Below are 57,671 nucleotides of genomic sequence, written 5' to 3' on the forward strand. Positions count from 1 at the left end.
CGAAATCGAGATCCGCGTAGTAGCTGTCCCAATCGTCTTCAATCTGCTGATTTGCGCGCGTCCACGCTTCTGGCGCGCCGCCATAGCGCTCGGCGAGATAGCGACCAAGCTGTGTGCGGAAGCAGTGCCGCGTGCGCTGCGGGTCGATGAGCACGCCGTGCAGATCGAAGAACAGGTGCGTGACCGTCACGGCAGACCTTGCACATTCACGATGTAGTTGACGGGCGTACCGCCAACATCCGGCAGCGGAATCTCGAATGGAGCCACCGCGCCGGGGTCGAGCTCGGCGGGGGTGAGATCGGCGAAGGCCGCGCCGATCACGTTCTGCGCGCCGTCGAAGACGGTGACGGTGACGCGCGCCGCCCGCACGACGTGATCGCTCGTGTTGGTCACTTCGCCGCGCACGACGAGGCGATTGAAGGCGTCAAGGCTCGACTCATCCGTCCACGAGAGCGCATCCGCGCCATAGACGGTGCCGATGTCGGCGGGCAGCCAATCTTTGCCGAGCAGGACCGTGTAACTGGTCGAGTCGGTGGGTTGGCCGCCGCCAAAACGCAAGCTGAACGGGGCAAACCCGCCCGGTGGAATACCATAGCCCATCACTTGATCGACCGCGCCCGTGAGCTGTAAACCGTCTGCCGAGAACAGCGCCGCTTCGACCGGGATGCCTGCGACTGTGTTCAGGCTGTAGTTGGCGACTTCCCCGGTGATGAAGAACACGCCTTCAGCCGTCGTCCACGCGCTGACGTGCAGCACGCCGAGACCACTGTTCTTGGCAAAAGCCAGCGTGGTCAGGTCGGCAGGCTGGAGCGGCGTTGAGTCCGGATGCAGTGTGAACGTGTTGACGATGGTCTGAAGCAGGCGTGGATCGGCCTGATCGAGCACGACTTCAGTCAAGCCGATGAGGGTGCCGCTCGTTTGGATGAAGGTGTTGACGGCCTGCGTCGTCCCCGGCGCGACTTCGCGCAGCCCGGTGAGCCGCCAACTGCCGTCGCCCATCGCTTCGCGGCTTTGCTCACGGTAGCGCCCGACATCCGAACGCACCTGGGTCTGATACAGGTTGAGCAGATCGGCCAGCTCGGTCGAATTCACGGTGCGCCCGAGGTTGATCACGGCGAACAGCACCGCAGGCTCAGTCGTACCGGGGGCGGCGAAGGCGGCGGTCGCCAGCGTGGTCGTGTTTTGCTCGTAGAGCGACCACAGGCGCGGGACACTCACCGAAAAAGCGCCGCTCGGGTGGTCATAGCGCAGCGGCGTTTGGTCTTCCGGCGCAGGCGTGGGCGCAAAGACGACGGCATCGCCACCGCAGCCCGCCAGCACCAGCAGGATCAGACTTAAGGCTAACCAGAAGTAGGACTTTGGTCTCATCTGAATCTAGAGAAAATCCCTTATGCTAACGATAGAGGTCGTGACAAGTTATGTCACAACGCGAGTTAGAAAGTTTATGCTTAATGTACGCCAACAACGAACTGTTGTTTCCCCACCATGTTATCCCGGCTTTGAAAAACTTGCGCGGCGAAAAGTGGAGCGAGCTGGTGGAGCGCATTATACCGCTTGAGGAAAATCACGAAGAAACTTTAGCCCTCATGCTGATGATGATCCGCTTGAATGGCTGCCTCGCCTGTGAGACGGACAGCTACCGGGCGATGCGCGGTTGCGCGCCGTGCGCCATCCAGACGCTGCGTCGCTACAAGGGCAGCGACGAAGAACTGATCGAATCGTATGAGCAGTCGCTGTATGAAGTTCGGCTGTACGCGCGCAATCATCCCCGCGTGAATATCGCCTGTTGATGAGTCTTGCGTGTTAAAGAATCGCTATGATATACTAGCTGAGCGCGGGCTTGTGCCGCGCTCGCTGCATTTGTTTAGAGAGGAACCGTAAGATAAGCTCCCCAGACTCGCTTCGAATTAATCGAGAAATCCGTGCGCGTGAAGTTCGCTTAATCACCGACACGAACGAAAATATTGGCGTTGTGACTTTGATGCGCGCATTGGAATTGGCGGAGTCCAAGAACATGGACTTGGTCGAGGTGTCTCCAAACGCCGATCCGCCCGTGTGCCGAATCATGGATTTCGGTAAATTCCAATATGAACGGGCGCGTAAAGAGCGCAAAGCCAAGAAACAACAGAAGGTGATCGAGGTGAAGGAAATTCGCCTCAACCCGAAGACGGACGATCATCACCTGTCGTTTAAGGTTCGTGATGCGCGGGGCTGGTTGCAAGAAGGCATGAAGGTGCGCGTGCGGATTCGGTTCCGCGGACGCGAGATCACGCATGCCGATATTGGACGCGAGCGGTTGGCGGCAATTGCAGCAGAACTGAACGATGTCGCGGTGGTCGAACAACACCCGAGCATGGAAGGTACGACGATGCTCATGGTGCTCGCCCCGGCAGCGGACAAGCAGAAGAAATAAGCTCTATTTCTAGGACATAACGCTCGGCGGCCTCGCAGAGCGAACAAACGAAGCGAAAGTGGAGTATCAAGTGGCTAAGGCAAAAGTCAAGAAATATAAGCTCAAAACCCATAAAGCGACAGCGAAGCGCTTTCGCCAGACTGGCAGCGGTCTGCTCGTTCGGACGAAGGGTGGCAAGACCCACTTCCGCCGTCGTCGTTCGCAGCGCGCCAAGAACATGCTGAACAAGACGATCACCGTGACGAGCCTCACGATGCACAAGCGCATCAAGATGCTCGCCCCGTACCTCGGCTTGTACAAGCAGAATCCTCGCGGCTGAGCAGTTCGAGCTGTACATTCGGGGCCTGTCCGCGTACACTAGCGGCATTCTTTGCATATCCGACCCGGGGCGCAAGCAAACTCCGGGTCTTTTCTAGTCAGGAGTAGAGTTGACATGGCTCGTGTTAAGACCGGTATCGTCCGGCGCCGTCGTCACAAGAAAGTCCTGGGCCTCACCAAGGGTCACTGGGGTACACGCAATCGCCTGTTCCGTCGCGCTAATGAAGCGATGCTGAAAAGCCTGTTCTATTCGTATCGCGACCGTCGCGCTCGTCGTGGCGACCTGCGCCGCCTGTGGATCATCCGCATCAACGCGGCGTCGCGCCTGAATGGCCTGAGCTACAGCCGCCTGATTCACGGCCTGAAGAAGGCTGGCATCGAACTGGATCGCAAGATTCTCGCGGACATCGCCGTGCGTGATGCCTCGACGTTCCAGAAGATCGCCGCTTTGGCTCTTCAGAACCAATAGCCAACTAAAGCAGATTTCAGGACGAGGCACGCCTCGTCCCTACGAAAACTGTACCTGTGTAGGGACAAGGCATGCCTTGTCCTGTTTTGTTTTTGATACCGGGTGTGAAAGCGAGCGGCCATGATAACCAGCGTACAGAACGAGCGCGTCAAACTGGCGAACGCGCTGATCACCGGGGCGAAGAATCGGCGTAAAGAAGACAAGATTGCGCTGGAAGGCGTGCGCCTGATCCACGACGCGATTGAGCGCGGCGGCTACACCCCCGACTATATCCTCTACGATCCACAACAAGTGAATGTGCAGGCGCTTCAGCCGCTGACCAATCAACTCTTTGAGGCGTCGGCGGAGGTGATCAAGCATGTGAGCGCGACCGAGCAGCCGCAGGGCATCATCGGCATATTCCCTATGCCGACCGCCAAGCTGCCGGCGAACCCCCGGCAAACCCTCATCCTTGATCATCTGCGCGACCCCGGCAACCTCGGCACGATTCTGCGCACGGCAGCGGGCGCGGGCGTCGATGCTGTGCTGCTGTCGCCCGGCTGCGTTGACCTGTACAACGACAAGGTGCTGCGCGGCGGGATGGGGGCGCACTTCCGCCTGTCGATTGCCGAACGCTCGTGGCAGGACATCCGCGACTATGTCGGCGATGCGCCGGTGTACCTTGCCGAGATGGTGGGTGATGTGGCGTATGACGTGGTCGATTGGACGGTGCAGCACGCGCTGATCATCGGCAGCGAAGCCGACGGCGCGAGTCCCGAAGCCGAAGCGATGGCGACAGCGCGCGTCTACATCCCGATGGCCTCCGAGACCGAATCGCTCAATGCGGCGGTCGCAGCGGGCGTGCTGATGTTTGAGGCAGCCCGTCAGCGCGGACGGCTCTAACACTAACTAACCTCACCCCCGTCCCCTCTCCTCTAGGAGAGGGGACGCGATTTATCGCGTCCGCAACATCCTAAAACCGATCTGAAACCCGTTTTCACGGTGTTTAACGTCAGTTAGGGATAAAACAGCCATTTGTATTCACGGCTACTTGGCTATCGTTCGCAACCGACCCACCCCCGCCCCTCCCCGAATTCGGGGAGGGGAGACAGATTCCCCTCTCCCCGCTTGCGTGGGAGAGGGGTAGGGGGTGAGGGGGAGACGCGAATGAGGCTTATCCCTAACTCACGCTATTTATGCACCTCTGGTTGACACCGTTTCCCAATCTGGCGACAATCGAACACAGCCAATGAGTTATGGATGTTTTCATGCGTGGACTGCTGCTGCTGGCCGTGCTCTTGTCTGCCGCGCTGACGGTGATCGGCGTCGGTGTGGTGCAACTTGGGTCGGGACAGGCGCTGCCGCCCATCGTGACCGAGCTCGATGCGTGCGGCCTGCCGTGCTGGTGGAACATCACCCCGCGCTCAACGGAACTCAACGAGGCGCTTGACATCCTCATCGCGCAGGGCTACCACGAATTCATGCACGACACCCGCTATCGCTTCATCGTGTATGACCCCGCGGATTTGACCAACTGCCGGGTCAACATGAACTATTCCGGGCGCACGGTCACGCTGCTGGCGCTGACGCTGTGCCCCGGCGTGACGCTCGGCGATGTCATCGCGTTTCTCGGCGAACCGGAAGGGATTCTCACGTCAGGGACGGCGCTGGCGTTTCGCGGCGGGCATGTGATCGTCAATGCGCGTATGACGATCTGCGATCCGTGGTTTGCGCCGGAACTGCCCGTGCAGTCGCTGTATTTCCTCAACGCGGGGGCGGCGCAGCGGCGCGTCATGGCGACATTCACGCTCAGCGATGCGGCGCAGGCGTTCGCGTGGCGGGGTTTTGCCAGCGAGGCGTATTACCAGCGGGTCGAGGCAGGGTTTCCGGTGTGCAAATGATCGACCTCACCCCCGACCCCTCTCCGAGCGGAGCGAGGAGAAAATACATTCGAATCGCCGTCAGAGCTAGTGGCTGAGAAAGAACTCCTCTAAAACGGGCGCGACCACAGCCGGGACAAGATCATGCGTTTGCCCTTCTAGCAGGCGATAGCGACCCTTGGGCAGCGCCTCGGCTAAGGATTGGGCCGCCTGATGCATCACATCCGGATTGTTTTCGGCATCCATGACGAGGCAGGGGATCTGGACAGAAGCTGCCAACCCATCGGGCAGCGCCCTGAGAATCGTTGATTCGTAGATGAGGGTGTGGGCCATGGTTTCGAGCGCTGGCCGGAACGGCGCATGGCGGAGCCGAGCAACGATTTCGGCGGGGATGCCGACCGCCTCGGTCTGGAACAGCTCAACGGCATCACCCCGGCGACCCGCTGACACGAGTTCTGTGAGCTGAGGAACGAGCGTTCCGGCTCTGGCTCCGGTTGGCGGTGGGTCGTATAACGCCAGCTGCGCAATGGCGAGCCCGTGAGCCGCCGCTCTTAAGGCCAAAATCGCACCGGACGAATATCCGAAAACGCAAGCAGAGCCCCCGGCTTGGGCGATCAGGGCGTCAAGGTCTTCGATCTCACGCTCAAGGGCATAGGGTTCGGTATCGCTGCTATCGCCCCGCCCCCGCCGATCATAGTTGAACACGGTGAAATGCGCTGCAAGGGCTTGACCGAGCGGGACTCCGGTCGGTCGCGCGTTGAACGCGCCCAGCACCAGGATGACTGGCGCTCCCTCTCCGAACTGATCAAAAGCGATCCGCGTCCCGTCTTTCGATGTGACTGTGTTCAAGTGCTGCTCCTCATTGCCTAAAACCAGGAAGTGGACCACAGCCTACAGCTGCATGAGCCGTGCGCTGCGGATATGCCGTTATTCGTTGGGGTAGTTGGCTTTCTTGCCGAGCGCGGCTTGGGCGACCGCCTCGTCGATGCGTTTCTGGCGCGTCTCCGGGCGCTTGGCGCTGGCAATCCACTGCAAGATGCCCTTCTTATAGGTGTTCGCCAGCCCGTAGAAGAATTGACTCGCGGCGGGGTTTTGTTCCAGCGCGGCGCCCAGATCGGGCGGGACGGTGAGGGCTTCGACGTCGTCAATGGCCGACCACGAGCCGTTGGCCTTGGCGATCTCGATGACTTTCAACCCCGGCGCTTCGATCACGCCCGCTGCCAGCAGCCGTTCGATGCGCTCCTTATTGATCTTCGACCATACGCTTTTCGGCTTGCGCGGCGTTAGCAGTTGTAAATGGCGCTCTGCGTCGAGGCCGCGCGCGAGGCCATCAATCCAGCCGAAGCACAGCGCCTCTTCGACCAGTTCATCATAGGTGATGGTCGGCTGCTTGGTGCTGACTTTGTAGCGCACGAGCCAGATGCCCGGCGACTTGTCGTGATTGGCCGACAGCCATGCACGCCAGTCGGCACGGGTTTGCGGGTAGACCAGCTCGTAATCGTCAATCGCGCGTTTCTTGGGTTCGGGCATGGAGGTCTCCAGGGCGGGATTTCAGAAACAAATGAGGACGAAGCGGTGGCCTCGTCCTTCTGAATCGAGATTCACAGCCATCCTGTGAGATTAGAAGTTGATCATGTGGCCTTCGAGGCCGTGTGCCGCTTCCTTGATCGCTTCGCTGAGCGTGGGGTGCGCATGGACGTTGCGCGCGATCTCTTCCGCGGTCAGTTCGGCGTAGCGCGCCAGCGTGAGTTCGGGCAGCAGTTCGGTCACGTCCGGGCCGATCAGGTGCGCGCCGAGCAGTTCGCCATACTTCTTGTCGCTGATCAGCTTGACGAAGCCCGCGGTTTCGCCGAGGCCATGCGCCTTGCCGTTCGCCTGGAAGGGGAACTTGGCGACGTTGACATCGAAGCCCTTCTCGCGCGCCTGCTTCTCGGTGTAGCCGAAGCTGGCCACCTGCGGCTGGCAGTAGGTCGCGCGCGGCATCATGTCGAAGTCGAGTTCAATCGACGGATGCCCGGCGATGTTCTCCGCCGCGATCACGCCCATCGCTTCCGCGACATGCGCCAGCATCAGCTTAGCGGTGACATCGCCGATGGCGTAGATGTGCGGGACGTTCGTCTGCATCTTGCCGTTGATCGCGACTGCGCCGCGGTCGGTCAGCTTGACGCCCGTCTTTTCCAGCCCGTAGCCTTCGGTGCGCGGCTTGAAGCCAATCGCCTGCATGACGCGATCCGCTTCCAACACCTGCTGCTTACCGTCGGCGGTGGTCACGGTGACCTTTGCGCCCGTGCCCGTGTCTTCAATCTTGTCGACGCGCGTCTTGGTCATCACCTTGACGCCGAGGCGGCGGTACTGCTTTTCCAGTTCTGCCGAGACTTCTTCATCTTCCAGCGGCAGCAGACGATCGAGGAATTCGACGATAGTCACATGCACGCCGTAGTTGTGATGCACATAGGCGAATGCCACGCCGATCGCGCCGCCGCCCGCGATGATGATCGACTTGGGCAGGTTCTCGTCCATGATCTGTTCTTCGTAGGTCACGACGTTCTGGCTGATCTGCGTGTTGGGGATGAGGCGGGTGACTGCGCCCGTCGCGAGGATCAGGTTCTTGAAGGTGAGCGTCTCTTTACCGCCCGCGTTCAGTTCGACGTCGAGGTTGTTGGCGTCGGTGAAGGTCGCCCAACCGTCGTACTCGTCGATCTTGTTCTTCTTCATCAGGAAGTGGACACCCTTGACGCGCCCGTTGGCGACGTCGCGGCTGCGGCGGAAGGCCTGCCCGAAGTCGAAGGTGATTTCGCCGTTGACCTTGATGCCATACTTGTCGGCGTCATTTTTCAGCAGATGCGCGAGTTCGGCGTTGCGGAGCAGCGCCTTCGACGGGATGCAGCCCACGTTGAGGCAGACGCCGCCCCAGTAGCGTTTCTCGACAATCGCCGTTTTCAGGCCGAGCTGAGCGGCGCGAATCGCCGCGACATAGCCGCCGGGGCCTGCGCCGAGCACGACGACATCATATTGCTTCGCCATGTAATGTCTCCTAATGGACGTAATGTGATCTGGGATAATTATAGCCGTTTTAGGGTGTATCCCATAGGCTGATGGATAAGGGTGAGTATATAAAAAGGACGAGGTAGATGGCCTCGTCCTTACGAAAGCAGAGGGAGGATGCGGGTTATGCGGGGCGCAGCGTGAACTGATTAAAGTTCTCGACTATGGTTTCGATCTGCCCGCCAGCCGCGCGGTACACGCTCACGGGAACGGTCGCCAACTGCTGGCGGTTGTCGACATCGTTCAGCGGGTCGATCGTGCCGTCGCCAATCCCTTGCAGCCACGCCTGCATATTCGGGATCAGGCTGAACCACAGACTGCCATCCGGCGCTTCGACCAGCCGCCCAACATAGTGCGCGCTGGCCGTGTGGATGACGGTTTCCGTGTGCGTCTGGACATTGACCTGCGCGATTGTCACCATGTTCGAGCCGATGACAAAGCCCGTGCCCAACGCCTCGAGGCGCGCGCGCTGCTCAGGTGTGAGATCATCGAGCAAATCGGGATCGGCGACGCTGCGCGCAGCGTAGTACACGTCACCCGATGCCGACCACGCCACCTGATCGGGCTGCATCGACGTCGGCACATCGGTGATCGTCCCCGTCGCCAAGTCGACCAGCACGACCGACTCGACCGGATCGGGTTCGGCGTAGACGGTGCGGATGGCGACCAGCGTCGTCCCGTCCGGGCTCAGTTTCGCGCGGCTGATGTTGTCATCGGCGCCCGGGATGCCGTTGTAAAAGCTGACGGGGGTGACGTACCGCGGTTCGCCCGTTGCTGGGTCAAGCAGCGCATAGCCCGTACCGCCGCAGGTCACGCTGTAGAGCACGCCGAAATCCGTCCACTGGAGCGTCATGGGACTGCCGCCGAAGCCGGTCTCCGTCCAGTACTGCCAGTCTGCTGGTAATGGCGAGCCGCCGCCACAGCCGACGCCGACCGGAACTTGGCCGAGCAGGGTGGCCGGGGCGGTCGCTTCGGGCGCAATCACGGCGAGTGTGATGAGATACTGTTCGCTGTCAAAGGTTTGCGGCGGCTGCGCGAACAGAATTTGCTGATTGGACGTCCACGATATCGGGTAACTGGCCTCCACTCTGCCCGTGTTCGCCAGCATCTCGGGATTTGTCCCATCGGCATTGACGACCATGAGATGCCAGTCATACTCCGCGTCGATCAGCACGTAGGCTAACTTGCTCCCGTCGGGACTCCACGCGAGATGCGTCAAACCCTGATTCTCTGGATTGTCGACCCGGATGCTGCTGCCATCTGCTTGATAGAGGATGAGTGTATTGTCCTTCACGCCTGCATAGCCGACGCTGCCTGTGTCTTGCGCTGCGACCCCGCCCGCGAATACCAGCGTGGCGAGGATGATGAATAACCGGAAGATGATCTCCATCGGTAGTACCTCCTTGTGTTTCACATCTTAATTTACGCAAAAAATGCGAACTTGGTGTCAGGCGGTAGGGCAAACGTATGCGAGGCGCTGATGAGGAGTCGGGGCGAGATTGACCGCTAGCTCAAGTGGTTTCTCGAATGGTCTCGTAGTTGAGGGCGCACCTAATGGGCCCTTAAGATTCGCGCCAGGGCATCCGGCAGGACGCACGTCGGTCTGCCCCTTGGACCCTAAAACGTTGTTAAAACTGTCCGCCGTAAGGGACGCGAAACGCTGTTCATCGCGTCCGCTTGCTGGGAGAGGGTGAATGAGGGAGCCGTAGATGCTATCCCTATTCTATTTCCAGCCTTCGAGCGTTTGCTTGAGCTTGAGCAGGAAGGTGTCGCCCGCCGCGCCATCGACCACGCGGTGATCGAAGGTCAGCGAGACGTACACGCACGGGCGAATGGCGATGCTGTCATTACCGAGCGCATCGGTGATCACCTTGACGCGCTTTTCCAGCATCCCCACACCCAGAATGCCGACCTGCGGCTGATTGATGATCGGCATAGCGACGAGGCTGCCGCTCACGCCGTGATTGGTGATGGTGAACGTGCCGTCTTTGACCTCGTCCGGCTTGAGCTGCTTGCTGCGGGCGCGATTCGCCACATCATTGACCAGACGCGCCAGCCCAAGCAGGTTGTAGTCGCCCGCGTTCTTGATCACCGGGACGATCAAGCCCTCGTCCAAAGCCACTGCCACGCCGATATTCTGCACGCGGTGAAGAAAAATGCCGTCGTCCGTCCACTGCGCATTGAGGTAAGGTACGGCGCGCAGCGCCTCGACCGCTGCTGACACAAAGTAGGCGGTTAGCGTGAGGTTGACACCCTGCTTGGCATAGCTGTCTTTGTTGGCAGTTCGATGCGCCAGCACCGCCGACAGATCGACTTCGAAAATGGTGGTCACATGGGGTGAGGTGTGCTTGCTGCGCACCATGTGGTCGGCGATGGCGCGGCGCATGCCCGTGAGCGGCACGAGGTCGCCGGGGGACGCGGTCGGGATCGGCTCGACGGGGTGGACACGCGCGGGTGCTGCAGCGGTCGGTGACTGTTTGGCGGGTTGGTCAGAGGACGAGGCATGCCTCGTCCCTACAGGAGGAGTCGAGGGTGGGGTCGGTGTATCGTCGTAATCCTGCGTGGATTTGAACAGATCGCCGCTGCCGGGACGTTCCCACGGCGGCGTGTCATCTTCGGCGATTGCGTCCGCTGTCGGCGCGGTCGGTCGAGCGGCGAGGTAGGCTTCGACATCTTTTTTGGTGACGCGACCATCACGCCCCGTCCCGGTGATCTGCGCGAGATCGAGTTGATGCTCGGCGACCATGCGCGCGACAACCGGGGTGACATGCCCGGTATAGGCGTTGGGCTCCACGACGACGGCGGGCGCGGCGACCTGTTCCGGGGTCGCATGGCCGTTGGCAACGGGGGCAGCCGCGGACGAGGCCGGCCGAGTCGCGACAGGGGCATCATTTACAGTTTCGTTAGGTTGACCGATTACGGCGAGGAGCGTGCCGCGTTCGACGGTTTCCCCGCGGGGACAGAATCTTGAGCAGTACACCGCCTGCCGGGGCGGGAATCTCCGTGTCGACCTTGTCGGTGCTGATCTCGAGCAGCGGCTCAAACTCGGCAACAGTGTCGCCTGCTTGCTTGAGCCATTTGCTCACCGTACCTTCGACCACACTTTCGCCCAACTGCGGCATGATCACGTTGGTTGGCATCGAAACTCCTAAATGCTCTTAACCACAGAGAACACAGAGAACACGGAGCAAGATATGCGTATTGGTAGGGACGCCCAACGGGGCGTCCGAGGTCAGGGTGCAATGCGGACGCGCAGAAGCGCGTCCCTACCAACGATCTCTGTGCTCTCTGTGTTCTCTGTGGTTCATAATCTTTTCTCTAGTACGCCGCTAAATCACGGATGGCGGCGGCGATCTTGTCGGGATTCGGCATGAAATACTCCTGCATCGGGTGGCTGAAGGGCACGCCGGGCACATCCGCGCCCGCCAGTCGCTTGACTGGAGCGTCGAGGTATTCGAAGCCTTCGTCCACGATCAACGCGGCGACTTCCGCCCCATAGCCGAGCGTCTTGTTGTCCTCGTAGACGATCAGCGCCTTGCTCGTCTTCTTGACCGACTCCAGAATGCTCGTTTTGTCGAGCGGGAGCAGCGTGCGCAGGTCGATCACTTCCACATCGAGGCCATCCTCGCGGGCGACCTTCTCGGCGGCCTGCGCGGCGTAGTGCGCCATCATGCCATAAGCGAACACGGAGAGATCACGACCAGCCCGAGCGACGCGGGCGGGGCCAATCGGCACGGTGTAGTCGTCGGTGGGCACGTCACCTTTGATCGAGCGGTAGCCCTTCTTCGGCTCGAAGAACAGCACCGGGTTCGGGTCGCGCACCGCGCTTTTGAGCAGCCCCTTCGCGTCATACGGGGTGGACGGCACGACGATCTTCAGGCCGGGGACATGCGCGAAGAACGCTTCGACGCTCTGGCTGTGATACAGCCCGCCGGAGATGCCGCCGCCATACGGCGCGCGGATGACCAGCGGTACGCGCCACTGCCCGTTCGAGCGGTAGTAGAACTTGGCCGCCTCGTTGACGATCTGGTTGAAGGCGGGGTGGATGAAGTCGCTGAACTGAATTTCGCAGATCGGTCGGAGTTCTGCCAGCGCCGCCCCGATGCCGATGGCGACGATGGACAGTTCAGCCAGGGGTGAATCGACGACACGGGAGGCACCGTACTTATCGTAGAGCCCCTGCGTGGCGCGAAACACGCCGCCGCGCACGCCGACATCTTCCCCGGTGATGAACACCCGCGGATCACGGGCGAGCTCTTCGTCCAGCGCCATGCGAACGGCATCAATGAGAGTCAGATTGGGCATGGTTAAGCCTCCGCCGGAGCGTAGAGCGCGCCGAGCGCGTCTTCGGGTGCGGGATAAGGCGCGGCTTCGGCGGTGGCCTGCGCCTTGTCGACTTCGGCGCGGGCGCGGACTTCGTAATCGTTCGCCATGTCGGGCGTCAGCACACCGATCTCCTCCAAGTGGCGGCGGAAGCGCAGCACCGGATCTTTCTTCTTCCACGCGTCGACTTCTTCACGGGTGCGGTAGCTGCGGTCGTCGTCGTCGGACGAATGCGGCACGGGGCGATAGGTTTTGGCTTCGACTAGCGTCGCGCCGTCACCGTTATAAGCGCGTTCCACCGCGTCCGCCATGACATCGTACACGGCGAGGATATCGTTGCCGTCCACGATGACACCGGTCACACCGTACGCCGCCGCGCGGTCAGCGACGTTGGCGACCGCCATCTGCGAGCCGAGCGGGACGGAGATCGCGTAATTGTTATTTTGAACCAGACAAATAAAGGGGAGTTTATGCACGCCCGCCCAGTTCATGCCCTCGTGCCATTCGCCCTGCGAGGTGGAGCCTTCGCCGAGGCAGGTCAGGGCGACGCGGGGCTGTGTCGTGTCCTGGGGATCGACGAGGCCGCACGTCTGGCGGTACTTAATGGCGAAGGCGATGCCCGCGGCCTGCGGCACTTGGGTCGCCACCGGGGACGAGCCGCTGATAATGTTGAGATGTTTGCTGCCAAAATGCGAGGGCATCTGCCGCCCGCCGCTGCTGTATTCGCCCTGCTTGCCGTACAGGCTCATCATGAAATCGGTGGGCGTGACGCCGATCGCCAGCACCAGCGCGAGGTCGCGATAATAGGGGTGAACGTAGTCGACGCCGCGATTGAGCGCGAAGGCCGTCCCCACTTGCGCCGCCTCGTGCCCCATGCCGCTGATGTGAAAGTGGATTTTGCCCTGCCGGTGCAGCGCCCAACTGCGTTCGTCGAGCCGGCGGCTGAGCAGCATCACCCAAAACATCTCCAGCAGCGTGTCCTCGCTTAGTCGGGACGAGGCCCGCGCGACTGCGTTCGTCGTCATCACGACTCCTTGTAAGATTGTTTGTGATAGTCGATGCTCACATTATAGCATATTCGCACTACACAACTAGAATGGGTCAAAAGTAGTGCAAACTGCATAATGCGCCAAGATTGTTATATTTTTGTGAAAATTTCTGGATTATGGGTAATCTTAAGCGCCTGTGTACATAGAATGGGATGAGAATAATTTAACTCGACCTTAAACAGGCAAATAGGGTTTTTGATGAACATCCCGAATAATCAAGATTTTGCCACCGAAGTCAAATTTGACCGCCTGAAAATCCTGTGGCGCGTGACGATCGTTCTCAGCCTGATCGCGGGCTGGGTTGTGCTCAATTCGGCGATGCTCCAGCGCATGGACCTGGTGCGCCCCCTGCTGCCCGTCGGGCTGATGATCGCCGGGTCGCTGCTGACGCGCTTCTTCCTCGGGCGTAATCGCTACACCGCTGCCGCATGGACCTACATTCTCGCCGCGCTCACGGCGCTCACGCTGCTGCTGACGGTCAGCCCGCTGGAAATGATCAACGTGTATGTGTTCTTCTACGCGCTGATCATCTTCATCGTCGGGCTGCTGCTGCCGCCGACGAATACGCTGCTGCTGGCGCTGGTCTCGTCGATCCTGCTGACCGTGATCCCGGCGACCGTGCTCGGCGGGATGGGCTACTTCGGCGCACCGCAGATCGGCGCGATCATCATGACGTTCCTCGCGGCGATCATCGCCATGCAGGTGACAGGCGATCTCTACCAGATCGCTGAATGGGCGATTCAGAACTACCAACGCGAACGGCGCGTGGCGGCGGAACTGTTTGACAGCCGTCAGGAAGTCGAAAAAGGCTTTGTGCGCGCGCGGGCGTTGAGCGAACGCTTGCAGGAAACCAACGTCGAACTGGATGCGGCGCGCTCCGCGGCGGAAGATGCCAAGCACTTCCGCGGGCAGTTCCTCGCGAACATGAGCCATGAGCTGCGTACGCCGCTCAACGCGATCATCGGTTTCAGCGAGACGATGCTCAAGTTCCCGGCGATGTACGACGGCGTCAAGCTGCCGAACGCTTACGAAGCCGACTTGCAGCAGATCTATACCAGCGGCAAGCAGCTCCTCAACCTGATCAACGACATCCTCGATCTCGCCAAAGTCGACGCCGGTAAGCTGGATATTCGCATCGAACGACTGGATCTCAAGCCCGTCATCAACAGCGTGCTCTCGACAGCGTCCGGTCTGCTGGCGGGTAAACCGATTCGGCTGGAAACGGATTTGCCGGATGATATTCCGCATGTGTGGGCAGACGAAGCCCGCGTGCGCCAAGTGCTGCTCAACCTGTACAGCAATGCGGCCAAGTTCACCGATCACGGCGCGATCAAGATCATCGTGCGCCCAGTTGATGATGTGCTGCAAATCTCGATTGCCGATACAGGCGTGGGCATTTCCGAAGCGGATCTCGGCATCATCTTCGAAGAATTCAAGCAGGCGAGCGGTCCGGGACGCGATCCGCGTTCGGGCGCTGGTCTGGGGCTGGCCATTTGCCGCCAACTGCTCGCGCTGATGGACGGCCGCATCTGGGCCGAAAGCACCGTCGGCAAGGGCAGCACTTTTCATGTTGTCGTACCGCTGTACGCGGGGCAGGACGCACTGATCGCCGCGCCGGAAGCGCCCGCTGAACAGCTTGTCCTGTCGAACTAAGACAGTTCTTTAGAGGAAAACATAATGCGGATCATGTATGTTGAAGATAACCCGGCCAACATCTCGCTTTTACAGAGAATTGCGCGGATGGGTGGACACGAGGTCATCAATTACACGGATGGGGAGGTGGCGCTGACGCGGTTTGCCGCCGATAACCCCGATCTCGTGCTGATGGATTTACAGCTCGAAGGGCGGATCGGCGGCCTGGAGGTCGTGCGCCAGCTCCGCGCGGGCGGTTTCAAGACCCCCATCGTAGCAGTGACGGCCTACGCCATGGTCGGTGACCGCGAACGCTGCATCGAAGCGGGCTGCGATGGCTATCTGTCGAAGCCGCTGCCCGTCGCTGAAGTCGTCGAGCTGGTGCAAAAATACGAAGTCATCGTCAAGTCCAAGCCGGCGGCTGAACCCGTCGCCGCGCCGCCAACCGAAACGGCCGCGCCGACGCCGATTGTGGTCGCTGCCACGCCGGTGATCGAAACGCCGCCGGCTGCGCCTGAACCCGTGAAAACGACCTCGACACCTGAACCCCAAGCACCTACGTCGTAAGGGATGCTGCGACGATGTGAGGCTGTCTCATTATGGTCATGGTGACCTTCTACTCTGCTACTTACAGCCTCACCCCACTTCCAGATGCGATCAACGATATTCTCGGGCATGACCTCGCCGGATGGCTGCGCGCCGGGCTAGTGGAACGCGGCTATGACGCGACTCCCGTCATTGGCGAGGATTATGGTTACGGCTTTCACCTGCGCCTGAACCGCGCCTACTACTGGATCAGTGTGAGTATGGCTGATGGAGAGACCGATCCGCCGCAGTGGGCGGTCGGTCTGGATCTCGACCCCGGCTGTCTCTGGATTTGGCGCTTGAAGGCGCGTCCGCAGCCGGGGGATAAGCAAGCCATTGCGCGGTCGATTCACGCGCTGCTGTTGGGCGAACCGGGGATCACGCGCATCGAATGGTGGAGGCAGGCTGTAGGTCAGGGCACGTCCACTGCGGAGCCGTAAACTTCTTGGGGTGAGGTTGCCGCCTTTTGTAACAAAAAAGGACGAGGCATGCCTCGTCCCTACAAGTGCGACCGCTCAACGCTCTACAGCAGCATTTGCAGCGCGCCGGGCTGCACGCTGAAGTTGATCTCGTGCCCCCGGTGATACTCCCCGTCCAATTCCATGTCAATGATCTCGCGAGTCTTGGGGCGCGTCACCGTGATCGAGCGCCCACGCGTGGAGAGCACGCCGGGATGCGTGAGGTGTGACGCATCGTAGACGCGGCGCAGGGCGGTCAGCACGGTGAGGCGCGACACGCCTTTGACGAGGATGATCTCGAACAGGCCGTCGGCGACATCGGCGTTCGGCGCGATGCGCATGCCGTGCCCAAAGGTCGAGCCGTTGGCGACGGCGACGACATACGCGCCGCCCTCATACCAGTCCTGCCCGTCGACCTGCACCTGCACGGTCTGCGGGTGATAGGTGAGCGTCGTCATGACCGTCGAAAGCAAAAACGTCCACGGGTATTTCTTGAGGTGGTTGACGCGCCGCGCGACTTCACCGCCCAAACCTGCGCTGGCAATGTTGAGGAAGTATTCGCGTTGGGTGTTGTCGGTGGTGATCAGGCCGATGTCGGTGGGCGTGGGTTTCGCGCCGATGATCCAATCCGCAATGGGTTTGGCCTCCGTGAAGGGCAGCCCCTGCCCACGCGCCCAGTCCCGACCCGTGCCGACCGGGATGTTCCCGTAGATCATCGGCTCGTCGGGGTGCTGCTGGTTGAAGACGGCCAACGCATTGACCAGCGAGTGATTTGTGCCGTCGCCGCCGAGCGCGATCACGCGGCGTACGCCGACCGTGTAGGCTTGCTCAATGTGGCGCGCGACTTCGTTCGGGTGCTGGGTCACGGCGACGATCAGGTCGCCCATGTGGTTCCAGAGGATCGGTTCGATTTCGCGCCAGACCGTGCCAGCGCGTCCGCCGCCCGCATGCGGATTCAGAATAATGAGTGTGCTCGATGTCATCAGCCAACCTATATTTACAAAAAGGCCCGCGGGTTAGCGGGCACGAGAACGATTTTTGACCAACAGCTTCACTTCGCCATCCACTCATCGAGCAGACCGCTCAGGTCGCCGATGCTGAAGGGTTTGACCAGATACTGATCGGCGCCAGCTTCCAGCGCCATTTTCGCTTCGTGTTTCGCGCCGCTCATGGCGATGCAGTAGACGCCGTTCCACGTGGGGTTCGCGCGCAGCTCGCGGATGAATTCAAAACCATCCATATCCGGCATGACGAGATCGCAGATCACAATGTCAGGCGCGCTGCTGAGGTCGAGCAAGATGTCTAGACCCTCGCGACCATTCTGGGCGACGCTGACATGATGTCCGGCCAAACTGATGACTTCGCGCAGCACATCGGACAGTTCCGGATTGTCTTCGAGCAGGAGTACGCGCCCCATCCTTGTTATCCTCTGACGTGACCTTCGCCAATGATGACCCATTTGTAGGTCGTGAGCTCTTCTAAGGCCAGCGGGCCGCGCGCATGCAGCTTTTGTGTGCTGATCGCCATTTCTGCCCCAAGGCCAAGCTGTGAGCCATCGGTGAAACGCGTGCTGGCGTTCACATAGACGGCGGCGGAGTCGATGGCGTCGATAAACTGCGTCGCATGGTCCAGATTCTCGGTAAGAATGCTGTCCGAATGCTGCGTGTGGTGGTGTTGAATGTGGGTGATCGCTTCGTCCAGCCCGCTGACGACTTTCACGCTCAGAATGAGCGCTAACCATTCCGTATCAAAGTCCTCCGCGCCCGCAGGTGAGACGCGCGCGTCGGCGCTGCCATTGAGGGCGGCGAGCGCGCGCGGTTCCGCGCGGAAGGTCACACCGGACGCGCCGAGGTGATCGACAACCCGCGGCAGGAAGTCTGCGGCGACTTTTTCGTGGACCAGCAGGACTTCGGCGGCGTTGCACACGGACGGACGCTGGACTTTCGCATTGTGGATGATGGCGAGAGCCGCGTCGAGATCCGCCGTCTCGTCGACGAAGATGTGACAGATGCCGATGCCGCCCGTGATCACCGGGATGACACTGTTTTCGCGGCAGAACATATGCAGCGTATTACCGCCGCGCGGGATGATCATGTCGACGTACTGGTGCAGTTTGAGCAGTTCCAGCACGTAGCGGCGGTCGGTGTCGTCGATGTACTGGATCGCGTCGGCGGGGATGTCCGCGCTGAACGGCGCGAGGGCGTCCCGAATCACCGTGACCAGCGCCATATTGCTGCGCAAGGTTTCGGAACCGCCGCGTAGAATGACGGCGTTGCCACTTTTGAGGCACAGCGAGATCACGTCGACGGTGACATTGGGACGCGATTCGTAGATCACGCCGATCACGCCGAGCGGGGTGCGCCGTTTGGAGACTTGCAGGCCGTTGGGCATCGTGCGCGCTTCGATAGTCGCGCCGACCGGGTCGGGCAAATCGGCGACGCTGCGCACATCCGCGGCGATGCCGCCGATGCGCCCATGCAGGTTGAGACGGTCGAGCATGGCTTCGCTCATGCCATTAGCGCGGGCATCCGTCAGGTCGAGCGTATTGGCGCTCAAGATGGCATCGGCGTGCGCTTCCAGCGCGTTGGCGATGGCGATCAGCGCGGCATTTTTTACAGCGGTCGGCGCGCGACCGAGCAAACTGCCAGCGGCTTTCGCTCGTTGTCCCATGTCAATTAAATTCATCGTCCGTCCTCATCCGGGCGCGCAGCGTGTGTCGGGCACACGTTATGCCTATATTTAGCGTAAACCAGAATTGCCGTTCCGTTAATTGAGTAACACCATATTATTGCGATGGATCACAGCGTCACCATAACTATAGCCGAGAATCTCGACGATTTGCGCGCTCTTCACGCCGATTAACTGCTGTACGGCGTCGCTGTCATAGCTGGTGAGGCCGTGGGCGATGGCTTGGCCGGCGCTGTTCAGCACGGCGATAGCCGCGCCGCGCTCAAATTCCCGTTCGATCCCGGTGATGCCGACGGGCAGCAGACTCGCGCCGCCGTTGAGCAGCATGCGCGCCGCGCCCGCATCGACTTTGATGGCGCCGTGTGGTTTTTCCAGCAGCAGCCAGCGCTTCTTGTTTTCGAGCGCGTGGTTAGCGGGGTCGAAGCGCGTGCCGATCCCATCGCCGCGCACGAGGCGGTCGAGCGTATCGGACTCTTTGCCGCTGGCGATAATGGTCATGACGCCGCCGCGGCTGGCGAACTGCGCCGCTTGAATCTTCGTGACCATGCCGCCCGTCCCCAGGCCAGAGACCGAATCGCCCGCCAGCGCCCACATCGTCTCGTCAATGCGCGCGACGCGGGGGATTAACTGCGCGTCTTTGTCCTGCCGCGGGTCGGCGGTGAACAGACCGGGCTGATCCGTGAGCAGCACGAGCAGATCGGCTTCGATCAACGTGGCGACGAGCGCCGACAGGTTGTCGTTGTCGCCCACGCGGATTTCGTGCGTGGCGGTCGTATCGTTCTCATTGATGATCGGGATAATGTGGTGATCGAGCAGGGTGAGCAGCGTGTCGCGCGCGTTGAGAAAGCGCGTGCGGTTGTTCAGGTCGTCGCGCGTGAGCAGCACCTGCGCCACGGTGATCCCGAAGATGTCGAACAGGTCGCCGTAGACCTGCATCAAGCGGCTTTGACCGACCGCCGCCAACATCTGTTTGGCGGGGACGGAGCGCCCGAAGTGCGGGAAGTTGAGGCGTTCGCGTCCGGCGGCGACCGCGCCCGACGAGACGAGGATGATCTCGTGTCCGGCGGCGTGCTGTCGGGCGGCCTGCGCGACCACATCGAGCATACGCTGGCGGCTGAGCCGCGGCGTCCCGCCAGTCAACACGCTCGTGCCAACCTTGACGACGATACGCTGCGCAGGACGTGTGTCGAGGGAAGTCATCAAACCTCGGTGAGCGAGAAAAACGAGTGGATTAACTATAGCTTAGGGTAGGGCTTTGTGCCACGGTGCGCGCCCGGGTTACTAAACTGATACAGCGGTTGTCTGACCGGACCGAATTCAGCAGGAGCCCGGCAAAGAATGAACGCCAGGGCGGTCATGTGCAAGCCAGAAAATTGCACCGCAGAGAGCGCAAAGATAATGATTTTTCTCTGCGCTCTCTGCGGTTGACTGGTTTCTAGACGCGGATGCCCGTGCGCAGCGCGGTGACGCCGTCGCGGAGCAGTTTGGCGCGCCGCGCGATCACATCGAGCGGGGTGCTGCCGTTGCCGGTCAGCCAGCCCGCCATGCCGCACGCGACCGCGCCGGCCTTGAGAAAGTCGAACGAGTTGGTGTCATCGGTGCCGCCGTTGCACATGAAGTTGATGTGATCGAGCGGACCGCGGAGCGCCTTGAAGTAGTCCAGCCCGAGCGGGCCGCTCGGGAACAGCTTGAGGAGTTTGACGCCTGTGCTCCACGCGTCGACGGCCTCGGTCGGCGTCATCACGCCGGGCACGACGAGAATGTCATGCTGCAGGACGTACTCGACGACGGCGCGGCTGAACGACGGCGCGACGACGAAATCCGCGCCCGCGTCGAGCACCTGCCGCGCCATCTCGACATCCAGCACGGTCCCCATGCCGACGACGGCGTTGTCCCCATAGATGTGCTTGATGGCTTGCATGGCTTCGATAGCTTGCGGGGAATTCATGGTGAGTTCAAAGACGTTGATGCGGCCGCTTTCCACGAGGACGTGCGCCACTTCGACGGCGGTGGTTGGCACAAAGTTGCCGCGCATCCCCGCCATGAAGGCGCATTCGGCAATGCGATCGTACGCCGTTTGGCTGTTCATGAGCTATACACTCCTAATCCGGTTGCAGCGCGTGGGAGTATATAGGAAGGCGGGCGGCTTGGCGACTCTAGACTGCGTACTGCCAGACTTCTTCACCGGCGAGCACGCGGCGAATAATTTCACCAAACAGCCGCTTCGGCAGGGGTTTCGCGAGATAGGCCGCGAAGCCGACTCTTTGCACCGGTTCAATCATATCGTCGACGGCCTGCTGCCCGATGATGATAATCGGGATAGCGCTGAGCTGCCGATCTCGGAGGATGAGCTGTCCAAGCGTGATACCATCGCCATAGGGGAGGTCAGTGTTGAGGAGGATGAAGTCGGGGTGCGGCTGCATCGCACGCAGTTGTTCTAGTACATTGGCACCCGTCATGTTGCGCTTGTAGTTGATTCCGAGATCACGCAGCAGACCAGAGATCACAGTTAAGCTGTGAGCATCACCTTCAATCACAAAGGCTAGGGTAGTCTCCATCTGCACCGCAATCGCTCCAGAGAGGGGGTATGGAGTGGTGTGAGCGGCGGTTCCCCATCTAATCGTTTACCGAAATTCTCAATACAATTATGCCTTACAATTTGCGTTTTAGCATAGAGATTTGGTAACAACGGCCGCAAAATTCATGAATTTCATAAAGTTATTACATCTTACCTGACGCGAGACGGAAAAAGGCATTAGGAATACTTGACATTGACTGACTGGATTGTGAGAAATGTCATATGTATTAACGCTTATGTGATGTCCGCCGTGCTAAATATCGTTGATAGCAAGGTGTGACGAAGGCGCGCTCCGTGATCAGGATGGAGCATCAATGGTCATGATGCAGGGACTGAGCGCCGTGCCGGGCAGGCGGCGGCGAATGGTTGGGAAAATCCGACGAACGACGGACGAGCCTTCGGCGTTTCTTGGCTATAATGGGACGTAGAGCAGCGGCTTTTTGTCAGCCTTATGGAAACTAAACGACCTTGACTGAAGAAACCAAACGTGTCATCAAGGGATATGAACTCCGCGAAAAGATCGGTGCGGGGGGATTCGGTGCCGTGTACCGGGCAGCGCAGCCCGCGGTGGGACGCGAAGTGGCCATCAAAGTGATTCTGGCGGAACACGCCAACCAACCGGAGTTCATCCGGCGTTTTGAAACGGAAGCGCAGCTCGTGGCGCGGCTGGAACATCCACACATTGTGCCGCTCTACGATTACTGGCGAGAGCCGGACGGCGCGTATCTGGTGATGCGTTTTCTGCGTGGTGGCAGTTTACGCGCCTCGATTCGCGCGGGTGGCCCGTGGCAGCCCGAAAGCACGTCGCTCATGCTGGATCAGGTGGCGGCGGCGCTGACCGTCGCGCATCGCAGCGGCGTGATTCACCGGGATTTGAAACCAGACAACATTTTGCTCGACGAGGAAGGCAACGCTTACCTCGCCGATTTTGGCATTGCGAAAGACCTCTCGACGGGCGACGCGCCGCGCACCGCGCAGGTGATCGGTTCGCCCGACTACATGTCGCCGGAACAGGTGCGCGGCGAAACGCTCACGCCCGCCAGCGACATTTACAGCCTCGGCATTGTGCTCTATGAGACGCTGACCGGGGTGCGCCCCTTCCCCGACAACACGGCAACGGCCCTGATGCTCAAGCAGCTCAACGACCCGCTGCCGCCTGTGAGCATGAAGCGGCCGGATCTGCCGGAGGAAGTCGACGATGTGATTGCGCAGGCGACCGAGAAAGACCCGGCGAAGCGCTTCAAAGATGCGGTCGCGCTGGCGGTCGCGTTCCGGCGCGCCGTTGGGCTGACATCGGCCTTGAGCATGACGGATGCGTTGGCGGCGCGTCAGGGCGGACCCGCGACCGAAATGGTCACCGAAGAGGCGAATTTGCGCACGGTTGGTCCGCTGATCACGGGGCCGTCGACGCCCGCCACCGCAGGCTCGACTAACGCCCCGGTGCGCAACCCGTTCAAAGGGCTGCGCGCGTTCCAATCGGCGGATGCGGCAGATTTCTTCGGGCGCGACGCGCTGATCAACACGCTCCTCAGCCGTCTGAACGCGGAAGGCGATACGTCGCGCTTCCTCGCGGTGGTCGGGCCGAGCGGGTCGGGCAAATCGAGCGTGGTCAAAGCCGGTTTGCTGCCAAAAATCCGCGCGGGCGCGCTTGAAGGCTCGGATCGCTGGTTCATCGTGGAGATGACGCCCGGCGCGCGTCCGTTTGAAGAACTCGAAATTGCACTGCTGCGCATTGCGGTCAACCCGCCGACGAGCCTGATGGAGCAGATGCAGGCCGATGAGCGCGGGCTGCTGCGCGCGGTCAGCCGCGTGCTGCCCTCCGCCGACAGCACGCTCGTGCTGGTGATCGACCAGTTTGAAGAGGTGTTCACGCAGCTCGAAAACGAAGCGGTGCGCCGCCAGTTTTTGACCAGCTTGCTCACGGCGATTCAGGAATCGCGCGGCAACCTGCGCGTGATCATGACACTGCGCGCCGACTTCTACGATAAGCCGCTGCTGTACGCGGATTTCGGGCATTTGTTCCGGCGCTGCACCGAAGTGGTGCTGCCGCTCAACCGCGAAGAACTTAACGAGGCGATCACCAAGCCCGCGCGGATGGCGAATCTCAACCTCGAACCGGGGTTGGTCGAAGCGATCACCAAAGACGTGGGCGAACAGCCGGGGGCGCTGCCTCTGCTGCAGTACGCGCTGACCGAACTCTACCAGCGGCGGCGCGGCAACCTGCTCACGCTGGATGCGTATCACGAAATCAATGGAGCGATGGGCGCGCTCGCCCGCCGGGCCGAGCAGACCTTCCTCGAATTGGACGAGACGTGCCAGAAGGCCGCGCGGCAGATCTTCCTGCGCTTGGTCACGCTGGGCGAAGGCACGGAAGATACCCGGCGGCGTGTGCGGCAGGATGAGCTCATGTCGCTGACGGCGGCGGACAACACCGCCGTGCAAAACGTGCTGGATACCTACGGTAAATATCGCCTGCTGACGTTTGACCGCGACCCGCTGACGCGCGTGCCAACGGTCGAAGTGGCGCATGAGGCGCTCATTCGCTCGTGGGATCGGCTGAAGAGCTGGTTGAACACGAGCCGCGAATCGATGCGCTTGCAGCGTGGTCTGGCGCTGGCGGCAGAAGAATGGCGGCGCAACAACCGCGATGCGGGTTATCTGATGAGCGGCACGCGCCTGAGCCAATTCGAAGAATGGGCGGCGGGTACGGATGTCGCGCTCTCTGCGGAAGAACGCGCCTACCTCGAAGCGAGTTTGACCGAACGCGAACGCGTCGACGCGGCGGAAGCCGAACGCAAGCGCCGGGAAGCGCTGATCGCGCGGCGCGCGCAGAACTTTGGCCGCGCGGCGGTCGTGCTCGGCGTGGTCGGCGTGCTGGCGGTCGTCGCGACGATCCTCGCGTTTGTGCAGGCCAACAGCGCTTCGCAGCAGGTGGCGACGGCGACGGTCGCGCAGGGCTTGGCGATCTTCGATCAGCAGACGGCGGTCGCGCAGGGCGTGACCGCGCAGGCGCAGGTCGCGGTGGTCGCGCAAACGCTGACCCCGGTCGCGCCGACGCTGACCGCGGTCGGTGGCACACTGGAAGCGGGTAATCAGCAGTTGGCGACGGCGGCGGCAGCGCAGGAAGAAGCGCGCGACATCGCCGCAACGGCGGGCGCGAATGCCGATTTTGCCAATCAAACACTCACACCTATCCCGGCGACGCTGACGGCGGTCGGGGAACAGTTGGCGGCGGGCGTGATGCAGTTGAGCACGGCGACCGCCGCGTATGGCGAAGCGATCGCGCAGGTGGTGGAAGCGCAGGAGCAGGCGGCGAACGTCGCCGCGACGCTGACACCGGTCGGACCGACGCTGACCGCGGTTGGGGCGACGCTGGAAGCGGGTAATCAGCAGTTGGCGACGGCCGCCGCCGCGCAGTTCCAGGCGGAAGCCTTAGCGGGTACGGCGCAGGCGCAGTCCGTGGAGATCGCCGCGCTGCTCACACCCGTCCCGGTCACGCTGACGGCGGTCGCGCAGCAGGTCGAACGCGGCGAAACCCGCGCCGAGGCGCTGCGCCTGGTCTCTGAAGGTAATGCGCTCCTGCAGGGCGAAGACGGCAACGCCGAACTCGCCGCTATGTTGAGCATTCGCGCCCTCAACATCGAATATCAACCGCTGGCCGACGATGTGCTGGTCGCGGCGTCCAACCGCCTGTTCACTCGCCAGATGTTCGGTGATAACAGCACGGTCAACTGGTATGCGTCGCTCTCCCCGGATGGTCGCCTTGCGGTGACGGCGGGTGGCGACAGCGCGCTCCGCGTGTATGACGCGAGCAACGGCATGCTGTTGCGCACCATCCCCGGCCCGAACACGCCATGGAGCGTCGTCTTTTCGCCGGATGGTCAGACGATTCTGGCCGGCTTTGGTGGTGGGTCGGCCATCATCTACGATACGGCGACTGGTGAAGAGATTCGCGAATTTAGCGGCCATGACGATGCCGTGTTCAGCGCGGCTTTCTCCGCGGATGGCGCGCGCATTGTGACGGGCAGCGCGGACAACACCGCGATGATCTGGGAAGTGGCGACCGGACGGCGCTTAGAAACGCTGACCGGGCACGTCAACATGATTTACAACGTCGCCTTCTCGCCCGATGGCACGAAGGTGGCGACAGCCAGCCGCGATACGTCCGCAAAAATCTGGGATGCGAATACAGGTGAAATACTGTTCAACCTGTTCGGGCATACCAATTCGGTGTATGGCGTAGCCTTCTCACCAAATGGGCGCTTCCTGTTGACAGGTGGCTATGACGACGTCGCGCTGCTGTGGGATGTGGCGACCGGACGCGAACTGCGCCGCCTCGAAGGGCATACGAGCGGCATCCTCAATGTGGCGTTCTCGCCGGATGGCCGCACAGTGGCGACGGTCAGCGAAGACCGCACCGCGCGCCTGTGGGATATTGAACGGCGCACGGAAATTCGGCGGTTGACCGGGCACACCGACTCGATCTGGAGCGTGAATTTCTCGCACGACGGGCGCTTCGTGATCACGGCGAGCAGCGACGGCACCAGCCGCCTGTGGGATGCGTCGCCCGCGTTTGTGCCGCATCAGTTCCTTGGGCACACCGGCGAACTGCTGGCGATTGATGTATCGCCGGATGGCCGCGTGATCGCCACGGGCGGCGACGATAACACCGTGCGCCTGTGGGATCGCGAGACCAGCGAGCAGATCGCCCAGCTGAATCACCCCGGTTGGGTGCGCTCGGTGACCTTCTCGCCGGATGGCCGCCTGCTGGCGACGGGGTCGGATGATAACGCGGTGCGTGTGTTCGACGCCGCAACCGGCATCGAACTCGTGAGCATGGGCAGCCGGCAGGGCGTCGTCTACGATGTCGATTGGTCGGGAGATGGCACGCGCCTCGTCGCCGCGTATGAAGGCGGCCTGGTCACCGTGTGGGATGCGCTGACTGGCGCGGCGATCTTCACGGTCGACTCGGGCGGCACCTCCGCGAATGCCAGCGCCTACGCGCCGGATGGACAAACCTTCGCGGCGGGCACCAATGATGGCAGCGTCGTGCTGTGGGATGCGGTCACCGGCACTCAGTTGGCGATCTTCAGCGGTCACGAGAACACCGTCTTCGCGCTGGATTATACGGCGGACAGCCGCTACCTCTGGAGCAGCAGCGGCGACACGACCATCCGCAAATGGGATGTGCAGACGGGTGAAAACGTGCTGCGCATCACCGGGCACACCGGGACGATCTGGTCGCTGATGGCCGCGCTGGATAATCAGTATGTGGTGAGCAGCAGCAGCGATAACACGGTGCGCCTGTGGAACGCGCAGACGGGCGCAGAACTGCGCCGCTTCAGCGGGCATACGGGCGCGGTGTGGGGCGTCGCCATGACTGACGACAGCCGCTTCGTGCTGAGCGCGAGCCGCGACGGATCGGCGCGTTTGTGGGATGTGAACGTTGACGACACGATCAGCTATGTGTGCTCGCGGCTGCGGCGCGAATTCACCGCCGCGGAACGCGAACAGTTCCAGATTTTCGATCAACAGCCGACATGCCCGCAGTTTGCGCCTGTCTCAGTGATTGTGCTGCCGACGGCGACCGCGGTCGTCACACTGGCACCGACCTCCACGCTGCCCCCGGTCTTCGCGACCGAAGTCGCCCAGGCCGCAGTCGCAGATCTCGCCGCGCTCGACATCAACCGGGATGCGGTGCGCGTGTTCGGCCCGGCGGGTGGCGCGCTGGCGCACAACCCGACTTCGTCGTCGGTGGTGCAGAGTGCCGCTCCCGTAAGCGTATTGGACTTCGTCGCGCAGGTGTCGTTCACCGTGCCGTATCGCGGCGATTGGGACTTCGCTTACTTCTTCCGCCAGAACGACAGCGGGCACTACCGCCTGATCGTCGACTCCAACCGCGACTATGCGCTCATTCGCTATGACGTATCGACGGGGACGCTCACCGACCCGCTCAAATCCGGGCGCGTTGAGGGCGTGTGGAACACCAACGAAGGCGAAACGAACACGCTCCAACTGATCGTGATCAACGACAAGGCGGATTTGTACGCCAATGGCGAATACGTCACGCGCTTTGAAGTGGGCGACCGCACCAGCGCCGGGTCAGTCTCGGTGGTGACGGCGGCCTACGACGGTTATTCGCGCACGGGCGCGGTCACGCTCTTCGACGATTTCACTGTGTGGTCGCTGGATCAGCAGGCCGCGACGGTGATCGGTGCGCCCTCGTGGACGCCAATCCCCGAATATGCGACGCTGGCCGCGTTCTCCGGCACGGCGACCTACATCGCGCCAACGCAGATCGCGCAGGCGCGCGCCACCGCTGAAGCGGTCAGCGCGGGCTCGGTGCCGATCTTCGGGCCGATGAATGGCAGTCTGGTGCACGAGGCGGACAGCGCCGCCAATGTGTCGGCGTTTGTGCAACCCGCCGATTTTGTCGCCGAAGTCCGCTTCTACAACCCGTACGGGCGGGCGCGCGGGGATTGGGATTTCGCGCTCGACTTCCGCTTCAACGATGATGGGAGTCACAGCCTCGTGATCGGTTCGGATCTCGTCTGGGAATTTGAGACGCAGGTCGGGGATCGGCAGTCGTCCGTGAGCGGTCAGTTGACGAACCTCAACATCAGCGAAGGCGGCGCGAATACGTTGCGCGTGGTCGCGCAAGGGGCGAGCGGTGCGTTCTACCTGAATGGGGAGTTCATCACCACGCTGGATCTGTCCTCGAACGTGGCCCCCGGCGAGATCGCGGTGGTGGCCGGGTACTATGACGGCTACCGAGCCGTGGGCGAAGTGACGCGCTTCGAAGATTTCACCATTTGGTCGCCGCTCAATGTGGCGATCACGCCGACGCCGCCGCCCGCGGTTGAAGCGACGGCGCAGCGCGGTCAGAACGCAGGCTCGCTGACCATTGGCACGCGTGACTCGTGGACATACACGGCGCGCGGCGGCGAAATCATTGACCTGTACACCGAAGCCGAGTGGGACACGGTGCTGGCGCTGATCGCCCCGGATGGTCGCATCCTCGCGCTGAATGACGACTCGGTGCGCGGCGGCCTGACCTCGCTGATCGAACGCTTCACGTTCCCGATTGCGGGCGATTACCGCATCGAAGTGCGCGGCTACGCGGACGAGGAAGGCGGCGCGTACAAGCTGTGGATCATTGATCCGCCCGCGGCGACGCCCACACCATCACCGGAACCGACCGTCCCGCCCGCCGGTACGCTCGAAATCGGCAGCAACGGCGGCGAGATCGCGATCGGCGATGGCGATGTGTGGCTGTTCGAAGGCCGCGCGGGACAAACGATCACGTTTGACATCGACGCGAGCTGGGACACGACGCTGACGATCTATCGCGAAAACGGTCTGGTGCTGGCGGCCAACGATGATGATCCGGGCGGCGGCACGTCCAGCTATATCGAAGAGCTGGTGCTGCCTGCGACCGAAATCTACCGGGTGGAAGTGCGCAGCTACAACGATCAATCGGGCGGGCGTTATGTGCTCAAGCTGATTGAGTCATAAAGGGTGCGGCGGGGCGTAGCGGCAAGGCGTGCCGTAAGTGTGTAAAGCACTGCGAAAACGGGTTGGGGGTCGGTTTTGGAAGTTTGCGGACGCGATAAATCGCGTCCCTACACAAGCGCCGCTCTCGTAGGGACGCAATTCATTGCGTCCGCTGTCGCGGCGCGGATTTCACGCTATCGGACTGTGCAGGCGGTAGGCCTTGCCCCGGCGGAAATGCGCGCATGAATAGCTGGCGAGAGGCGCTGGGGTGTAGGGGCAGACCTCTGTGTCTGCCCGGTTTTGGGCGCACACACAGGTGCGCCCCTACGAGAAATTTGCGAATATTCGGATGACATGTGGAACTCCGCAGCCCAATCCTTCGTTCACCGAATTGAGGGAAGCTGCCGGGGGTGGTGGACCATTGATAACGGGCACGGACGCGCTGTAGGGGGAACATTGGCGGACAAAACGTGTGCAAACTGCGGCGCGACGATCCCGGCGGGGGCGACGCGCTGCCCAAACTGCGGCACGCAGTTGACAGTGACACTCGGCGCGCATCAGACGCAGGCCTTCCTGCAGATCGCGCCGGATAACGGCAAGGCGTTCACAGTAGCACTGCTGGAGTCGACGGTCCATATTGGCAGCGACCCGGCACAGGAAGTCTCTTTGCAGGCGCGGGGGATTGCGCCGCGCATGGCGCGCTTATCCAGCGAGGGCGCGAGCTTTCGCCTGTTCGACCTGAGCAACTACCCCGGCGATGTCAAAGTCAACGACCAGATCATCGACGATGCGCTGCTCAAGAACGGTGACCGTATCCGTTTGCAGGATGGCACCGGGATCGGTGTGACGCTCACCTTCATCAACCCGCAGGAGATGGCGGCCGCACCCGTTGAGCGCAAGACTTACACGCTGACCGATCAGCCGTTCACCATCGGGCGCAACCCGAATTCGGCGCTGTATCTTGATGCGCTGGCGGTCTCGTGGAACCATGCGCAGATCGTCAAACGCGGCAACGACTTCGTGCTGACCGACTTCGGCAGTTCGAATGGCACCTATGTCAACGACGAGAAGATCACGCGCCCGGTCGAACTGCACGACGACGATGTGATCCGCGTGGAACAGGTGCTGCTCACCTTCAAAGATGGCACGCTCTGGCAGTCGTCCACCATCCAGAACTTCGACATGGACGGTATGAACCTGCAAATGCAGGTGCAGAGCGGACGCATCCGGCGGCGGGCGGTTAACCTGCTCAACGACGTGTCGCTCTCGCTCGACCCGAACGAATTCGTCGCCATCATCGGCGGCAGCGGTTCCGGCAAATCGACGCTGCTGCGCGCGCTCAACGGCGCGAATCAGGCGACGGGCGGGCAGGTGCTGGTCAACGGCGATAACCTGTACGCCAACTACGAACTCTACCAGCCGGTGATCGGCTATGTGCCGCAGACCGACATCGTGCAGAGCAACCTGACCGTGCGCGAAACGCTCACGTTTGGGGCGCGCATGCGTTTCCCCAACGAGCCGGAAGTCTCGCGCGTGCAGCGTGTCGACCGCGTGATCGAGCAGCTTCAGCTCAAAGAGGCACAGGCGACGCTGGTCGGGCGTTTGAGCGGCGGGCAGAAGAAGCGCGTCTCGATTGCGATGGAATTGATGGCCGAGCCGCATCTGCTGTTCATGGATGAGCCGTCGTCCGGCCTCGACCCCGGCCTCGACCGGAGCATGATGGAAACGCTGCGGCGGCTGGCGAGCCGGGGCAACATCGTCGTCGTGGTGACGCATACTACGCTCAACATCGGCATGTGTGACAAGCTGGCGATCATGTCGCGCGGCTATCTCACGTTCTACGGCCCGCCGAAAGAGGCGCTCGCCTTCTTCGGCGTGCGCGACTATACCGAGCTGTATAACCGCGTGCTGCACGCGCCCGACACCCGCGCCAGCCGCGACATTGATCCGAAAGAAGCGGCGCGCCTGTGGTCGGAAGCGTTCAAGAAGACCGCCTACTACGAGCAGTTCGTCATCAAGCGGCAAGCGCCCACGCCCGCCGAAATGTCGGCGAAGAACAGCGTGCTCTCCAATCAACGGCTGCAGCGGCGGCGGCGCGGTTCGTTCGGTCAGCAGGCGCAGACGCTCGTCGCGCGCACTTTAGCGCTGGCTCTGCGCGACTTCCGCACGCTGATCGCGCTGCTGGTGGTGCTGCCGCTGGTGGGGTTGTTCCTCGGCTTGATCAGTTGGGACAAGGTCGATAACACACGCGGGCAAATGCTCATCGACCGCTTTGAGAACGAGGCCGCGCTGCGATCCTTCTTCGACCGCCTGCCGCTCAGTGAAGTGAGCGCGCCGCCGGAAGATACCCTCGCCGAGGCGACGCCCGAAGCCGCGCCTACCCAACAATCCCGCGCAGATCGGCGGCGGAATGAGAACGCCGCGGCGCAGGGCGGCACCGCCGCACCCTCGGTGCGCAGCACGGCGACCTACATCCCGGCTAATGAAGCCCAGCGCTTACTGTTCATGTTGGCGCTGTCGGTGGCGCTGCTCGGTATTTTCGCGGCGGCCTACACCATCGTCGAAGAGAAGACGCTCTTCCTGCGCGAACACATGGCGAATCTGCGGATCGCGCCGTATCTCACCTCGAAGGTGGTGGTGTACGGCATCTTCTCGCTGTTTAGCTGCTTCCTCGCGATGATCGCGCTGTCGGTCGGCGTGGTGCTGCCGGAACAGGGCGTGCTGCTGTGGGGGCCGCTGGAGATCTTCATCACCTTGGCGCTGACCTCGCTGGCGGGCGTGAGCATCGGCCTGTTGATCTCCGCGCTCAACCGGCAGGTCAACGCGGTGACGTATCTCGTGCTGTTCGTGCTGTTCGTGCAGATTTTGCTGCCGGGCGTGCTCTTCCCGATGGAAGGCCCGCTGGAAGTGCCCAGCCGCCTGACGATCACGCGCTGGTCGCTGGAGGCGCTTGGCGCGACCGCGCACATGGTCGAGCGAGACGCGGAGAGCCATTTTGTTGTAGAAGTCATGCCGGTCAACCCACGCACGAATCTGCCGTTGGTCGGCGCGCCCGCCGCGCGGCAGGCGTACCGCGCGCCGACGGCGTTGAGCGTCGATTACCCGACGACCGCCAATGGTCTGCTGGTGCATTGGGGGGTGCTGGCGGCATTTTCTATCGTGTTTCTGCTCGGCGCGGGGCGCGCGCTGGACAGGAATGAGAGTTTTTAGGGTGGTATTGGGGCAAGGCATAGGTATTTCAAACCTCACCCCCAACCCCTCTCCTAGAGGAGAGGGGAGACAAGCAGGATTCTTAAGTCCCCTCGCCCTTGGGAGAGGGGATTTAGGGGTGAGGTTGGCCTTCGCCCTACGTTTTAGATGTAATGCATAGATCCAGACTGAGACTGTCATTTCTCAAGGAGATGCTCGTGATGCGTAAACGTGTGCTCGTACTTATCATGGCGCTGATCGCGGTGCTGGCGCTGCTGCCTGTCAGCGCGCAGGAAGCAACCCCGACGCCGGGGATCGGCATTCGTCCGGTCAACCCGACGCCGACCCCCCAGCCGCCCGTCGTCACGCCCATCGGTCCCGGTGAGGCGCGCACCATTCGGGGGACACCTGTCGCGCCCCGGGAATTCACGCCGCCGCCTACACTCGATGATTTATTCGCGGCGTACCCGGATTTGCAGCCGTATATCGAAGAACTGGAAGGCGCGCTGGTTGAGGACATCGACTTCAGCCTGCTGTACGAGCGGATCGTCACGATCTTCGAGGAGCAGGGCGGGACGGGGCTGGCCGTCTTCCTGACCGACAGCGGCATCATGGAAAAGCTCGGCTTACCGCTCAGCTATCTCGATCTACTGACCGAATACGACGAGACCGGCCTTGCGGGTGTCGAAGAACTTGCGCTGGCCCGCGGCATCATCAACGACTTTAACGAACTGGTCGGCTATTTGGCGATTGACGACGAAGCCAATGTGCCGCAGGTGACCGACGCGCTGATCGGCTTGGGCGTCACGGTCTACGACTACCTGCAGAACACGGGCGAACTCGAAATCGGCGTGCCGTTGGACATTCTGGCGCAGTACCAGACGCCCGGCACCTTGATCGAATATCTCGTCACGGTTGCCAACGTGCCGCATGTGGTCGGCTTCCGCGGCCCAATCGGCAGCTTGCCCACCGATTTCAATCTGCAAATCGACTCGGTCAACGGCGATTACGTCAACACGGATGACTGGAATAAGTCCGGTTTCACGGGCGAAGGTATCCGCATCGGCGTGCTGGATGTCGGCGGTTTCGCGGGCATCGCCACCCAGATTCAGGCGGGCGAACTGCCACGCAGCGTCGTCGGCAACTATGACCTCGACGATCTGGAATTCACGCCCTCCGATCACGGGACGGCGTGCGCCATCGTGATTCACCGCGTCGTGCCGGATGCCGAGCTGTTCGTCGCCTACTATGACGGCACGGACAGCGCGTTCCTCGACGCGCTGGAATTCTTCGCCGACAACGACGTCGATATCGTGAGCTATTCGGGCGGTTCGTCGGTGGGTCCGCGCGATGGCACGTGGGGACAGGCCGTGTGGGTCAATGAATTCGTGCGCGACACGGGCACGCTCTGGGTGAATTCGGCGGGCAATGAAGCGCTGGCGCACAGTATGTGGTACTTCAACCCCGGCGATGATGGCTGGCACGATTTCGGCAACGGCGAGTACTGGATGCCGTTCATGGCGAATGGCTTCTTCACGATGATCGCGCTCAACTGGAATGGCAACTGGGAGGGCAGCGAAGAGACGTTCTTCCGCTTCACGATTCAGGATGAAGCGGGCAATGAGGTCGCGTTCGCGTCCGAGCCCAAGAGCGGGCGGCGCAATGACTTCCCCTTCCAGTTCACCGCCTTTGAGACGGAACCCGGCGCGACTTACTATCTGGCGATTCAGGGTGGGCGCGGCGCAACAACCGACCATATTCTCGATATTTTCACCACGCGCGCGTATGTCGCCGATTGGGCGAATGTGCCGACCTACAGCGTGAGTATCCCCGGCGATGCAGCGTCCGCGCTGACGGTTGCCGCGACTGGACGCGAATCGGATCGACTGGAGGATTACAGCTCCGAAGGTCCGCGCATGGACAACGACAATAAGCCGGATATCGCCGCGCCGACGGGCGAACAGCTCCCCGGCTACGAAGATTCGTTTGGCTTCAACGGGACGTCGGGGTCGGCGCCGCTGGTGGCCGCCGCCGCCGCGCTGGTCATGCAGGCCTACCCGGATATGACGCAGGAAGAGGTCAAAGCGTTCCTGATTGAGAACGCGCGCGACCTCGGCGAGAACGGCTTCGACCCGTTGTTCGGTCATGGTCAGCTCGAAATGCCCGCACCGGATGTCACCGGCTCGCGCGGTGCATTTGAACCGCGTTCGTCCGGGTCAGATGCAGCGGCAACCCTGCTCGACGCAAACGTGCAGTTCGGTGTGAAGAGTCAGGGGCAGTTGGGCACGCAGGTGACGCTGTCGTTCCAGGTCGATAACATGCTGGATAAAGACATCGCCGCGGTGATCATCTTCACCGATGGCAACGGCGACGCGCTGGAAGCGGCGGATGGTGATTATGAGCTGTTCGGCACGATTGGCACCGGCGAAATCTTCACCGTGCTGTATGACTCGTCGGTGTTCAGCGATGTGGTGCTGTTCATCCCCAATGGCGTATTCGCGAATGTGCCGCGTGGGACGACGCTCAGTTACCAGTTGGCGATCATCGACCTGACCGACACGGATAACCTGAATTTCCTTTACATGAGCGATCCGATCACGGTCGAAACGTCATAAACTGACTTGAAAAGAGGCACAGGACCCTGCGCCTCGACAAGATAGGTTTTCGTAGGGACGAGGCATGCCTCGTCCTTATTTGTTTATGTCAGGGAAGAATCGGCCAAGGCATGAAGTCATTTCAGCATCGGCACTTTGTCTAACCTCACCCCGTTGCGCTGCGCTCAACCGCCCCTCTCCAGAGGGCGAGGGGCAAGGGCACAGCGGGTGGTGTCCCTCTCCCCCCGGAGAGGGACGGCTTGCGCAGCAAGCAGGGTGAGGTTGAATATTCTGACCAATTGTGAAATATGCTCACGCCTCGTCCTTTTTTACTGGTTTGAGGGGAAACTTATTTCGTAGGAACGCGCTATTGCGCGTCCGTTTTACCCAGGATCTAGGCCTCGTCGGCGTCGTCGATCTCTTGCAGCAATGCCTCCAAAATGTCCGCCAGATCTTTGGCCGCGACCTCCAGCCCATCGCTGACGCCGAAGGCATGAGCGCGAAAGATGCCCGCCTGTGCCGGGTTGTCCCCCTGCTGGCGCGCCTCTTCGGCGAGCACGCGCCAATGTGCGATCAACTCGCTGAGACGGTGTCTGTCCATGCGGACATCTCTACTCCTGGAGCGGCTTAACTCGCTCGGGCTGGAACCAGTCGGTTTTGGACGGCAATGGCCACGGCTTCGGTTCGACTGGTCGTTTGTAGTTTGGCCAGAATATTGCTGACGTGCTTCTTGGCGGTCGAGTGGCTGATGTTGAGTTTTTCGGCGATCTGCACGTTTGTCAGTCCCTTGATCATCATCGCCAGTACTTCACGTTCGCGCCCAGTCAGGTGGAAGTTGTCGGCAGTGGGGCGGTGCGTCGCGCTGACGAGCGCCTGCGCCGCTTCGCGGGCGAGCGTCGATTTCCCCTCGTAAGCCGCCATGATCGCGGTGTTCAACTGGTCGACCGAAATGTTCTTGAGCAGGTAGCTGATCGCCCCCGCCTGAATGGTCGACTGCACGAGCTCCTCCTGCTCGAAGTTCGTCAGCGCGATCACCCGGGTGCTCGGAAAACGCTGCCGAATGGACCGGATGGTGTTGACACCGCTGGTCGCAGGCATGAGCAAGTCCATGATGACGATGTCCGGGTTGTAGCGCTGACACAAGGCCATCACATCGCTGCTGTTCGTCGCTTCGCCCACCAAATCCAGTTCGGGGCAGGCGCGGACAAAGACTGCCAAACCGCTTCTGAAAAGGTCGTGATCGTCGGCGATCACGACGCGGATTCGGGAAGCTTGAGTCATTCCGGTCTCCATTGCTGCTTAATTGCAAACATAATTATATCTGTATTTGGCCGAAACGTGCAACAGATGGGTGATTTTCTCAGTAACCATTAGGGTAATGTCGCTGGGTACCCAGGAAAACAAACAGCACGCCGGAGAGGAGGTCTCCGGCGGCGCGATGAATTCGATGAGAAAAGGGGGAGCGTTACTTGATGGGCGCGAGTGGGAGGCTGACGGTCACCTGCGTGTACTTGTCGACAACGGAGCGGATATCAAGCTTGCCGCCGTGGGCAGAGATAATGCGATGGGCGAGGTTCAAGCCCATGCCGATGCCCTGCTGCTCATAGCGTTCGCGGTCGATCTGCTGGAAGGCTTCGAGCGCGGCGGTCAGCTTCTCATCGGGGATACCGCGACCCCGGTCGGTGACGCTCACCCACACGCGGTTATCGGCGCGCCATTCGACCACTTCGACATCGGTGTTTTCTGGCGCGAAGCCGAGCGCGTTGGCGATGATTTCGGCGAACGCCTGCTTGAGGGCGGGCGGGTTGCACACGATCATGGCCTCGCGGTCACGGTCACGCATTTTGATGCCGACATTCGGCTGCTGCTGGTAGGCGAAGCGGCGGGCGAGGTTCGTCGACGGGATGAGCAGTTCCCACATCGACATGGTGATGCCGTTATCGCGGATGAGTTCCGGATTGAGCATGCCCGTTTCCAACTGCGTGATGAAGGCTAACTGTTCCACGCGGTGACTGAGGCGCTTGCTGCCCGCGTCAATCGTGCCGAGCAGTTCCGTCAGTTCCGCGGGTTCGAGGCTGTTGAGCTGGCGCGAAACGATTTCGACGACGGTGTTGATCGAAATCAACGGTGTACGCAGTTCGTGGGTCACCATGCGCGCCAACTGTTTCTTGACGTACTCCAGGCGCTGTTCCGCCTCTTCGACCATCTGGGTCTGGCGTTTGAGGCGCGCAAAGATTGCTGTGAGCAGTTCATGGGAGGTGAAGGGCTTGGTGATGTAGTCGTCCGCGCCGAGTTCCATGCCGTGCCGGAGTGCGCTCCGGTCAGACCGGGCGCTGAGGAAAATGAAGGGGACGTTGACGGTGGTGGGATTTTCCCGGACTCTTTCGAGGACTTCGAAGCCGTTCATGCCGGGCATCATGATGTCACAGATGATGAGATCTGGCGGGTCTTTCAACGCCAGTTCGACCCCCTGTACACCGTTGCTTGCACCCTGGACAGTGAACGACGTATATTGCAGGACTTCGGTAATGTCCTCCAGCAAATACCGCTCATCCTCGATGACCAAAATATACGTCATGGACGCATCCTTGCGACAAAAGAATTACTCTAACATCCTAACATGAACCTCCAGTATAAATGTATAGATGTTATGAATTTTGCGTGAAGTCACAAGGCTTCCTTAATGTTTTCGGCAAGCTTACGATTAATGCCGGGCACCGCCGCCAACTGCTCGACTGAGGCCTGCCGAATGGCATCAATGGAGTTGCCGAACGCTTTAAGGAGCGCCTTGCGTTTAGTCGGGCCGACGCCGGGAATGGTCTCTAGCTGACTCGCCATGCCGAGCTTGGTGCGGCGGGCGCGATGACTGGTGATAGCGTAGCGGTGCGCTTCATCGCGCACGCGCTGCACGAGGAACAATGCGTCGCTGCGGCGCGGCAGAATCACCGGAATGGGATTGTGCGGCAGGTAGATCTCTTCGAACTGCTTGGCGAGGGAGACGACCGGTACTTTGTCGGTCAGCTCGAATTCGCGCAGCACTTCCACGGCGACGCCAAGCTGACCTTTGCCGCCGTCGATCATGAGCAGGTCGGGCAGCAGACGCCACGTTTCGTCCTTGTCCTCTTTGCCGACGAGGCGCGGCGTGGGGTTCTCCTGCGCTTCCTTCCAGCGGGCAAAGCGGCGGGTGAGCGCCTCGCGCATCGACTGGTAATCGTCTGACCCGGCATGTGTCACCGTGCGGATGTTGAAGCGGCGGTATTCGTCCTTTTTGGGCGTCCCCTGCACAAACATGACCCGGCTGGCGACGATGGCCGTGCCCTGCGTCGTGCTGATGTCATAGCATTCGATGCGGACCGGCGGATTCGGCAAATTGAGCGCGGTTTGCAGCTCTTTGATCGCCGTCTCGTGCTTGTGCGAATCGGCTTCCCATTGGGCGCGGAGCATGTGCAGCGTCTCTTTGGCGTTCTCTTCCGCGACGTTGAGGATTTGCCGCTTGTCGCCCTTCTTCGGCACGGTGATCGTGACGCGCTCTCCGCTACGACGGCTCTTCAACCAGCTTTGAATGATGCGCGCCTCTTCGATGTTCTGCGGGAGCACGACTTCCGCCGGGACTTCGGCGCTCGTGCTGTAGAAGCGCTTGATGAATTCGCCGAGCACCTCGGCATCGGTTTCGCCTTCGGTCGCTTCGAGCGAACGCGCATCGCTGCCGATCAGCTTGCCATTGCGCACAAACAGAATCTGGACGACGGTTTCGTCTTTGTCGCGGGCGAGCGCGATCACATCCTGATCGATGAAGTCGCTGCTCACGGCCTTGTGCTGCCGCGTGATGTATTCGATAGCGCGCAGTTGATCGCGCAGGGCGGCGGCGCGCTCAAAGTTGAGGTTTTCGGCGGCGGCATTCATCTCCAACTGGAGGCGGGCGACCACGCCTTCCGACTTGCCACCGAGCACGTCCATGAGTTCGGCGATCATGGCGCGGTACTGTTCCTGATTCACCGCGCCGATGCACGGCGCGACGCACAGCTTGATGTCGTAGAACAGGCAGGGGCGTGGGTCGTTGCCGGTGATCACGCGGTCACAGGTGAGGTAGGGGAACACTTTGCGCAGCGATTGCAGCGTGTTCTGCACTGCCCACATGGCGACGTACGGCCCGAAGTAGCGGCTGCCATCGTTGGCGATGCGGCGCGTCGTCTCGACTTTGGGGAACGGTTCGTTCCAGTTGATTTTGATATACGGGTACTTCTTGTCGTCTTTGAGCGCGATGTTGTAGTGCGGGCGGTGGCGCTTGATGAGCGTTTCTTCGAGGATGAGCGCCTTAATTTCGTTCTCTTCAACGATGAAATCAATATCGCGGATGTTCTCGCGGAGGCGCAGCGTTTTGGGGTTATCCTCCGCGCTGGCGTTGAAGTAGCTGCGCACACGGTTGCGCAGCTTTTTCGCCTTGCCCACATAGATGATCGTGCCCTGATCGTCCTTCATCAGATAGACGCCGGGCTTCATCGGTAGATTGCGCAGAATCGTCTGAATGTGCTCGGAAGGTGTGAAAGTCATAGGGTTTTAGGATAGCTATAGTTGAAATTGTGTTCTAATTATACCGTGTTTACAGGCGATTAAGCAGAGGGATTTTGGTCGCAGTCTGCATGTCATTGATGAGAAATTGCCCGATAGCGATCGGGTGATCGTGCTATAATCGCGCGGTAGAGTCAGCGATAGAGGCAAACGGTTCGATGCACATTCCGGTACTGCGCGATGCGGTGATTGCGGGGTTGATTCCTGAAGGGCCGATTGAGCGGGCAATTGACGGCACGCTCGGCGCGGGCGGGCACACGGCGGCGCTGCTCGATGCGGGCGCGGCGCACGTGCTCGGCCTGGACCGCGACCCGATGGCAATCAGCCTCGCGACGGCCAACCTCGCGCCGTATGGCGAGCGCGTGCAGATCGCGCACGCCAGCTACACGGATATGCGTGAACAGGCGCGGTTGCTCGGCTGGAAGCATGTGGACGCGATCTTGATGGATTTGGGCGTATCGTCGATGCAGTTGGATACGCCCGAACGTGGCTTCGCATTCCGGCATGAGGGCGCGCTCGACATGCGCTTCGACCCGACCGACAGGGGCGATACGGCGGCGGATCTGGTCAACACGCTGGAAGCAGACGAACTCGCAGACATCTTCTACCAGTACGGCGAAGAACGCGACTCACGGCGCATCGCGCGGGCGGTCGTCAAGCATCGACCGTATGCGACGACCAAGCAGCTCGCCGAGGTGATCGCGGCGGCGGCGCGGCACGACCCGAAAGAGAAGATTCACCCGGCGACGCGGGCGTTTCAGGCGCTGCGCATCGCCGTCAACGACGAGTTGAACGTGGTCGCGAGCGTGATCCCGACCGCTATTGATCTGCTCAAACCGGGCGGGCGGCTGGCAATCATCAGCTTTCACAGCCTCGAAGATCGCATCGTCAAGGAGGCGTTCAAGCTGGCGGCGACCGACTGCATTTGTCCGCCGAAAGTGCCGATCTGCGTGTGCGGGCATCACGCCAGCGTTAAGCTGATCACGCGCAAGCCGCTGATTGCAGATGAAGCGGAAATCGCGCAGAATCCCAGAAGCCGGAGCGCGAAGCTGAGGATAGTGGAGAAGTTAAAAGGGGAAAGTTGAAAGTTAAAAGTAAAAGACGGGAATGTTCTACTTTAGACTTGTCCCTTTTAAATGTAGAGGCGCACCCGGGTGTGCGCCCACAACCGGGCAGACACATAGGTCTGCCCCTACACCATGATTTTCGAGAAGGTGCTTGAGTTGGGTTGATGAGAAGGTAAAAGACGACTGTTAAAAGCGAATGTCAAGCACAGCGACCTTACCTTTTAACTTGTCACTTTTAACTTTTAACTGCTTGGATTTTGACCTATGGCGAACTGGATTGAACACACTCTTGATCGGTCACGATGGCGACCGCAGCGGCAGGTGATCGCGCTGGCGACGCTCGGCCTGTTCGTGCTGATCATCATCGGCGCGCTGTATCTGTCGCAGTCGTCGGCAGCCTCGACGCTCGGTCGCCAGCTCGAAGATATGCTGGCGGAACGCGACGAGCTGCAGCAGGAAAACGAACAGATCCGCGGCGAAATCGCCATTTTGCAGAGTATGCCCCGCCTGCAAGGGCGGGCGAACGAGATGGGTTTCGTTCCGGCAGATGCAGCCGATATCCGCTATATTGTGATCGACGGCTACAACCCGGATACGACCTCCGCGCCGATCGAGATCGAGGCGGAAGCCGAGCCGCTGCCCGAGTATGACGAGACGTTCGGAGGGTGGTTGCAGCAGCAGTGGGACGCCTTCCGCATTCAAGTCGAAGGTTTCACCACACGCACGCAGGCGGCATCCGGACAGTAGAGCGGACCCCACCCCCGGCCCCTCCCCGAATTCGGGGAGGGGAGACAGATGGAGGCTCGCCAAACCGAATTCGTTTTTGTAGGGACGCGATGTATCGCGTCCGCCGCCATGAGGCAGTAAAACGTGAGGCAGGTTAGGGGGTAATTAAGTTTCCTGAACTGCAAACCTCACCCCTGGCCCCTCTCCTACAGGAGAGGGGGAAAAGCTAATGAGTTGGATTGGTGATCAAACTATGAGCACGACGAGTCTGCCCCAACAGCAAGATATTTTCCGCAAGCGTCTGCCGTTCGTGGTCGTCGGGCTGGTGCTGGCCAGTCTGGTGCTGCTCGGACGTCTGGCGTCGTTCCAACTGCCGCTCGATCCGACGGTCGAAACCTATCTCACGCAGCTCCGCGACAGCAGCTACGGGCGCACGCTGGAACTGGCGGCGGCGCGCGGCAACATCTACGACCGGCATGGCGAAGTACTGGCCGTCAATACGTTGGAATATCGCGTGGGCGTCAGCCCGAATCTCGTGTCGAACGCGCGCGAAGATGCGACCCGCATTGCCGCGATCCTCGGCGTGCCGGAACTGCAGGTCTATGAGGCGCTGACGAGTGATCAACTGTGGGTTCCGTTCCCGGATCTGATCTCGGCGGAGAAGGCGGCGCGTCTGCGTGAACTGGATTTGAACGAAATCGATATGGAAGCCGTGCCGCGCCGCAGCTATCCGCAAGGCCCGGTCGGCGCGCAGTTGATCGGCTTTGTCGGCGGCGACCTGATCGGTTACTTCGGCGTGGAAGGCTACTACAACGAGCAGTTAGAAGGCCGCGTGCAGGAACGCGAAGTGAGCAACATCCCCTTCGAAGTGCCGAGCGTTGATGTGCACGAAGATCGCGGCAGCGACATCATTTTGACGATTGACCGCGATGTGCAGTACATTGCCGAAAGCGAACTGCTCGGCGCGATCAGCACGTCCGGCGCGACCGCGGGGACGATTCTCGTGATGAACCCGCGCAACGGTGATATTCTGGCGATGGCGAACTACCCGACCTTCGACCCGAACGTGTACAGCGAGGCGCAGGATCCGCGCGTGTGGAATAACCCGGCGATCAGCCAGCAGTATGAGCCGGGGTCGGTCATGAAAGTGCTGACAGTCGCGGCGGCGCTCGACGATGGGACAATTGCGCCCGATTACTGGTACAACGATCAGGGGGTGCTGCGGCAGGCGGGCATCGAAGTCTACAATTGGGATCGGGCGGCGCACGGCGCGATCGATGTGACGCAGATCCTCGTACAGTCGCTCAACGTTGGCGCGGCCACGATTGCACTGGAGATGGGGCCAACCAACTTCTACCAATCGCTGAATGATTTTGGCATCGGGCGGCTGACGGGCGTCGATCTCGAAGGTGAGCAGTCCGGTCAGCTCCATGTGCCCGGCGATGAAAACTGGAGCGAGAGCAATCTGCTGACCAACAGCTATGGTCAAGGCGTGGCGGTGACGCCGCTGCAAATGCTCACGGCGGTCAATGCGATTGCCAACGGCGGCTTGATGATGCAGCCGCGCATTGTGCATGAGATCATCGATGGCGATACGCGCATCCCGTCGCGCACGGCCAACCTCGGTCGCCCGATTTCGGCAGAAACGGCGCGGCTTGTCACCAACATGATGGTGCAGGTCGTCGAGCAGGGGTTGGACGAACGCGCCGCCGTCGCGGGTTACAGCATCGCCGGGAAGACCGGGACGGCGCAAATCCCGAACGCCATTGGTTATGATGACACAGCGTCCATTGTGACGTTTGTGGGCTTTTTGCCCGCGGACGATCCGCAGATCAGCGTGCTGATCCGGTTGGATCGTCCGCGCGAATACTGGAGTTCGGTGGTGGCCGCGCCCGTGTTCCGCAGTCTGGCGGAACGGTTGGTCATTCTGCTGGAAATCCCGACCGACAGCGTGCGCCAGCAGTTGGCGGCGCAGGGCGGCGCGGTGAGTGAGATCAGGAGATAAGTTTACAGTTGACAGTGATCAGTTGGAACTCGTCTGGAAAACTTATTTTCTTGCCCCTACTTGATGATGTGCGGGCAATTGGCGACACGGAAGCGCATCACTCACTGTGAACTGTAAACTGAGGACTGTGAACTAGGAGCTGTTATGAACGCGGGAATTCCGTTTGCATTGTCGATGGGAGCGCTGGCCTTTGTGCTCGGCGTGATCTGGGGCGGGCCGTTTGTGGAGATTTTGCGCCGCCTGAAAATTGGCAAGCAGATTCTCGCGGTTCTGGGCGCGGAACATCAGAAGAAGCGCGGCACGCCGACGATGGGTGGCATCATGATCGTCGTGCCCGTCGTGCTGATCACGCTCGGCCTGAATGTGGTCAATCTGCTGCGCCCCGACCAATCCCTGACGGGCGCGAGCATCATGCTGCCCGTGTTTGTGCTGATTGGGTTTGCGCTGCTCGGCGCGATTGACGATTGGGAAGGGATCGCGCGTTCCAAAGGGCGACCGATTGGCGAAGGCATCAGCGCGCGGGCGAAGATGGGCGGGCAAATTGTGCTCGCTTTGATCACGGCGACTGTGATTTCGGTCTACAACGGCGGCTTTCAATTCGCCAACGAAATCCCCATCCCGCTGTTGAATATCCGCATCGGCGTCTCTCCGTTGATCTTCATTCCGCTGGTGGCCTTCATCATCGTGAGCATGTCGAATGCCGTCAACTTCACCGATGGGTTGGACGGGTTGTCGGGCATTATCACCGCCAGCGCGTTCGCCGCTTACGGCATCATCGCCTATTTGCAGGGGCAAATCTTCCTCGTGCAGTTGTGCTTCATCCTGGTCGGCGCGTGCTTCGCCTTCCTCTGGTACAACGCGCACCCCGCGCAGTTATTCATGGGGGATACCGGGTCGCTCGCGCTCGGCGCGACGCTGGCGACGGTCGCCGTGATGACTGGGCAGTGGCTGCTGCTGCCGATCATCGCGATTGTGCCGCTGGCCGAGATGATCAGCGTAGTGCTGCAAATCACCTACTTCCGCATGACGAAAGGCCAGCGCCTGTTCAAGATGTCGCCGCTGCACCATCATTTTGAGCTGGTCGGGTGGAGCCAAACGCAGATCGTGCAGCGCTTCTGGTTGGTCGGCCTGCTCGCGGCGATGATCGGCGTGGCACTGGTGTTGTTGTAGTAGCAAGTTAAAAGTGGAAATGCAGGTGGCCGCAATTTGACTTTTAACTGGGAGCATGTATGTACGATCCGCTTAATGGTAAATGCGTAGTGGTCTTAGGTTTTGCGCGGCAGGGGCAGGCGCTGGCACGCTGGTTGCCGACCGTCGGCGCGCGCGTGGTGGTCAGTGACTCGAAGACGGCGGAGCAGTTGAACCTGAATCCGTCCGATTACCCGTCAGTGGAATTTGTGCTCGGCGGTCATCCGGAAACGCTGCTCGAAGGCGCTGACTTGCTGTGCCTCTCCGGCGGCGTGCCCAACGACCTGCCGATTGTGCAGGTGGCGAGACGCTACGGCGTGCCGCTGACGAATGACGCGCAGTTATTTTTGGAACGCTGCCCGGCACCCGTGATCGGCATTACAGGCAGCGCGGGCAAGACAACCACGACCACGCTCACGGGGGAAATCCTCAAGCGGGCGGGGCACAAAACGTGGGTCGGTGGCAATATCGGCGACGTGCTGCTGCACGTGCTGCCCATCATCCAGCCGAGCGACCGCGTGGTGATGGAACTGTCGAGTTTTCAACTGGAGCTGATGAGCGTCAGCCCGCCGATTGCGGCGATCACCAACATCACGCCGAACCATCTGGATCGGCACGGCACGATGGACGAGTACATCGCCGCCAAGGCGAATCTGCTGCGCTGGCAGGGTGGTAATGACATCGCCGTGCTCGGTTGGGATGACGCGAACACGCGTCTCATCGGCGAAAGCGGCGTGTTTGATGGGCGCGTGGCGTGGTTCAGCGGGCGCGACATGGTGACGGACGGCGCGTTCCTCGCGGGCGAACGACTGCTGCTCGTCGGCGATTCCAGCTACGACGGTTCGCCGCATGTGATCTGTGAGCGCAAGGACATTCTGCTGCGCGGCGAACACAATGTGTTGAATGTGCTGGCGGCGTGCGCGCTCACCGGCGCGGCGGGCGTCAAACCGGAAGTCATGGCGGACGTGATCCGCGAGTTTCGCGGCGTGGCGCATCGGCTGGAAATTGTGTGCGTCAAAGACGGCGTGACCTACATCAACGACAGCATTGCCACCGCGCCGGAACGGGTGGTCGCGGCGCTCAAGTCGTTCGAGGAGCCGCTGGTGCTGCTGCTCGGCGGTAAGGACAAAGACCTGCCGTGGGAACAGTTGGTCGCGCTGGCGCTGAACAAGTCGCGGCGGATCATTGCGTTTGGCGACACGACCAAAGAGAAATCGGCGGCAGAGAAGGTCGTCAAGGCGGTCAAAGGGTTGACGGGGCGCGACGATGTGGTCATTGTGTGCCCAACGCTCGACGCGGCGGTCGCCGAGGCGGCGCAGATCGCGCAGGCGGGCGATGTCGTGCTGCTCTCGCCGGGTGGCACAAGCTACGACGCCTATGTCGATTTCGCGCAGCGCGGCGAGCATTTCCGCACGCTGGTGAATGCGCTGTAACCTCTGCCCAACGCTCTCCCACGCAAGCGGTTGAGGGGGCGACTGTTCGATATAAGGTAAATCTAGGGAAGAGGTTTGCCCTCCCGCTGCGGGACGAGGCAAGGGGGTTTAAAACCCTCACAACCCCTCTCCCACGCAGGGGGAGAGGGGAGAAAACGGTCTCTTCTGTCGCCCCTCCCTGAATTCGGGGAGGGCCGGGGTGGGGTCGGAAATGGCGTTCACCGCGCGATCATCGAGGGCGGGATCGTGGGCTTTACTGTAAACTGTATATTGTGAACTGGTTTTGAAGGACGCATGATGCAAGATTCCCGGACCGACCGCCGCTGGACATTTTTCTCCACCCTGGATGTGCCGATTCTGGTGGTGCTGGTGCTGCTGCTGGCCATCGGCTGCCTGATGATCTACAGCACGACGTTTGACTGGAGTTATCAGGATTTCGGCAGCGACACCGTGATTTTCATGCAGCACGCGCGTAACCTGATCGTCGGGCTGGTGGTGTTTGTGCCGCTGGTCATCATCGACTACCGCATCTGGAAGCGCTTTGCCGTGCCGATTCTGCTCGTCACCATCGCCACGTTGATCGCCGTGCTCCTGTTCGGCGATGGCGTGTTCGGGGCGCAGCGGTCGTTCCTCAATGGCTCGTATCAGCCGGGTGAAGTGGCCGAACTCACGGTGACGATTTATCTCGCGGCGTGGTTGAGTTCGAAGAAGATTTCGCAGGTGCGCAGCGTCTTCGGCGGGTTGTTCCCGTTCGCCATGCTGCTCGGCATCATCGGCGTGCTCGTGCTGCTCCAGCCTGACCTCTCCACGGCGGCGACGATCTTCATCACCGCCGGGTTGATGTTCTTCCTCGCGGGCGCGAACGTGGTGCATCTCGGTTCGGTGCTGGCGTTGATGGGCGTGTCCGGGTGGGTGGTCAGCCAGCGCCTGAGCTACGCACAGGATCGCGTCGGTTCGTATGTGCAGGGCTTGACCGACCTCACGCAGACCAACTACCACGCGCAGCAGGCGATCATCGCGTTTATGAACGGCGGCTGGACGGGACGTGGCCTCGGTCAAAGCCTGCAAAAGTTCGGCGCGCTGCCCACGCCGCACACCGACAGCATCTTCGCGGTCATCGGCGAAGAACTTGGCGTGCTTGGCGCAGGGTTCGTAATTCTGCTGTTCGTCGTGCTGGTCATTCGCGGCCTGCAGATCGCGCGGCGCTCGACGGACTCGTTCGGGTCGCTGCTTGCATCCGGCGTAACGCTGTGGATAATCACAAAAGCCCTGTTGAACATCGCTGTTATGCTCAATCTGGTACCGTCAACGGGCGTAGCGCTGCCGTTCATCAGCTTTGGTGGGTCGTCGCTGGTGACGGTGCTGGCGGGGTCGGCGTTGGTGCTGAGCGTGGCGCGGGTGAGTGCCGTGCAGCATTCGCCGGAAGCTCGCCTGAACAAGGGAAAGGTAAATTCTGGTGCGCGTGATGATCGCAGCCGGGGGGACGGGGGGCCACGTGTATCCGGCAATCGCCGCCGCCGAAGCCCTGTTTATCCGGCAGCCGAACGCTAAATTGATGTTTGTGGGCAGCGTCGGCGGGTTTGAGCGTCCGCTGCTCGACGAAGCGTCGTTGTCATTCGAAAACTACGACGAAGTGCGGGCGGGGCCGCTGCACGGCGTCAGTCCACTCACGATGCTCGGCAGCATCGTCCAGTTGATCATCGGGACGCTGCAAGCGCTCGGCCTGATTCTACGGCGCAAACCTGATGTGATTTTGCTGACGGGCGGTTGGGTCGGCCTGCCGGTGGCGCTCAGCGGCTGGCTGCTGCGCGTGCCCAGCCTGATCTATCTGCCGGATATTGAGCCGGGGCTGGCGATCAAGATACTGCGGCATTTCGCGACGCGGGTCGCGGTGACGGCAGACGCATCCAAGCAGTATTTCCGCGCCGGGCAGGCGGTCGTGACCGGCTACCCGACACGTGACTCGCTGAAACAGGCGACACGCGCTGCGGCGATCGAGCATTTTGGTCTCGATCCGGCGCGCAAGACGGTGCTGGTGTGGGGCGGCAGCCGCGGCGCGCGCACGATCAACAATGCGCTGCTGGACGCGCTGCCCGAACTGCTGGCGTTCGGCGTGCAGATCATTCACGTGACCGGGACGCTGGACTGGGGCGATTTGCAGAAGCGCGCGGAAGACCTCGGCATGGGGCGCGTCGACGCGTTCCAGCACTATCACCCGTATGCATACCTGCACGACGATGTCGGTCTGGCGCTGGCCGCCGCCGATTTGACGGTCAGCCGGGCGGGAGCGAGTGTGTTGGGCGAATATCCGTTGTTCGGCCTGCCGTCGATCCTCGTACCGTACCCGTACGCGTGGCGCTATCAGAAGGTCAACGCGGAGTATTTGAGCGAACGCGGCGCGGCGATCTTCATGCGCGATGAAGATATGGCGCGGGACTTGCTGCCGACGATCCAGTCGCTGCTGACGGGGAATCGGCTGGCGGAGATGCAAACGCACGCGGCGGCGCTCAGTGTGCCGGAGGGCGCGGGGAATGTGGCGCAGCAGTTGATCGAGCTGGCGGGATAGATTTCATGCACAAAGATGAGGTAGGCTGAGGGATGATTCAACTCTCCGCGATGCTGTGGACGCTGGCGCTGTTCTTCGCCATCATCGGGTTTTTGCGCGGCTGGAACAAAGAACTCATTTCGCTCGCGGGGATCGTCCTGGGCTTATTCGCGCTGTTCCAGTTCGACAGCCTCATTCGGGGGACGCTGCTGGTCAATGTGAGCCGTGATCAGGTATTTCTGGTGCAGGCGGGCATTTTCATCGCGATTGTGTTCTTCGCCTACCAGAACCGCACGATTTTCGGCGGCGGGGATGCCGGCGACCGCCGACCCGGCGCGCGCGATGGCCGCGACAACCTGCAGGAGAGCATCCTTGGCGGCATCCTCGGTTTTGTCAACGGCTACCTGATCTGGGGGTCGCTGTGGTACTTCATGGACATTAACGAGTATCCGCTCGCGCCGAATATCATCGCCCCGTCGCCGGGATCACCGAGTGATCAGGCGCGCTCGCTGCTGCCGCTGGTGCTGCTCGGCGGTGGGCCAGCGGGCAACGGTGATCTGCTGGCGGTCGCGGTGATCATCCTGTTCATCATTGTGCTGGTGCTGATCTAGGACTGAGGTCAAAGGACTGAGGACTGAGAAAGCCGATTTCATTCCCCTCCCTCCCAACTAGGAGCTTTGTAGGGACGAGACATGAGGGTGTTTAAAAAGCTTTTGTAAAGCCGTTTCACTCGCCAGCGGACGCAATGAATTGCGTCCCTACGAAGACATTTTCGGCTTGGCAGGTGCTGTTGGCTCCCCTCCCTGAATTCGGGGAGGGGCCGGGGGGTGGGGTCGGAATCTGACCTTTTTCATCACGCTCATGTCTCGTCCTCTGCTTCTGATACGAAAAACGGACGAGGCATGCCTCGTCCCTACAATTTCATGAATGGGTGTTATGCAGCAGTTACCTCCAAACGGACATATTCATATCGTCGGGATCGGCGGCGTGGGATTATCCGCCATCGCCCGCATTTTGCTGGCGCAGGGCTACACACTGTCTGGCTCGGATCGGTCGGAGAGCGCCTATACGGTGGCGCTGGCCCGCGAGGGCGTGACGATTCACATCGGGCACGCGGCGGAGAACATCGCCGGGGCGGACGCACTGCTGGTGACAGCGGCGGTTAACGAGACGCATGTTGAAGTGGCGGCGGCGCGCGCGGCGGGCATCCCCGTGTTCCAGCGCGCGGATATCATCGCCTCGATCATGACGGGCAAAACGGTGATCGCGGTGGCGGGGACCCACGGTAAGACGACCACGACCGGCATGATCGCGCACATCCTGATCACCACCGGGCGCGACCCGAGCTACATCATCGGCGGCACGCTCTCCACCACCGGGCAGAACGGTGCGGTGGGCAAAGGTGACGCGTTCGTGATCGAAGCGGACGAATACGCGAACATGTTCCATGGCCTGCGCCCGAATATCGCCGTGCTGACGAATGTTGAGTGGGATCATCCCGATTTCTTTCCAACCGAAGGCGACATGCAGCGCTCGTTCAGCCATTTTGTCGGCCTGGTGAGCGGGACGCTCGTCGCGTGCGCCGACGACGCGGGCGCGCTGCGGCTCGGCGAGACGATCAGCGATGTGGACAAGACGTACTACGGTATCGACGCGCCCGCCGCGCAGTTGAAAGCGAGCGCGATTCAGAGCGGGACGACGGGCTATCGCTTCACCGCGCAGGACGGGCAGACTGTGCTCGGTGAGGTGCAGTTGGCGATCCCCGGTCGGCACAATGTGCTCAACGCGCTGGCGGCGATCCGCGCGACCATGCTCTATGGTGTGCCGTTCGCCGAAGCGGCGGGCGCGCTGGCGTCGTTCAGCGGGACGGGGCGGCGCTTCGACGTGCGCGGCGAAATTGACAGCGTGTACGTGATCGACGATTACGCGCATCACCCGACGGCCATCCGGGCGACGCTAGAGGCGGCGCGCGGTCGTTTCCCCGGTCATCAAGTGTGGGCGGTGTGGCAGCCGCACACTTACAGCCGCACGAAGGCACTGTGGAACGCCTATGCGACCGCGTTTGGCGATGCCGATCATGTGCTCGTCACGCCGATCTATGCGGCGCGCGAACAGCCCGTGGATGGCGTCGACTCGGCGTGGCTGGTGCGCGATATGCCGCACCTCGATGCGCGCTATGTCGCTAGTCTCGACGCGGCCACCGAATTGCTGCTGGCGGATGTACAAGCGCCCGCCGTGATCGTGATCATGAGCGCGGGCGACGCGCCCAAAATTGGGGAGCATTACCTCATCAAGCGGGCACTGAAGTAAACGAAAAGACTTGAACCACAGAGAGCACAGAGGAAATGAGCTTTGAGACCGACTGGTCATCCTAAACTTCTACAAACAGCCCGGTTGCTTGGAGTTTTTCTCGCATGTCTGCTGATGTGTTTGGCAGTTTGCTATGTGCTTATCATCGCGCCAGTCATTAATGCTATCCGGGAATTACCGGATGATGCATTTAACCCTGGCGCGGGGCTCTATTTGATGTTTTTAACATTTGTAAGCGGTGTAGTCAGTTTGGTCGCTGGCTCTATACTCACGTTGATTATCTATCACAGATTCTTCAGACGAGTAGATCTAAATAGACTATATATTCTTGGAGAGCTTTTGTCCCTGTTAAGAAAAATCTCAGTCCCGTTCGGTGCTGACTTATATATGAGTGGAAAACATCCTTGAATCGAGACGTCGCTTGCGCTCTGCTTATGATCGATAAAGATGACGATCCGGGTGCCCTCCCACATTTTGCAGCAGTCCATGGTTTGGCTGTGAGAGTTTCTGGGGATATTCCTCAGCAAGTTGTGCTTAACGTCTTGGCTCAAAAGGACGATCCAAGCGTTGACGATTTGGTGAAGGCATTCAACTTCTATTGGCGGCGTGACGCATTTATTGACTTTTCCCGATGACTCCTTTTGCAGAATTGCTCAAGTCTCCCCACCTTCTACAAAATGAGCCATTAGCCAAATATACGGCGGCGCGGCTCGGCGGACCCGCGGATTATGTCTACCTCGCGCGGGAGTCGACGCGCGAACTCAGCGACGTGCTGCAAGCCGCGTGGCAGCAGAACATCCCCGTGCGCGTGTTGGGCGGCGGCGCGAATGTGCTGGTCTCCGACGCGGGTTTCCGCGGGCTGGTCGTGATCAACAAGGTGAGCGAGGCGGCGTTCAAGGGCACACAGGTGATCGTCACCTCCGGCTATTCGCTGACCATTCTCGCCCGCAAGTGCGCGTCGCAGGGCTTGAGCGGCTTCGAGTGGGCGGCGAGCGTGCCGGGGACGGTCGGCGGGGCGGTGGTCAACAACGCGGGTGCGCACGGCGGCGACATGGCGGGCAACGTGCACACGGCGACAATCTGCGACGCGGAACACGGCTTGCAGGTGCTGACCAAAGCGGATCTCGACTATACCTACCGCACGTCGGCGCTCAAGCGGCGGGTGGATCGGCGCTTTCTGGTGCTCATGGCGACGCTCGATCTGCACAAAGGCGACTCGGCGGCGATCCACGCGAAGATGGACGAGTTCATCGCGCATCGCAAGAGGACGCAACCGCCGGGGGCGAGCCTCGGCAGTATCTTCAAGAATCCGCCGGGGGACTACGCCGGACGCCTGATCGAGTCGCTGGGGCTGAAAGGCTACAGCATCGGCGGGGCGCAGGTGTCACCCGTGCACGCGAATTTCTTCATCAACACCGGGAACGCGACCGCCAGCGATTACTTCGCGCTGATCAAGTACGTGCAGCGCATGGTGCTGCTGGCAACGGGTGTCGAGCTGGAGACGGAGATCGAGACATTGGGGGAAGGGTTCTAGGAGTTTCGCTGCTTCTCGTGGCCGCAATTGCATAGGCTGGCGGACTTGCGGGACGCAGGCAGTGGGACAGCGGGCACAAGAGAGGGTCAACCACCTCACCGAGAAACCCCCATCTCCCATTGCAAGTTGATGCCGCGTTGTGAACATGGGGATCGCGTTGAATGAGTTCGTTTGAACTGGACCAAACCTGCGTTTGGCAGCTGCCATAGGGACGCCAAGGCCGCGTGTCGTTAGGCCGGTGTTCGGGGAGTCCAGTTGGTCTTCAACCCCTGCCGATTGGTTGGGGGGTGAAATCTTCCCTCGGTCACCCATCCCAGCCAATGCCTTAGCTGGGAGGAACGCGACACCAGCGAGCTTTTGAATTGGCACTCCGTCCTGAACATAGCCGAGGTTCCGCAAATGGCGGACAGCGCACTGATATTGCGGGTCCCTGTCAGCAAAAGGTTGCGCCGGAATGAATAACCCGATTTCTGTCGGTGTTCCCTAGCAAACACATTCTTTGAGTTTAGCTTTTAAGTTGAATCATATCACAATCACTAACCCACTGATTGTCCTGCCAAACATGACTTGTTACGCGAAAATCTGGAAACCTTAATGTTGGATTGCGTGGGATACCGGGGCGCGTCTGTGTGATTCGTGGTATCATCGGAGCGTTGATCCACTGTTGATGAGGCCGCATGTCACGTCGTTCCACCCGCGAACCAGCCATCTGGCGCAACCCGGACATTGGGAGCGTTGATCGTCCGCAAGCGCTCAAGCGCGGGCAGGTCTTCGTTTCGTGGCGGCTGTTCAGCGGCGCGCTCATCCTGATTCTGCTCGGCGCGCTGGCCTTTTTCTTCTTCGCCGACTCGATGTATGTGACGGGGATCGCCGTCGGCGGGTTGGAAACAATGACCGTCAATGAGGTCTACGAATTGCTGCCGATCAGTGGGCTGCATGTCTTCTGGCTTGATCCGGGCGACATTCGCGATAATCTGCTCGAATCGCCGACGATTGCCAATGCCACGGTGACGGTCGGCTTTCCGCCGAACATGGTGCAGGTCATCATTGAGGAGCGCGAACCCGCGCTCGTATGGGAGCAGGCGGGGGAAGCCGCGTGGATCGATTTGCAGGGGCGTGTGATGCGGCAGCGCGAAGATCGGCAAACGCTGCTGCGCATTCAGGCGGATCCGGTTCTCGAAGGCAGCATCGGCTCGAGCGTCGACCCGCAGGTCGTGACGAGTGCCATTCAACTGCATGATCTGCTGCCAGAACTGGCGGCGTTCCGCTATCACCCCGACAAAGGGCTAGGTTACACCGACCCGCGTGGGTGGGAAGTCTGGCTAGGCGTAGGGGCGGATATGCAGCAGAAGATTTTGATCTACAATGCTATTGTGGCGGACAACGCCGCCCAAGGCATTCAACCGCGCGAGATCAACCTAGTAAATACGCATCGACCCTTTGTGTCGATGGGACGGTAAATGGACCTCATATGAGCGATTTGGTAGTCGGAATCGACATTGGGACGACAAAAATCTGCACGATTGTCGGTGAGGTGCGCACGGACGATATCTTCATCGTCGGCGTGGGTATCGAGCCGAGTCGCGGCATGAAAAAGGGCGTGGTCAACGACATTAGCCAGCTCACCGCCGCGCTTTCGGCCTCCGTGCATAAAGCTGAGAAAAGCAGCGGCTACGATATCCGGCAGGCGTTCGTGAGCCTCGCCGGGAGTCACATCGCCTCGCTGAACAGCCGCGGCGCGATTGGCCTCATTGGCAGCCGCGGTGTGCGCGGCGAAGACATCGACAAGGCGATTGAAAACGCGCGGCAGATCGCGATTCCGCACAACCGCGAAGTGCTGCACGTCATCCCGCGGTCGTATGTGCTGGATGGCGGCGACCATGTGCGCAGCCCGATTGGGATGCACGGCTTTCGGCTGGAAGTCGAAGTGCACATTATCACGGCGTCGACCACCAGCGTTGCCAATCTCGAACAGGCGATGCAGGGGGCGCATGTCTTCCCGGATCGCTTCATCCTCAATCCGTTGGCCTCTGGTGATCTGATTCTGACGCCGCAGGAACGCGAAATGGGCTGCGTGGTCGTCGATATCGGCGGCGGCACGACGGATATGGCGATTTTCATCGAGGGCACCGTGTGGCATTCCTCGGTGATCGCGGTGGGCGGCGATCTGATCACCAACGACATCACGCACTGGATGCACGTGCCGTTTGATGTCGCGGAAGCGGTCAAAGTGCAGTACGGCAACGCGCAGGAAAAGGCTGTCAGCCAGTACGAGACGTTTGATGTGCAGCCCTTCGGTGAAGGCATGCCGATGAAGGTCAAGCACAGCGATTTGGCGATGGTGATCGAAGCGCGCGTCACCGAGCTGTTCGAGATGGTGCAGACGGAGATCAAGCGGTCGGGGTACGACGGGCTGCTGCGCGCGGGCGTCGTGCTGACCGGGGGCTGCGCGCTGCTGCCCGGCATCCGCGAGGTCGCGCAGAATGTGCTCAACGTGCCGGTGCGCGTCGCCAAACCGGAGAAGATCACGGGGATGGCGGATGCGCTCAAATCCCCAGCCTTTAGTACCAGCGTCGGCCTGCTGCGGTTGGGCCTGCAGATGGACAGCGCCGTCGCTCAACCCGCGCGGGAAGGCGGCATTCAGCCGACCAAAATCGGGAATCTGCTCACGGGGTTTTTCAAGAAGCTGCTGCCGGACAGTGAGAATTAGGTCTGCTTCCGGATAATTTTTAGTTGCAGTTTATACGAAGCGGCATACAATCAAGGTAATTCATCCGCCAGATGTGCGAGTGCAAGAAGCAGGAAAGGTTTTTGTTTTATGGATATGCTTACACCGGGCGAAAATTTCGCACAGATTAAGGTCATCGGCGTGGGCGGTGGCGGCGGTAACGCCATCAACCGGATGATCGCAGAAGGTTTGGGCGGCGTTGAATTCATCGCGGTCAATACCGACAATCAAGCACTCTTGCTGTCCAAAGCGAAAACGCGCGTCCGCATCGGTGATAAGCTGACTCGTGGTCTGGGCGCGGGTGGCAACCCGGAAATCGGGCGCAAGGCCGCCGAAGAGACGTCGGATGAGCTGTATGAAGTGCTGCGCGGCGCAGACATGGTCTTCATCGCCAGCGGTATGGGCGGCGGCACAGGCACGGGCGCTTCGCCCGTCGTGGCGCAGATCGCCAAGGAACTCGGCGCGCTGACGATTGGTGTCGTCACCCGCCCGTTCACGTTTGAAGGCGCGAAACGTCAGCAATCCGCGGAAGCGGGCATTGAGGCGCTCAAGGGACAGGTCGATACGCTCATCGTCATCCCGAACGACCGCCTATTGCAGATCGCTGACAAGCGCGCCAGCTTACAGCAGGCGTTCTCTCTGGCCGATGACGTGCTCCGGCAAGGTATTCAGGGCATTTCCGAACTGATCACCGTCCCCGCGCTCATCAACCTCGACTTCGCCGACGTGCGCACGATTATGTCCGAAGGTGGGGCGGCGCTCATGGCGGTTGGCCGCGCCGAAGGCGACGAACGCGCGCGTCGCGCCGCGGAAGCCGCGATCAGCAGCGCCTTGCTCGATGTCACCATCGACGGCGCGCGCGGTATTCTGTTCAACATCACGGGTGGCCCCGACCTCAGCCTGTTTGAAGTCAACGAAGCCGCGGCAATCATCAAGGAAAGCGCGCACCCCGAAGTCAACCTGATCTTCGGCGCGCAGATCGACGAAAGCATGGGCGACGAAGTGCGCTGCACCGTCATCGCGACGGGCTTCGAACACAGCCGCGTCCAGCGTAAGATCGACGCGCAGCCCACCGGCCCGTTCCGCAGCACCGCGGGCAGCGGGTCAACTTCGACTTCGAGCAGCCGTCCCGGTATGTCATCGCAGCCGCAGACGCAGCGCCCCGCGCCGCAGTATCAGCAGTACAGCGCGCCGCCGGCGCCCCAGCAGCAGCAGCCCATGCAGCCTCCACCGCAGGAACAACCGCCGACGCCCCCCGCGCCCCCGCCGGTTCAGCCACCGCGCCAGGAACCGAGCGCCCGCGTTTACGACGATGAGAACATCGAAATTCCGGCGTTCCTCCGCAAACCCAAACGTTAGACTTCACCGTGTAGCCGGTGACCGATTCGCCCTCAAAAGGAGTGTTTTGCCTCCTTTTGAGGGGAATGTTGGTTAGTGGGAAATGGTTGAATAGCGCACGGGAAACGTTGGAAGCGCGTTACAAGTTCAAACCTGACTCTAACCAAACTCACCCCATTTTGAAGTGGACAAGAATCGGTCATTCGTGCTAAATTACCGTTACATCGATCACATATCGATCATGATTCAGACCTCAAACGGCATCGCACACTAGCCACCATTAGGCGGTTGAGGATCAACCCTTTTGAGCACAGACAACCAGTAGCGTGATCCGAGTTGGCGGATAGGTTTTGCCCTACCCGTTCGCTTCGTCATCCCTGTGTGTGTCTGTATTACGTATAACATTACAGTTTGAAGGATGAGACTAGTATGGTGCAAACACCTACGAAACGTAATGCGCTCCATGAACTTGGCTACAAAATCTTTCTGGATCGTTATGCGCAGAAAGACGTCACCCGGGCAACGCTGGCCGTCGGCGATACGGTCATTGTGGTGGTCAACGCGCAGACCGGGCAGCGCGAAATCGGTACGGTGAAGGCGCTGGAGCTGCCGACCGTCACGATCGAATTGTTGGATGGCGAGGTCGTCACGCGTGACGTTGAAAATGTTGACAAGCCGCTGGAAACCGACCCCGCGCAGATGATGGATCGCGTGGCGGCGGGCATCGCGGCGACGGAAAGTACTCCTGAACTGCAAACGGCATGGACCGAACGGTTTCGTTGGCTGTTGGACGATTTCAAATTCGTCCCCGCTGGCCGCATTCTGACGGCGGCGGGCACCACGCAGGCGCTCACTTACTACAACTGCTACGTCATCCCCTCCCCGCGGGATTCGCGGGGCGGCATCATCGAAACGCTGCGCCAGATGACCGAGATCATGTCGCGTGGTGGCGGCGTGGGCATCAACATTTCCAGCCTGCGCCCGCGTCAGGCGTATGTGAAGGGCGTCAACGGACGGTCGAGCGGCGCAGTGTCGTGGGGCGCGCTCTACAGCTTCGTGACCGGCCTGATCGAGCAGGGCGGCAGCCGCCGCGGCGCGTTAATGCTCATCCTCAACGACTGGCATCCGGACGTGCTGGAATTCATCGCCAGCAAGCGCACCGCCGGGAAGATCACCAACGCCAATATCAGCGTTGGCCTCTCCGACAAGTTCATGGATGCGGTCAAGGTGGATGGCGACTGGGAACTGATGTTCCCGGATACCAGCTTGCCGGACTACGACGAAGCGTGGGATGGCAACATGGACCAGTGGATCGCCGATGGGCGTCCGGTCGTGCCGTACAAGACCGTCAAGGCGCGTGAAATCTGGGATGCGATCATCGAGAGCGCGTGGTCGAGCGCCGAACCGGGCGTGTTCTTCCGCGAACGCTACAACAAGATGTCGAACTCGTGGTATTTTTCGCCGATCATCAGCACGAACCACTGTGTGACGGGCGATACCCGTATCTACACCAACAAGGGGCTGATTCGCGCGC

The 57,671-nt window shown here is 60.9% G+C and carries 46 protein-coding genes and 1 pseudogene (2 of these 47 cut by a window edge); 27 read left to right on the top strand and 20 right to left on the bottom strand.

Features of this window, described 5'->3' with window-relative positions; genetic code table 11:
- Both IPK17_RS20280 and IPK17_RS20285 read right to left on the bottom strand, forming a co-directional pair.
- Positions 1-190, bottom strand: partial view of an HAD family hydrolase gene (locus IPK17_RS20280; RefSeq protein ID WP_343419519.1) — the 5' portion only. The gene continues 551 nt to the left of window position 1, outside the view; 190 of the gene's 741 nt are visible here — the first part of the coding sequence; the start codon lies at positions 188-190; the stop codon falls past the left edge of the window.
- Positions 187-1,368 carry an FxLYD domain-containing protein gene (locus IPK17_RS20285; RefSeq protein ID WP_343419520.1) on the bottom strand — a complete coding sequence of 394 codons (1,182 nt, stop codon included), beginning with the start codon at positions 1,366-1,368 and terminating at the stop codon, positions 187-189. Before IPK17_RS20285 ends, IPK17_RS20280 begins: the two co-directional genes overlap by 4 nt.
- A gap of 83 nt (positions 1,369-1,451) precedes the next feature.
- Here IPK17_RS20285 and IPK17_RS20290 point away from each other — a divergent pair, with 83 nt between their 5' ends.
- The 6 genes from IPK17_RS20290 (at position 1,452) to IPK17_RS20315 (ending at position 5,080) form a co-directional block, all read left to right on the top strand.
- The gene (locus IPK17_RS20290) at positions 1,452-1,790 is read left to right on the top strand and encodes a hypothetical protein (protein WP_343419521.1); all 339 of its coding nucleotides are present in this window, start codon (positions 1,452-1,454) and stop codon (positions 1,788-1,790) included.
- 50 nt (positions 1,791-1,840) lie between these two features.
- Positions 1,841-2,413, top strand: coding sequence for a translation initiation factor IF-3 (infC, locus tag IPK17_RS20295; protein ID WP_343419522.1), 573 nt, complete (start codon positions 1,841-1,843; stop codon positions 2,411-2,413).
- Between the two features lie 70 nt (positions 2,414-2,483).
- Positions 2,484-2,732: a 50S ribosomal protein L35 gene (rpmI, locus tag IPK17_RS20300; protein WP_343419523.1), complete on the top strand. Its 249-nt coding sequence runs from the start codon at positions 2,484-2,486 to the stop codon at positions 2,730-2,732.
- A 114-nt stretch (positions 2,733-2,846) separates the two neighbouring features.
- Positions 2,847-3,200, top strand: a complete 354-nt coding sequence (gene rplT, locus IPK17_RS20305) for a 50S ribosomal protein L20 (RefSeq protein ID WP_343419524.1) — start codon at positions 2,847-2,849, stop codon at positions 3,198-3,200.
- Between the two features lie 120 nt (positions 3,201-3,320).
- The gene (locus tag IPK17_RS20310; RefSeq protein WP_343419525.1) at positions 3,321-4,082 is read left to right on the top strand and encodes a TrmH family RNA methyltransferase; all 762 of its coding nucleotides are present in this window, start codon (positions 3,321-3,323) and stop codon (positions 4,080-4,082) included.
- A gap of 365 nt (positions 4,083-4,447) precedes the next feature.
- Positions 4,448-5,080, top strand: coding sequence for a hypothetical protein (locus tag IPK17_RS20315; protein WP_343419526.1), 633 nt, complete (start codon positions 4,448-4,450; stop codon positions 5,078-5,080).
- A 66-nt stretch (positions 5,081-5,146) separates the two neighbouring features.
- Here IPK17_RS20315 and IPK17_RS20320 read toward each other — a convergent pair whose 3' ends face one another.
- The 8 genes from IPK17_RS20320 to IPK17_RS20355 all read right to left on the bottom strand — a co-directional run bounded on the left by IPK17_RS20320 (position 5,147) and on the right by IPK17_RS20355 (position 13,452).
- Complete coding sequence (locus tag IPK17_RS20320) at positions 5,147-5,908, bottom strand: alpha/beta fold hydrolase (protein ID WP_343419527.1); 762 nt, start codon at positions 5,906-5,908, stop codon at positions 5,147-5,149.
- A 78-nt stretch (positions 5,909-5,986) separates the two neighbouring features.
- Positions 5,987-6,589: a YdeI/OmpD-associated family protein gene (locus IPK17_RS20325; protein ID WP_343419528.1), complete on the bottom strand. Its 603-nt coding sequence runs from the start codon at positions 6,587-6,589 to the stop codon at positions 5,987-5,989.
- Positions 6,590-6,679: 90 nt separating this feature from the next.
- On the bottom strand, positions 6,680-8,083 hold the full coding sequence (gene lpdA / locus IPK17_RS20330; protein ID WP_343419529.1) for a dihydrolipoyl dehydrogenase: 1,404 nt from the start codon (positions 8,081-8,083) through the stop codon (positions 6,680-6,682).
- Positions 8,084-8,228: 145 nt separating this feature from the next.
- Positions 8,229-9,494, bottom strand: coding sequence for a TolB-like translocation protein (locus IPK17_RS20335; RefSeq protein WP_343419530.1), 1,266 nt, complete (start codon positions 9,492-9,494; stop codon positions 8,229-8,231).
- 333 nt (positions 9,495-9,827) lie between these two features.
- Positions 9,828-10,898: a dihydrolipoamide acetyltransferase family protein gene (locus IPK17_RS20340; RefSeq protein ID WP_343419531.1), complete on the bottom strand. Its 1,071-nt coding sequence runs from the start codon at positions 10,896-10,898 to the stop codon at positions 9,828-9,830.
- A gap of 109 nt (positions 10,899-11,007) precedes the next feature.
- Entirely contained in the window at positions 11,008-11,244 is a 237-nt protein-coding gene (locus IPK17_RS20345; protein WP_343419532.1) for a biotin/lipoyl-containing protein, read from the bottom strand.
- A gap of 178 nt (positions 11,245-11,422) precedes the next feature.
- Positions 11,423-12,409, bottom strand: coding sequence for an alpha-ketoacid dehydrogenase subunit beta (locus tag IPK17_RS20350; RefSeq protein WP_343419533.1), 987 nt, complete (start codon positions 12,407-12,409; stop codon positions 11,423-11,425).
- A 2-nt stretch (positions 12,410-12,411) separates the two neighbouring features.
- Positions 12,412-13,452, bottom strand: a complete 1,041-nt coding sequence (locus tag IPK17_RS20355; RefSeq protein ID WP_343419534.1) for a thiamine pyrophosphate-dependent dehydrogenase E1 component subunit alpha — start codon at positions 13,450-13,452, stop codon at positions 12,412-12,414.
- A gap of 222 nt (positions 13,453-13,674) precedes the next feature.
- Here IPK17_RS20355 and IPK17_RS20360 point away from each other — a divergent pair, with 222 nt between their 5' ends.
- The 3 genes from IPK17_RS20360 to IPK17_RS20370 are packed head-to-tail and all read left to right on the top strand — an operon-like array spanning position 13,675 to position 16,133.
- Complete coding sequence (locus tag IPK17_RS20360; RefSeq protein WP_343419535.1) at positions 13,675-15,129, top strand: sensor histidine kinase; 1,455 nt, start codon at positions 13,675-13,677, stop codon at positions 15,127-15,129.
- A 24-nt stretch (positions 15,130-15,153) separates the two neighbouring features.
- On the top strand, positions 15,154-15,675 hold the full coding sequence (locus IPK17_RS20365) for a response regulator (protein ID WP_343419536.1): 522 nt from the start codon (positions 15,154-15,156) through the stop codon (positions 15,673-15,675).
- Between the two features lie 32 nt (positions 15,676-15,707).
- Positions 15,708-16,133, top strand: coding sequence for a hypothetical protein (locus tag IPK17_RS20370; protein WP_343419537.1), 426 nt, complete (start codon positions 15,708-15,710; stop codon positions 16,131-16,133).
- A gap of 83 nt (positions 16,134-16,216) precedes the next feature.
- Here IPK17_RS20370 and IPK17_RS20375 read toward each other — a convergent pair whose 3' ends face one another.
- The 6 genes from IPK17_RS20375 to IPK17_RS20400 all read right to left on the bottom strand — a co-directional run bounded on the left by IPK17_RS20375 (position 16,217) and on the right by IPK17_RS20400 (position 21,397).
- Positions 16,217-17,134 (bottom strand): diacylglycerol/lipid kinase family protein, encoded by a 918-nt coding sequence (locus IPK17_RS20375; protein WP_343419538.1) that lies wholly within the window; start codon positions 17,132-17,134, stop codon positions 16,217-16,219.
- Positions 17,135-17,202: 68 nt separating this feature from the next.
- Complete coding sequence (locus IPK17_RS20380; protein WP_343419539.1) at positions 17,203-17,568, bottom strand: response regulator; 366 nt, start codon at positions 17,566-17,568, stop codon at positions 17,203-17,205.
- Between the two features lie 5 nt (positions 17,569-17,573).
- Positions 17,574-18,836 (bottom strand): glutamate-5-semialdehyde dehydrogenase, encoded by a 1,263-nt coding sequence (locus IPK17_RS20385; protein WP_343419540.1) that lies wholly within the window; start codon positions 18,834-18,836, stop codon positions 17,574-17,576.
- An 81-nt stretch (positions 18,837-18,917) separates the two neighbouring features.
- On the bottom strand, positions 18,918-20,039 hold the full coding sequence (gene proB, locus IPK17_RS20390; protein WP_343419541.1) for a glutamate 5-kinase: 1,122 nt from the start codon (positions 20,037-20,039) through the stop codon (positions 18,918-18,920).
- Positions 20,040-20,274: 235 nt separating this feature from the next.
- Positions 20,275-20,928, bottom strand: coding sequence for a bifunctional 4-hydroxy-2-oxoglutarate aldolase/2-dehydro-3-deoxy-phosphogluconate aldolase (locus IPK17_RS20395; RefSeq protein WP_343419542.1), 654 nt, complete (start codon positions 20,926-20,928; stop codon positions 20,275-20,277).
- A gap of 67 nt (positions 20,929-20,995) precedes the next feature.
- The gene (locus tag IPK17_RS20400; protein ID WP_343419575.1) at positions 20,996-21,397 is read right to left on the bottom strand and encodes a response regulator; all 402 of its coding nucleotides are present in this window, start codon (positions 21,395-21,397) and stop codon (positions 20,996-20,998) included.
- Positions 21,398-21,885: 488 nt separating this feature from the next.
- Between IPK17_RS20400 and IPK17_RS20405 the strand changes: the two genes are divergently transcribed.
- The 3 genes from IPK17_RS20405 to IPK17_RS20415 all read left to right on the top strand — a co-directional run bounded on the left by IPK17_RS20405 (position 21,886) and on the right by IPK17_RS20415 (position 34,715).
- The gene (locus IPK17_RS20405) at positions 21,886-28,932 is read left to right on the top strand and encodes a WD40 repeat domain-containing serine/threonine protein kinase (RefSeq protein WP_343419543.1); all 7,047 of its coding nucleotides are present in this window, start codon (positions 21,886-21,888) and stop codon (positions 28,930-28,932) included.
- Positions 28,933-29,367: 435 nt separating this feature from the next.
- Positions 29,368-32,121 carry an ATP-binding cassette domain-containing protein gene (locus IPK17_RS20410; RefSeq protein ID WP_343419544.1) on the top strand — a complete coding sequence of 918 codons (2,754 nt, stop codon included), beginning with the start codon at positions 29,368-29,370 and terminating at the stop codon, positions 32,119-32,121.
- A gap of 200 nt (positions 32,122-32,321) precedes the next feature.
- Complete coding sequence (locus IPK17_RS20415; protein WP_343419545.1) at positions 32,322-34,715, top strand: S8 family serine peptidase; 2,394 nt, start codon at positions 32,322-32,324, stop codon at positions 34,713-34,715.
- A 373-nt stretch (positions 34,716-35,088) separates the two neighbouring features.
- Here the strand turns inward: IPK17_RS20415 and IPK17_RS20420 are convergent, their stop codons facing one another.
- The 4 genes from IPK17_RS20420 to uvrC all read right to left on the bottom strand — a co-directional run bounded on the left by IPK17_RS20420 (position 35,089) and on the right by uvrC (position 39,245).
- On the bottom strand, positions 35,089-35,295 hold the full coding sequence (locus tag IPK17_RS20420; protein ID WP_343419546.1) for a hypothetical protein: 207 nt from the start codon (positions 35,293-35,295) through the stop codon (positions 35,089-35,091).
- 26 nt (positions 35,296-35,321) lie between these two features.
- Complete coding sequence (locus tag IPK17_RS20425) at positions 35,322-35,975, bottom strand: response regulator (RefSeq protein WP_343419547.1); 654 nt, start codon at positions 35,973-35,975, stop codon at positions 35,322-35,324.
- A gap of 184 nt (positions 35,976-36,159) precedes the next feature.
- A complete protein-coding gene (locus IPK17_RS20430) occupies positions 36,160-37,272 on the bottom strand; it encodes a hybrid sensor histidine kinase/response regulator (RefSeq protein WP_343419548.1) in 1,113 nt (370 codons plus the stop codon).
- A gap of 89 nt (positions 37,273-37,361) precedes the next feature.
- Positions 37,362-39,245, bottom strand: coding sequence for an excinuclease ABC subunit UvrC (gene uvrC, locus IPK17_RS20435; protein ID WP_343419549.1), 1,884 nt, complete (start codon positions 39,243-39,245; stop codon positions 37,362-37,364).
- Positions 39,246-39,421: 176 nt separating this feature from the next.
- Between uvrC and rsmH the strand changes: the two genes are divergently transcribed.
- The 15 genes and pseudogenes from rsmH to IPK17_RS20510 all read left to right on the top strand — a co-directional run.
- A complete protein-coding gene (gene rsmH, locus IPK17_RS20440) occupies positions 39,422-40,348 on the top strand; it encodes a 16S rRNA (cytosine(1402)-N(4))-methyltransferase RsmH (protein WP_343419550.1) in 927 nt (308 codons plus the stop codon).
- 246 nt (positions 40,349-40,594) lie between these two features.
- Positions 40,595-41,077, top strand: coding sequence for a hypothetical protein (locus tag IPK17_RS20445; protein WP_343419551.1), 483 nt, complete (start codon positions 40,595-40,597; stop codon positions 41,075-41,077).
- 208 nt (positions 41,078-41,285) lie between these two features.
- Positions 41,286-43,061, top strand: a complete 1,776-nt coding sequence (locus IPK17_RS20450) for a peptidoglycan D,D-transpeptidase FtsI family protein (RefSeq protein WP_343419552.1) — start codon at positions 41,286-41,288, stop codon at positions 43,059-43,061.
- Between the two features lie 144 nt (positions 43,062-43,205).
- Positions 43,206-44,231, top strand: coding sequence for a phospho-N-acetylmuramoyl-pentapeptide-transferase (gene mraY, locus IPK17_RS20455; RefSeq protein WP_343419553.1), 1,026 nt, complete (start codon positions 43,206-43,208; stop codon positions 44,229-44,231).
- A 59-nt stretch (positions 44,232-44,290) separates the two neighbouring features.
- Positions 44,291-45,682: a UDP-N-acetylmuramoyl-L-alanine--D-glutamate ligase gene (gene murD / locus IPK17_RS20460; RefSeq protein WP_343419554.1), complete on the top strand. Its 1,392-nt coding sequence runs from the start codon at positions 44,291-44,293 to the stop codon at positions 45,680-45,682.
- 294 nt (positions 45,683-45,976) lie between these two features.
- Positions 45,977-47,233 carry an FtsW/RodA/SpoVE family cell cycle protein gene (locus IPK17_RS20465; RefSeq protein WP_343419555.1) on the top strand — a complete coding sequence of 419 codons (1,257 nt, stop codon included), beginning with the start codon at positions 45,977-45,979 and terminating at the stop codon, positions 47,231-47,233.
- Positions 47,178-48,248 (top strand): UDP-N-acetylglucosamine--N-acetylmuramyl-(pentapeptide) pyrophosphoryl-undecaprenol N-acetylglucosamine transferase, encoded by a 1,071-nt coding sequence (locus IPK17_RS20470; RefSeq protein ID WP_343419556.1) that lies wholly within the window; start codon positions 47,178-47,180, stop codon positions 48,246-48,248. The genes IPK17_RS20465 and IPK17_RS20470 overlap by 56 nt, the downstream gene beginning before the upstream one ends.
- Before the next feature lie 32 nt (positions 48,249-48,280).
- Positions 48,281-48,838 (top strand): hypothetical protein, encoded by a 558-nt coding sequence (locus IPK17_RS20475; protein ID WP_343419557.1) that lies wholly within the window; start codon positions 48,281-48,283, stop codon positions 48,836-48,838.
- A gap of 325 nt (positions 48,839-49,163) precedes the next feature.
- Positions 49,164-50,537: a UDP-N-acetylmuramate--L-alanine ligase gene (murC, locus tag IPK17_RS20480; RefSeq protein ID WP_343419558.1), complete on the top strand. Its 1,374-nt coding sequence runs from the start codon at positions 49,164-49,166 to the stop codon at positions 50,535-50,537.
- 404 nt (positions 50,538-50,941) lie between these two features.
- Positions 50,942-51,172 (top strand): DUF7716 domain-containing protein, encoded by a 231-nt coding sequence (locus tag IPK17_RS20485; protein ID WP_502748958.1) that lies wholly within the window; start codon positions 50,942-50,944, stop codon positions 51,170-51,172.
- Complete coding sequence (gene murB, locus IPK17_RS20490; protein ID WP_343419560.1) at positions 51,169-52,071, top strand: UDP-N-acetylmuramate dehydrogenase; 903 nt, start codon at positions 51,169-51,171, stop codon at positions 52,069-52,071. Before IPK17_RS20485 ends, murB begins: the two co-directional genes overlap by 4 nt.
- A gap of 677 nt (positions 52,072-52,748) precedes the next feature.
- Positions 52,749-53,531, top strand: a complete 783-nt coding sequence (locus IPK17_RS20495; protein ID WP_343419561.1) for a cell division protein FtsQ/DivIB — start codon at positions 52,749-52,751, stop codon at positions 53,529-53,531.
- An 11-nt stretch (positions 53,532-53,542) separates the two neighbouring features.
- The gene (ftsA, locus tag IPK17_RS20500; RefSeq protein WP_343419562.1) at positions 53,543-54,781 is read left to right on the top strand and encodes a cell division protein FtsA; all 1,239 of its coding nucleotides are present in this window, start codon (positions 53,543-53,545) and stop codon (positions 54,779-54,781) included.
- Positions 54,782-54,895: 114 nt separating this feature from the next.
- Positions 54,896-56,158, top strand: coding sequence for a cell division protein FtsZ (gene ftsZ, locus IPK17_RS20505; RefSeq protein WP_502748960.1), 1,263 nt, complete (start codon positions 54,896-54,898; stop codon positions 56,156-56,158).
- A gap of 408 nt (positions 56,159-56,566) precedes the next feature.
- Positions 56,567-57,671, top strand: a pseudogene (locus tag IPK17_RS20510) (ribonucleotide reductase barrel domain-containing protein); its annotated part runs 1,811 nt beyond the window's last position; the annotation flags it as partial.

It is taken from the genome of Candidatus Flexifilum breve (assembly GCF_016713355.1).

What these genes read in the sequence shown, in the direction of transcription:
- IPK17_RS20285 (WP_343419520.1), bottom strand. Translation starts at nt 1,368, where the DNA reads ATGAGACCAAAGTCCTACTTCTGGTTAGCCTTAAGTCTGATCCTGCTG.
- IPK17_RS20290 (WP_343419521.1), top strand. Translation starts at nt 1,452, where the DNA reads ATGTACGCCAACAACGAACTGTTGTTTCCCCACCATGTTATCCCGGCT.
- rplT (WP_343419524.1), top strand. Translation starts at nt 2,847, where the DNA reads ATGGCTCGTGTTAAGACCGGTATCGTCCGGCGCCGTCGTCACAAGAAA.
- IPK17_RS20310 (WP_343419525.1), top strand. Translation starts at nt 3,321, where the DNA reads ATGATAACCAGCGTACAGAACGAGCGCGTCAAACTGGCGAACGCGCTG.
- IPK17_RS20315 (WP_343419526.1), top strand. Translation starts at nt 4,448, where the DNA reads ATGCGTGGACTGCTGCTGCTGGCCGTGCTCTTGTCTGCCGCGCTGACG.
- IPK17_RS20325 (WP_343419528.1), bottom strand. Translation starts at nt 6,589, where the DNA reads ATGCCCGAACCCAAGAAACGCGCGATTGACGATTACGAGCTGGTCTAC.
- lpdA (WP_343419529.1), bottom strand. Translation starts at nt 8,083, where the DNA reads ATGGCGAAGCAATATGATGTCGTCGTGCTCGGCGCAGGCCCCGGCGGC.
- IPK17_RS20335 (WP_343419530.1), bottom strand. Translation starts at nt 9,494, where the DNA reads ATGGAGATCATCTTCCGGTTATTCATCATCCTCGCCACGCTGGTATTC.
- IPK17_RS20345 (WP_343419532.1), bottom strand. Translation starts at nt 11,244, where the DNA reads ATGCCAACCAACGTGATCATGCCGCAGTTGGGCGAAAGTGTGGTCGAA.
- IPK17_RS20350 (WP_343419533.1), bottom strand. Translation starts at nt 12,409, where the DNA reads ATGCCCAATCTGACTCTCATTGATGCCGTTCGCATGGCGCTGGACGAA.
- IPK17_RS20355 (WP_343419534.1), bottom strand. Translation starts at nt 13,452, where the DNA reads ATGACGACGAACGCAGTCGCGCGGGCCTCGTCCCGACTAAGCGAGGAC.
- IPK17_RS20360 (WP_343419535.1), top strand. Translation starts at nt 13,675, where the DNA reads ATGAACATCCCGAATAATCAAGATTTTGCCACCGAAGTCAAATTTGAC.
- IPK17_RS20365 (WP_343419536.1), top strand. Translation starts at nt 15,154, where the DNA reads ATGCGGATCATGTATGTTGAAGATAACCCGGCCAACATCTCGCTTTTA.
- IPK17_RS20370 (WP_343419537.1), top strand. Translation starts at nt 15,708, where the DNA reads ATGGTCATGGTGACCTTCTACTCTGCTACTTACAGCCTCACCCCACTT.
- IPK17_RS20375 (WP_343419538.1), bottom strand. Translation starts at nt 17,134, where the DNA reads ATGACATCGAGCACACTCATTATTCTGAATCCGCATGCGGGCGGCGGA.
- IPK17_RS20380 (WP_343419539.1), bottom strand. Translation starts at nt 17,568, where the DNA reads ATGGGGCGCGTACTCCTGCTCGAAGACAATCCGGAACTGTCCGATGTG.
- IPK17_RS20385 (WP_343419540.1), bottom strand. Translation starts at nt 18,836, where the DNA reads ATGAATTTAATTGACATGGGACAACGAGCGAAAGCCGCTGGCAGTTTG.
- proB (WP_343419541.1), bottom strand. Translation starts at nt 20,039, where the DNA reads ATGACTTCCCTCGACACACGTCCTGCGCAGCGTATCGTCGTCAAGGTT.
- IPK17_RS20395 (WP_343419542.1), bottom strand. Translation starts at nt 20,928, where the DNA reads ATGAACAGCCAAACGGCGTACGATCGCATTGCCGAATGCGCCTTCATG.
- IPK17_RS20400 (WP_343419575.1), bottom strand. Translation starts at nt 21,397, where the DNA reads ATGGAGACTACCCTAGCCTTTGTGATTGAAGGTGATGCTCACAGCTTA.
- IPK17_RS20415 (WP_343419545.1), top strand. Translation starts at nt 32,322, where the DNA reads ATGCGTAAACGTGTGCTCGTACTTATCATGGCGCTGATCGCGGTGCTG.
- IPK17_RS20420 (WP_343419546.1), bottom strand. Translation starts at nt 35,295, where the DNA reads ATGGACAGACACCGTCTCAGCGAGTTGATCGCACATTGGCGCGTGCTC.
- IPK17_RS20425 (WP_343419547.1), bottom strand. Translation starts at nt 35,975, where the DNA reads ATGACTCAAGCTTCCCGAATCCGCGTCGTGATCGCCGACGATCACGAC.
- IPK17_RS20430 (WP_343419548.1), bottom strand. Translation starts at nt 37,272, where the DNA reads ATGACGTATATTTTGGTCATCGAGGATGAGCGGTATTTGCTGGAGGAC.
- uvrC (WP_343419549.1), bottom strand. Translation starts at nt 39,245, where the DNA reads ATGACTTTCACACCTTCCGAGCACATTCAGACGATTCTGCGCAATCTA.
- rsmH (WP_343419550.1), top strand. Translation starts at nt 39,422, where the DNA reads ATGCACATTCCGGTACTGCGCGATGCGGTGATTGCGGGGTTGATTCCT.
- IPK17_RS20445 (WP_343419551.1), top strand. Translation starts at nt 40,595, where the DNA reads ATGGCGAACTGGATTGAACACACTCTTGATCGGTCACGATGGCGACCG.
- IPK17_RS20450 (WP_343419552.1), top strand. Translation starts at nt 41,286, where the DNA reads ATGAGTTGGATTGGTGATCAAACTATGAGCACGACGAGTCTGCCCCAA.
- mraY (WP_343419553.1), top strand. Translation starts at nt 43,206, where the DNA reads ATGAACGCGGGAATTCCGTTTGCATTGTCGATGGGAGCGCTGGCCTTT.
- murD (WP_343419554.1), top strand. Translation starts at nt 44,291, where the DNA reads ATGTACGATCCGCTTAATGGTAAATGCGTAGTGGTCTTAGGTTTTGCG.
- IPK17_RS20465 (WP_343419555.1), top strand. Translation starts at nt 45,977, where the DNA reads ATGATGCAAGATTCCCGGACCGACCGCCGCTGGACATTTTTCTCCACC.
- IPK17_RS20475 (WP_343419557.1), top strand. Translation starts at nt 48,281, where the DNA reads ATGATTCAACTCTCCGCGATGCTGTGGACGCTGGCGCTGTTCTTCGCC.
- murC (WP_343419558.1), top strand. Translation starts at nt 49,164, where the DNA reads ATGCAGCAGTTACCTCCAAACGGACATATTCATATCGTCGGGATCGGC.
- murB (WP_343419560.1), top strand. Translation starts at nt 51,169, where the DNA reads ATGACTCCTTTTGCAGAATTGCTCAAGTCTCCCCACCTTCTACAAAAT.
- IPK17_RS20495 (WP_343419561.1), top strand. Translation starts at nt 52,749, where the DNA reads ATGTCACGTCGTTCCACCCGCGAACCAGCCATCTGGCGCAACCCGGAC.
- ftsA (WP_343419562.1), top strand. Translation starts at nt 53,543, where the DNA reads ATGAGCGATTTGGTAGTCGGAATCGACATTGGGACGACAAAAATCTGC.
- ftsZ (WP_502748960.1), top strand. Translation starts at nt 54,896, where the DNA reads ATGCTTACACCGGGCGAAAATTTCGCACAGATTAAGGTCATCGGCGTG.